The sequence below is a fragment of the Aureibacillus halotolerans genome (genome assembly GCF_004363045.1).
In the GTDB taxonomy this organism is placed as follows: Bacteria; Bacillota; Bacilli; order Bacillales; family DSM-28697; genus Aureibacillus; species Aureibacillus halotolerans.
In genome coordinates this window covers 1-57671 of sequence record NZ_SNYJ01000020.1, presented here as the reverse complement: position 1 = coordinate 57671, position 57671 = coordinate 1, and the positions used below count along the sequence as shown (strand labels likewise).

Genomic DNA, 57671 nt, shown 5'->3' with positions numbered 1-57671 from the left:
TTTGGCAGGAAGTGAGCAGAAGGCACGCAATACATAGAAGACCATACAAACGTTTCATAGCTGGCCCCTCATTTTTCTTCCAGTATACCAAACACAATGATTCGCTGAACTAGAAATCTAAATTATTTTTCCAATTGCGCCATCTCTACAGCGATTTCAAAACGCTTTTGGAAGAGCTGATCTCCATGATCGAGCCATTGCGCCGCTTGATTCGCCTGAACGAGCACCGTCCCCACCTCTAGTTTCACCGTTTCCTGATGGGACACGACCGCCATAGCCTCGGTCGCATAACTAAAAAAACGCATCGCCTCAGCACCTGTGCTTACCTCAGAACCAAGAAAAGCCAAGTCTTGTAACGCCTCACGCGAGTCTTCCTCCGTAGGCGTAGCCTGCCTGAGCCAAGCATCGACCGTTTCATACGATCCCTCCGTCGCCAAAGGAGCGGTCGCCTGGGGCGGATTTGTGAACGCTTGCGCCTGTGCAATTCCGACCAACAAACACACACCGCACACCGTAAGAAGAAGACCCTTCAATGACAAAACCTCATTTCGTCCATTTTCCTCAAGTGTACACAGACTCCTTAAAGACCACGTAAAGAATTTGTAAAAGTTTTGTTTTGATGATTCAATGGCATTTCCTTAAAGTCTACTTTGATACAATTTCAGAAATTGATTTGTTTTGTTTTTTGTCGTATACTTAATGTAACAATAGCGGATTTTTTTACGGAGGAGCCTGTCACCAAGGGACTCGTATGTCTACATACATACGACCCCTTGGTGGCAGTTTTTTTTTGTGGAAAATCGCTTATTAAAGGAAGGTTGGGGTTCAATGCTTTTGTTTGAGATTGCCATTATTCTAATAGCTTCAAAACTCGCAGGGGAGTTAAGTGTTCGTTTAGGACAGCCTTCCGTCCTCGGAAAGCTCTTGGTCGGCATCGTCCTTGGTCCCTCGTTGCTCGGCATCGTTTCAAATTCTGATATACTCCAAGAATTTAGTCAAATCGGTGTTGTGCTCTTAATGTTTATTGCAGGGCTAGAGACAGACACAGATGAGTTTAAGCGAACATGGAAAGCATCGACTTACGTTGGTATTGCCGGAATTATTGCGCCATTCTCTCTCGGTTATCTGGCAGGAATCGTAATTCAACTTCCCATCCTTGAAGCAGTGTTCTTAGGGTTGTTATTATCTGCAACAAGTGTCAGCATTTCCGTGCAAGCATTAAAGGAGCTTGGAAAGCTGAAATCCAAGGAAGGAACGACCATCTTAGGAGCCGCCGTGATCGATGACATCCTCGTTATCCTCGCTTTAGCATTTGTGATGAGTTTCGCAGGGGGAGATGTGAACCTTGGTACCGTGGTGCTCAAAAAGTTTCTCTTTTTCGTGATTGTTGGTTTCCTTGCATGGAAAGTGGTTCCTTGGCTGTTGAAAAAATCAGCTCACCTTCGTGTCACCGAGCCAATTGTGACAGCTGCTATCATTATTTGTTTTATTTTCGCCTATCTAGCGGATTATACTGGCGTTGCAGCCATTATTGGTGCGTACATTGCAGGGCTGGCGATTAATGCGACAGAATTTAAAGCGACCATCTTTGAAAAGGTTGAAACGATCAGCTATTCCTTTTTTGTGCCAATCTTTTTTACATCCATCGGTCTTTCGGCCGAATTCGGAGGGGTTATCGACAACCTAGGTCTCATTTTAAGTTTGTCGATCTTGGCCATCTTAACGAAGCTGATAGGGGCAGGTGTGGGAGCAAAAATAGCTGGATTTCCTTGGAGGAGCTCGTTAGGCATCGGTTCTGCGATGGTCTCGCGAGGGGAGGTCGCCCTCATCATTGCGGCCATTGGTTTAGAATCAAACTTGCTCACACAGGATTTATTCGCGATCCTTATTATCGTCGTGTTGGTTACAACAATTGTCACTCCTCCAATGATGAAGCTCTTTTTTAAGGACGATGTCAACATCGAGGAAACAAGAGGAAGAAGTATTTAATAAGAGGGAATTCCGAAGATAAACTTTCTGTTAAAAGGGATGAAAAAGAACGTGCTCAACTCGTGGCACGTTCTTTCAGTTGCATCCAATCAATGTTCTACGTGCTTGTCTAACACGTGAGATGTGACCGATATTCGTACTTGAGTGCCCGAAAAATTGACTTTAATGCCCGATCATCAGCATAAAGTGTCCGTTTTTCGGCTGCTCGTGACCGAAACCACGAGAAGTGACCGACATTCGTCCCTTAGTGACCGAAATATTGGCCTAAGTGCCCGATCATCAGCATAAAGTGTCCGTTTTCCGGCTGCTCGTGACCGAAACCACGAGAAGTGACCGATATTCGTCCCTTAGTGACCGAAATATTGGCCTAAGTGACCGATCATCAGCATAAAGTGTCCGTTTTTCGACTGCTTGTGGTCATGTGGGCTTTTTAGAGGATTGACCTGAATAAAGTTCAGCTGTTACATGCCCAAGCTCCCAGTCGGAAAGCCCATCCACTATAATGCCTGCTGAATGTTTGTCTTGTCTCACAAGTCTTGTAATCCTCAATGCTTGCTTTCGTCCTCTAAAAGGCGTCCATCATCATGCCATTGCCCATACAATGCATTGCTAAGGGTGTTGTCTAGGAATTTCGCCAATCGTTTTTGATACAAGGCATGATCCTTTTGACCGACTGGATATTGTCAATTTTAATCCTCACATACAAGTCAGGTAAACTTTGAAAATGCTGATAAAGGACCTCGTCCTGCTCAAGTTCCGCGATGATTTCCTCGTCGATCGTGAACGATTCAGATGTCATTTCAGGCAGCACTTTTTTTCCTTCTTCTGTCATTAACCCTAGCTTATCAAGTCGTCGAACACGCTCTTTATTAAGCTCCGTCCAGTGACTGTTTCTTTTCCTTGGTGAGAATCGCTGCCCCACATCGGTCTCATTCACTCTTTTTTTGGTGCTATCAATCCAGCCGAAACAGAGTGCTTCTTCCACAGCATCTAAATAGGTAAGCGAATGGTTTTTAGAGAGAGTTACCCAGCAATAGGCTTCACTGCGATGATTGTCACTTAACCATTTTCGCCATTCTTGACGAGTGCGTGCTGTCACAAGGCAATCCATCTCCATTTTTTCGCCATCCTTTCCGTATTACCGCAAATAAAACGCTGGTGGTTCAATGCCCAACATCCGCAAATAGATAAATCCTTGCCCGCGATGATGATTTTCATTTTCTAAAGCGTAAAGGAATCGGTCAATATGACGTTGTTCTCCTGAACCAAAAAACGGATCATCTTTCACTGTAGAAAAATGTTCTGGAGAAATCGAAGGCCATAATGTTCTCGTTTCTTCACGTACCTCTTCACATGCCTTTAGCAATTCCTCTTTTGTGTTTATGTTCTCATATGGGTTTGTAAATTCCCAATGATCCAACGCAATGCCTTGCATATAGGCTTTTTCAATGATTAAGATTTCAATCATCATGGCTGAAAAAGGTCGCAGTCCTTCTGTTGGCGTATAGTTGAACAATGGCTCCTCTGCAAACGCCTCAACCGTTCTAATTGTCAGCCTCCGATTGCCTTCCCATCTTTCCATGAATTCCTCTTTGGTCATCGCCATTTTTATTCTCTCCTTTTTTATGGATCAATGAATCTATTTAGATCATAGCGTTATCCCCCTGACAACCGCTGTCAGTGGAGTTCATTTTCCATAAAACTCCGCTGAAAAAGTGCGTTTAGGAGAGTTCATTTGTCTTATAATAGTTTTCAAGTTTTTGAGCGACTTCTGCCATGGCCTCTCGTAATTGGCTTGGCTGCATGACGTGTACACGGGTTCCAAAGGAAACAAGGAATCCCGGCAGGATACCATTTACCTGTTCAACGTTAATGTTGAAGTGGGCCTCGTTGTCTTTACGTTCTTGCAAGGCTTGGGAAAAGTAGCGACAGAGGTAATCAATGATTTCTGGTTTTCCTTTAATATGTACATTCATCGTTGGCTCCTGCGTCCATTGCCGATCAATATAATCGCGTAATGAGAAGCTTTTTGGACGTTCGAAGGCCAAGCTGGTTAGGTGCAGACGACGAATTCGATCCACACGAAATGTGCGTAAGCCCTCTCTAAGGTGGCAATAGGCGATGATATACCAATAATTCCCTTGATAATAAAGACCGTACGGGTCAATTCTTCGCTCGTCGGAAGTTTCACCCTGCCTTTTGTCGTAAAGAATGTCAACGCTTTGGCTTTCTGCCACGGCTTGTTCCAGCTGTTGAAGCGACGAAGCAATAGAATCTGTTTGTTGCATGAAAAGAACATCAAATCCACTTGTATGACGTTCTAAAAAATGTTGTTGTTCATCATTTAATTGATGACGTATTTTTTCAAGTGCTTTCGTTAACTCCTCTTCAAACGGGTACCCTGCCCCCTTTGCAAAGGATGCGGCATGAAACAAGCTCAATAATTCATTGGGCTCAAAAAACAAGGGCGTCTCCTTAAATGTTTGCGGCAATCGGTAGCCGCCGTCATGACCTGCCTCTGCAATAATTGGAACGCCGCTTGCGCATAAAGCGTCGATATACCGATACACCGTACGAACATTGATTTCCAATCGTTCAGAGAGCTGCTGGGCGGTCATGCTTTTTTTGGAGCTTAACAACCATACGATGGCCAACATATTGTCCCACTTTGCCAAGAGTCTTCACTGCTCTCTATCGTTTTTCACATAATACCTGTTGCTGGTCTGCGTTGGTGCACGCGCTTGACCAAAAAAGAACGTGCACAACTCGTGGCACGTTCCAACATAATTCTTAAGTGCTTATCTAACACGAGCAACAGCGACACCATCACCAACGGGGAAAAGGAAGCTGTCTAGGCCAGAATGGGTGGCTACTTTCTGATTAAACGCTCGCATGTTGAGGTTTTGTTGGGACGTATCCTCGCTGTTCAGCACCTTATTTCTACGTAGCACGTTGTCGGCAAAAATAAGTGCTCCAGGTTCGGCAATACGAACCGCGGCATCAAGGTATTGTTCATATTGCTGCTTATCTGCATCAATAAAAATCAAATCAAACGTCTCTTGTGATGAGGCAAGCGTAGCCATCGTATCCAAGGCAGGCCCGACGTAATATTGAACCTGATCTCTGTACCCTTCAACTTCAAGCGTTTCTTTCGCTACATCTGCATATTCTTGCTTTAACTCGAGGCTAGATAGGCGGCCGTCAGGACCCATGGAGCGGCAGATTAATGATCCACTATAACCGCCAAGGGCACCGATTTCCAAGGCGCGCTTTGGCTGTTGCATGCGAATAAACCATTCCAGCATTTCGCCAGCAGCAAGATCAATTGATATTTGAGGCATTTGATTGTTTTCTAGTCGTTTGATGACACGCTCTAACAATGACGTATCGTTGACAAACAGCTCTTCTAGGTACTGATTGATTTCCATTGTTTCACAGCCCTTCTGTTAGAATGATAAAGCAACAGGCATGTTTGTTTCAAGGGAAGTTCGGCAAGCCTCAAGCGCCATCGCCTGATTCACGAGGTCCACCCGTTTCATGCTTGCGTCTTCTCTTGTTTCAATTGTCCTTGCAAAAGCCTCAATTTGCAAGCCATATTGATCACCGAAAATCGTTTCTTCCGTCCGGTTTCCATCTTTGTCATGGAGAGCAATTAACGCCTGACCACCTTGAATATCCGCTCGAAACACATTGTTGCTGATGATAGAACCTTTTGTGCCAATTACCATGCAGTGGTTGCTCAGCGGATGATTAAAGCTGGAAAACACACCAGCCTGCATGCCACCTTCTAATGTAAGAATGCCCGTCGTTTGAATATCCACGCCATCCTCAAAAACACCGGCCATGTAGACCTCTTTCGGCTCATGTCCTGTCAGCTCACGGACAATATGAAGGCTATAGCAGCCGAGATCATACAGCGTGCCACCAGCGAGTTTCTGTTGCAGGCGAATGTTTTCCGTGTCACGCTGGAGATCGACTGAAAACGAACTGCGAATATGCGTGACGTCGCCAATATCTCCTGAGGTGATGAGTTGCTTCATTCGAGCCATTTGCGGATGCCACCTATACATAAAGGCTTCCTGCACAACGACGTTCGACGCCTCACAAGCAGCAGCAATGTCGCGTGCCTGAGAAGCAGATAGGGCTGCTGGCTTTTCAACCAGCACATGCTTCGACGCTTTCGCCGCCTTGATCGCCCACTCGGCATGCAGCACATTGGGCAACGGAATATAGACGGCGTCGATGTCAGGATCCTCAAGCAATGCCTCATAACGATCGTAGGCGACAGGGATCTCAAACTGATGTGCCACCTCTTCAGCCTTTCCACTTTCAGATGCAATCGCCCGCACTTCAGCGATATCCGTTCGCTGAATCGCTGGCACGACACTGTCCAGTGCCACCGCCGCCGTTGACATAATGCCAAATCGAAGCATATTCACCTACCCCTTTCAACTCTTTCTACACCTAGTGTACAACGGATGGCAACGATGTTACGAATTTGAATGCAAGGGAAGCGAGACACATTGATCCAGAAGCGATGGATGTTATTCATTTGCTTCTTCCAGATTTACTTTGCATACGCACCCTGATTCGCCTCATTCTCCTCACCTATAGAAGGATGGACCTACTAGAAAAAGCATTTTCCAGATTTGAAATCATCGTGAATCGCTCGATGATTTAGTTGATTGTCTAAAGGGACAAGGTCAAACAGGCATAACCGACAGCTCGCCTATTGGCTCGCCATGCAACCGGACATCTAGCAGTCCATCGTTTACCATTTCCGCTTGAACCGGTTCGCCGTTCCAGGTTGCCCGATACGTCCTGCCTGCCTTCAGGCAAACGAGCACATTATGCGGACGGCCCACTGTGCCGAAATACGACATCTTGGCACGCATGGATGTTAACGCTTCGCTAAATTCGGTCCGCTCCACCCAGACGTCATAACCGCAGGTGAATGTGCCAGGCCGATGGTACGCCGCGAACCAGGCCAGCACGGGCGCCGACAATCCCCCAAAATGATGCCACCCTGCTCCTCTTCCGGACTGCACGATAAAATGCTCGTAGCAATTATACGTGTTGCCCGTCTCCTTGCTCCACAGCTCCAGCGCCGTCTCCGCAATGCGATGAGCCAGCTCGCTCTGACCGAGGCCGAGTAGAGTCTTCCAGTAAAACCATTGATGGGGCAGCCAGACGGCCCCGTTCCAATAGCCTTCCTTCTTATAATAAGGAGCCTTTCGATCTACCGTCGTCAATCCGATTGGCGTCCACAGCCGTTGCTCGTCACCAAGATAGGACGTCAGCCGCCGCTCTTGCTCCGGGGTGCAGATTCCTGCTACGAGGGGATACAATCCGTCTAGCCCCATGTTGTAGTTCTGCCCGCTTTCCTCATGACGAAGCAGTCCCTTCGGTCGGCCGGCTTCGTCATGAAGCACATAGCCGAAGTAGCCGCTTTCTTCATCCCACGCGTTCCCTAGCACGGCATTGCTCATGACCTTTATGTCGGCCTCGTACGCCGCGATATCCTCCTCCAGCCCTCCGATAGAGGTTGCCGCCATTTTCAGAATTTTGGCGATGCGAATGGCATGACAGGTTACCGATACCGGCGCCGCCTCTGCCGTCCGTCCGCTGCGGTGCACTTCAACCTGAGGAGGGTAATCGTCCCAGCCGCCGGAATTGTAGAAGTAGTCCCATGTATTCAGCAACCCGGAAGGCAGAAGCGCTGTCGTGGAGCCGCCCGTTTTGCCAGCGAAGAACTGATAGTACTGTTTTAATCTGGGGTAGAAATAGGTCAGCAGCTCCCTGGATTGTGTTTTGCCCCACAGCTCATGGAACAGGTAATGCTGTACCGGAACCATACTGCCATGATGGATAAACGCCGCATGAGGATCGCCCGGCTCCGTCACATAAGCGTTCAGACATTCCACCGCTCTCTGAGGATCAAGCTGAGCCAAACCGATCCCGATAAAACCCGAGTCCCAAGTATATAGGCTGTCCCACCAGCGCCCCGGCGTATAATGGCGAATATACGAGCGCTTCGTGTACACGGGATAGACAACGTTCATCGCAAGAACAGCCTGCATCAGCTGCTGACCGAACAAGTGCACCTCGCCAGAAGGGTTAGGGTCGGCGGCTTGAACCAGCGACTTTGCACCGGCGAAAGCTGCCTCGCACGCCTCCGGGGATGCATCGAAGTCCCGCAGCAGACTCCAAACCTCCTCCTCGCTTCCGCAGCAGACCATCCCGTTGATGATCGTGCTGGAGTGCGGCTCCAGTGGAATTGGTCTCATAAAGACGTTGGTGAAATGACCGTCTCCATCGTTCTTGAGCACTGTGCTTACATGCTGATGCACGGTATGGCGCATGAAACGGTCAAGCTCGTCGCAATGAAACTCTCTTACCTCGTAATCATCAAACGCCCAAAGCAAGCCGTAATAGTGCTCGGAATCCTCGTATTTCAGCAGCATCGTGTTTGGAAGCGGTCCGGGAAGCCTTTGCGGATGGGCGTTGAGGCTCAGTGCCGAGAATTGCACCTGCTCCTGAATTCGCCGATCGACCAGGACGAATCCATCCAGCTCGGCTAGTTCCTCCAGACCTACGGATTCGCTTTGAAGCATGAGCTCATGTCGACCAGCCGACAGCTTGCCCAAGGATATCGTTGCCATGATTATATCTCCGGTGCCTTCGAGCTGAAGCCGCTCATTTGTTGGCCCGGAAAGGTCCAGTTCCAATCGATGCCCTTGCTTTAGTCGATATCGAATCATCAATGATGCCTGCGGTAGCTCCTCCTCTAGCTCCAAGACGTATTTGACCCGATCTCCATGGTCTCTACCGAACAGAAGGGCAGAACCGCCGACCAGCCCCTGACCCCTTTGTTCTCCTCGATAAAAGCCGTCATATGTCAGTTGATCCGCCGCTCGCGGATTCGCGAAGAATAACGACTCATAGTCCAGCGCGTCCATCCATACAGCCCCCTGCGGCAGCTCGGGTCGCACCTCCAACAGCGGCTCCCCATGACCCTGAACTTGAGGAAAATGAAGAGAGGCCATTGCGTGGAGCACGACGTTCTGATGGTCGTCCGTCCGGTTCTCGAACTTACAGCGAAAGCTCCGGACATCCCGCGCCTCTGTCGATACGGCATAGGAAATATCGGCGAATACCCGATCCTTCCATTCCAGCTCGTGACGATGCGTATACCAGCTCAGATCAGGCGCAGCTTCCCAAGGATGGTACCCTGACTCCCACATCACGTTGGGAACGTCGACCTTCCTGCGATAGAAACCGGGGAATAGGCTCAGATCAAACCTCATGCCCCTCTCTGCGTTAGCAATATGTGATATACCGATGTATTTTTTGGTATACGGTCCCCAGGCGGGCAGTCCCTTCTGATCATGCGTACCTGCCAGATGCTTCATCCCTTCTGTCTCCCTTCGCAGCAACGGATCACTGCTGCATGCAATGACCCGTCGACTGTACAATTTTTTCGTTAATCCTTATGCGTGCTATTATACCATTCTGTCGCTTCCGTGATTAGTTTATCTCCGCCGCAGTTCTTCCAGTCCTTAACGGAGTTGTCGAACGTATCAATCTCGGTTTTGCTTCTTTTACGGGTCCAATTACAGGTCGAACAAATTTCTCGTTCCTGCTTCGTGCGCTATTTCTTTTTCGAGCACAACCCTTCGATTTTCGCGCACTCACCTGGGCTTTTCGCGCACTACCCTCGTTTTTTCGCGCGCCAAGTGCATAGTTTCGCGCACAAATTCATTTTCGAGCACAAACCTTCGATTTTCGCGCGCTCACCTGGGATTTTCGCGCACTACCCTCGTTTTTTCGCGCGCCAAGTGCATAGTTTCGCGCACAAATTCATTTTCGAGCACAAACCTTTGATTTTCGCGCGCTCACCTGGGCTTTTCGCGCACTACCCTCGTTTTTTCGCGCACCAAGTGCATAGTTTCGCGCACAAATTCCTTTTCGAGCACAAACCTTCGATTTTCGCGCACTCACCTGGAGTTTTCGCGCACTTCCTTCGTTTTTTCGCGCGCAAACTGCTGCTTTTCGCGCACAAATCCTTTTTCGAGCACACATGTAAAAAAAGACTGCCCACCCATCACTTTCATGACGGCTAGACAGTCCCCATTCGTTATATCCTATACTTAGAATCCCCCTGCGCCAGCAGATGGGAAGTAGCCTTCTTTGAATAACCTCAGCTCTACGACGAGTAACATGTATTCGTTTTGCGTCGAAAGCAGTTGCATCTCGACTTGGGCGATGTTTAAGCGTGCGGCTTCCACGTCGGAAGGCTTAATCAAACCTTGCTCGAGCGATTCTACCGATACTTCATACAGTCTATTCGCTTTTTCCACGTTGGACTCTTGAGCTTCAATTTTCTTCGTCAATGCGATAAATCGACTTTCATACGTATAGCTTTGCAATTCTAAGGCTTGCAGCTGTTGTTTCAACCTAACCTCGCTGTCCTCTTTTTGTGCAGTATACAGATCCTCGAGTTCTTCCTCTGCCTCATCACGGGCATCGCGAGCATCGTCAAGGTCATCCTCTAATTGGTTCACCTGATCCTCCAGCTGCTCACGTTGTTTGTCAAGCTGCTCCTGACTTGGTCCTGTCGGAATATCAGGTGCTCCATCGGCAGGTGGATCCCCAGGAGCTAGTGCGGCTAGTGCCCCAGGGACTGCCACGCCAATCTGCGCAGGAGTAAAGCTTAGCGTGGAGGCAGTGCCACTACCGGTAGCCGGGTCTGGATTTGTGTTTCCTCCAGAATTGTCTCCTTCAGTACCGTCTCCTCCAGAGTTGCCTCCTTCAGTACCGTCTCCTCCAGAGTTGCCTCCTTCAGATCCGTCTCCTCCAGAGTTGCCTCCTTCAGATCCGTTTCCTCCAGAGTTGCCTCCTTCAGATCCGTTTCCTCCAGAGTTGCCTCCTTCAGATCCGTCTCCTCCAGAGTTGCCTCCTTCAGATCCGTCTCCTCCAGAGTTGCCTCCTTCAGATCCGTCTCCTCCAGAGTTGCCTCCTTCAGATCCGTTTCCTGGTGGCTCCACTGGTGTTTCCCCACCTTCTCCAGGAGGTGGTGTCGGCGTCTCTCCTTCAGGCACCTCAGGTCCACCGCTCCCTGGCGGTGGGACTTGGTCTAGCTGGTCAAGCTGCTCTTCGATGGCGTCAATTTGATCTTCATACTGGGAGGCGCCGAGCACTTTTAAGGATTTGGCATCCTCGGCCATGTCGTCATACGTCTCGATGGCCACTTCAATGGGATCGAGTGACGCGTGATCGTCCTTGACACTATCGTAAAGGGATTCGGCTTGGTACATGCCTGCTGAAATCTGTCTAAACGTCGGCACGTCGATGTGCAAGTTTTGACGCAATTCGTTGTTGCCTAGGTCTTGGTTCAGCTGAAACTTTAGGCTATTGGCTTGCTGAATGCTATCCTCCAAACCTGCTTTGGAGGTGTTCACTGATATTTCGGCTTCAATCATCTCTGAACGTGAGCTAATGCCTTCTTTATAACGCAATGTAATGATGCGTAGCTCTTCTTCGGCTTGAGCCAGTGAACGCTTTTGAATGTCTTCGCTTTGCTTGGCGAGCCAATAATTGTGTAGCAATTGATTGGCGACAAGCTCTCTTCCTAGGTCAGCGGATTTGTTCTGATAATCGGTTTGACTGTCTTGAATGTCCTCCAGATCTTCGGAGAACTCCCCCTGATACGCCTGGGTGTCGTCTGACAGGCTTGGCAGCTTGTCGTGGATGTCATTTTCTAAGTCTTCGTCTTGGATTTGTTCAACGGCTTGATCGACGGTCCAGTTGCTCGCTTTGTTTGCTTCTATAGCAACGATTGGGCCAACCGCCAGCACAGCGGCTGCGGTCAGCGGTATCCATGTTTTTTTCTTCAAGGCCCTCTCCCTTTCTGGTCCTAATGAGTACAGATTATGCGTTCACGCCTGGGTCCTCACCTGTTTTCTTTTTTCTACGACGGAATGGATTCCGCGGACGCCATTGTCCTTTGAAGAATTTTCTTAGGAATCCGGCGAAATCATCCAGGTATGTGTACATGACCGGTACGAGCAACAGCGTAAAGAACGTCGAGAACGTCAAACCGAAAATGATGACGATCGCTAACGGTGCTTGTGCTTCGCTTCCTTCCCCGATACCAAGGGCCATTGGGATCATCCCTAAGATTGTCGCAATGGTGGTCATCAGAATCGGTCTCAGTCGTGTTTTCCCTGATTGTATTAACGCATCATACCGCTCGTATTCTCGCGAACGGAGAATGTTCACGTAATCAACGAGAATAATGGCGTTACTCACGACAATCCCTGCGAGCATAATAAAGCCGATAAAGGCTGTTACGCTTAAAGATGTGTTTGTCACAAACAAACCTACGAGCACTCCAATAATCGATGTAGGCATTGAAAACATGATGATGAACGGATGCAAGAACGACTCAAATTGAATGGCCATGACCGCATACACGAGGAAGATGGAAAAGACGAGCGCAAAGGCAAGACTAGTAAATGATTCTGCCATATCCGTCGACTGCCCACCCATTTGATAGCTGTATCCATCTGGGAAGCTCATTTGCTCAAGAGCCATCGTAATTTGCTGTGTTGCGCCAGAAAGGTCGTTTCCTTCAATTGCTGCGCTCACATTGATCTGACGTTCTTGATCCTGGCGTGTAATTGAGATTGGTCCTTGCACCTGTTCTAATTCAGCAACGGCTGAGAGTGGAATAACACTGCCACTCTGCGTCTGGATCGTTGTGTTCTGCAAATCTTCAATGCTTGTGCGATCTTGTTCAGGAAGAATGACTTTAACGTCAATTTCGTCCCCTGCTTCACGATAAAACGTTGCCGTCTGCCCATTAAACGCGAGCTGAACTTGGCTTGAGATGTCCTGGTAGGTGAGTCCATAGGTGGCTGCCACTTTTCGGTCAACGTTAATTTGCATTTCAGGGCGAGAGGCACTTGCAGAGCTCTCAATACTGTGAAGCCCCTCAATGTCTTCAAGCACCCATGTGACTTGCTCAGATAAGTCTTTGAGCGTATCATACTCCTCACCTTTCACCTGAATCTGGATAGGCGCACCGGTTCCAAGCCCTGCACTAACAGCTGACACATCAATCTCTGCCCCGATGATATCTGCCGTTTTCTCCTGTAAAACGGCCATCAGCTGATCTGTCGTCATCTCGCGCTCAGCAGCAGGGATGAGCTGTATCGTATAACTGGCAGTGTTTGCAGAGGAAGATCCTACACCAAACATCCCCGACCCACCAATGGCAAGGTAATTGGACGCAACAATGTCCTTGTACGGCAGAATCGCTTCATTTATTTGATTCGTCACAGCCTCAGTTTCTTCAAGCAGTGATCCATCCGGTGTCGTTACAGAAATGCTTAGCTGTCCTTGGTCGGAAGACGGGATGAATTCACCACCGATAAAGGGAATGAGCGCAAAGCTACCGATGAACATCAGGAATACAACGAGCAATGTCGTTTTTCGGAATTTCAGCGAGCGTTTTAACATCCGCTCGTAGCGAGCAATCATCCAATTCATAATGCGATCAAACCAGAAGACTTTTTTCGGTTTCGCTTCTCCTGCTGGCGTGATGTCTTGCTCTTCTTCTACCGTTGGCTCTGATGTCGCAGAACGTTTTTTAAACCAACGACGCTTTTTCTTCTTCGTCTCGTTTGAAATCAGTTTCGCAGCTAACATCGGCACAAGTGTCAGAGCGACTATCGCAGCTGCAAAGTTTGAAAATGATACCGTCAAGGCTAGCGGCGCAAACAAATCGGCTGCAATCCCTGTTACAAAAATAATTGGAAGAAACACGACAAGCGAGGTCGTCGTCGTTGCGACAACGGCAGAACCAAGTTCACCACCGCCTTCTATGGCGGATTTTTCAATCGAATTCCCACGCTGCTTATAGGAAAATATGTTCTCAAGGACAACAATCGAGCTGTCGACCATCATCCCAATTCCTAAAGCCAGACCGCCAAGCGTAAGAATATTTAATGTTGCACCCGTAAAATACATGAGGGCAAACGTCGAGACAATGGCGATTGGAATCGACAAGCCGATAACGAGTGTTGCACGAACACTTTTCAAAAACAAAAGCAGAACGCCCATCGCCAGCAAGCCACCAATGATAATATTATTGATTACAGAGTCGATAGCATCGCGAATGAAGGTCGAGGAATCAACCACCATATTCAGCGTGACCCCTTCTGGCAACTCTGCCTGCAAGTCTTCAATTGTCTCGTACATCGCATCAGCGACATCGACCGTGTTGGCGTCCGATTGTTTTAAAATCGACAAGACAAGTGCAGGCTCTCCATTTACCTTTGTAATCGCCGATGAGTCTTGATATGTATCAACAAGCGTCGCAATTTGCTCTATTGTGACATTGCCTCCTTCAGGCAGAGGCACAAGTGTGTTGGAGATATCATCCAGGGATTCAAATTCCCCTTCAATTCGGATCTGCAGCTCTTTTCCTCCACGTTCTAGAACACCACCAGAGGCCGAGGCGTTTTCGCTGCCAAGCACTTGCACAACCATAGATGGCGTTAACCCATAGCGATTGAGCTGCGCTTTATTCAATTCAAGATGAATTTCGCGTATGATCCCACCGTCAATACTGGCAGAGCCAACGCCTTTTGTCCGTTCAAATGCAGGCTGAACGACATCCTCCGCGACAAGCTGCATGCTTTCCAGATCACCACCCAACACGCCGATGTTCATAATAGGAATTTGCTGAGGGTCAAAGCGTAATACAGAAGGCTCTTGTGCCCCATCGGGAAGACTTCCTTTTATCGTATCAACGCTTTCACGGACACTGATCAACGCATTATCCAAGTTCGTTCCCGATTGGAAGTTCAAGATAATGAGTGAAGACGATGACTGTGACGTTGATTGCACCGAATCAATGCCTTCAATCGTACTCAGCTGCCCTTCCAATGGGGAGGAAACTAAGTTTTCAACCTCCTGCGGTGCGGCTCCAGGATAGCTCGTCGCCACAACAGCAATCGGCAATTCAATATCTGGGTACAGGTTTACAGGAAGACTTCGTAAAGAGATGATCCCTAAGGCGATAATGCCCATGACAATCATGATGACACCAACAGGTCGTTTTACGGATTGTGCGACAAGATTTTTCAAGCTATTCGCCCTCCTCCATAATGCGAATCAGCGATCCATCCGTCAGCGTATTTTGACCTTGAATAATAACGGTGGCTCCTCCTACTACGTCTCCTTTGATCGCCGACTGATCACTCTGGACTTCAAGCAGCTCAACTTCTTTCTGTACCGCCTTGTCGTCTTCAACAACAAAGATATACGCAGCGTCGCCCTCTTCAACCACCGCTTCAGTAGGCACTAAAATGGCATCATCAATGACATTCGAAGTCAAGACAATCTCACCGACCATCCCAGGTTTGATCGTTTGTTGGTCGTTTGGTACCGTTGCTTCGACTGTAAACAAGCCATTTTCAGCTGCTGTTGCTGCGATATAGGAAACCGTTCCCGTAAAGCTTTGGTCCAATGCCCTTATCGTCACTTCAACATCTTGATTCTTTTCAAACAATGAAAGCTGTGCACCAGTAACAGAAGATCTAGCGGTGACTGACGTCAAGTTAACTATTGTAACAAACGGATTTGATGCAGACACCATCTCTCCGGCCTTGCCATTAACTGCCGCCACTTCACCGGTGATTGGCGCATAAATCACGGGATCTTCAAGCATGCTTTTTGATTGCTTTAACTGTGTTTGTGCTTGTTGCACGCCAATTCGTGCCTGTTCCGCAGCATTGGCCGCATTTTTCACATCTTCTTTTGCATTAGCAATACCAATTTGCGCCGCATTCTTTTGCGCTTCAAGCAAATCTACATTTTCTGTATTCTCAGCACCTTCTGCTGCAATTTGTGCTTGGTCAAGGGCAATTTTAGCTTGCTTTTCGGCATCAATGACTTGCTGGTATTCCTGATAAGAAACGGCCCCTTCACGATACAGGTTGGCGTACGTTTCGATATCCTCTTGAGCAGATTTCCACTGCGTACGGGCTTGATCGACACTCAGGTCGTTGTTGCTCATGCTATCAAGACGCGTATTCTTCCCTTGTTGAATGCTTATCTCAGCTTGCACGAGTTGATTTTTTGCTGCATCGATACCATTTTGAGAGGCTTGTGCTGCGAGTTGTGCCGCATCATATTGAGTTTGTGCCTGTTGCAGAGCAATCTGGTTAAGCTCTACCTGCTGCTGCAAGCTCTTGTCGTCCACTTTTCCTAAGACGGCCCCTTTTTGAACAACATCCCCTTTTTGCACATTGACGGAGACGAGCTGTCCCTGTACTTTAGGCATCACGTTCACTTCGGTGTTTGGAAACATATTAGCAACAATTTCTTTCGTTGTCGCCATATTCCCTTGTTCGATTGTCGCGACTTTGACAGGTGTTCTTTTTTCTTCTTGCACACCCGTCGCCCCCTCTGTGGATGTACAGCCGGTAATAAACAGGAGCGTTGCAGCCAAAACAAGCAATAGGCGATTATGAATCGTTCGTTTCATTATGTCTTCCTCTCTTTCGATTGTTGTGTCAATTCATCAAAGGCGTGTAAGATTTTTTCTTTATAAGGAAATAGCTGTTCAATATCATTCAAGATGGACAACATGCCTTGAAGAACGACACGCTGAGGAACTGTCTTTTGCAATTCATGTTGAATCACATTAATGGCGACCTTCACATCCTGACATTGATCCTCTGTTAACGTACACTCCCCTAATTCCTCTTCTAATTCACGGAGCGCGTTAATGGCAGGACTACGTTTCTGCTTTTGAAATAAATCATGATGGAACAAAACGTTCTCATTTTGTTGAATAAGTCCCTTCACGATGTCCTCGATTCGCCGAAGTAAATATTGCGCTAAAGTCAACGAATCGATGTTCACACTTTCAAGCAGGTAATCTTTCATGTACGATAGAATAAGCCCCTCCAGCATCATTCCTAAATCATAGGCGTATGGATGAGCGTCTTCAGGAAACAATGCTTTAATAGATGCGACCTGTGATTCCATGAGATCTATCCTTGTTTCTTCCAATAATTGAAAGAGCCCAGGTTGGACATCGTGTAACCGCACACAATCACTGGCATGAAAGAAGATGAATTGGTTGTTTTCTCTGACTTTATCGAAAATGACCGCCAATTGCGCTTCAAATTGTTCTCGCTCCGAAAGCCCAGTGTCCTGTACAATTTCTGCTAGCGATTGCTTCACCGCATCTATGTAATCGTTGAACAAGGCGAGATTCAAAGCTTTTTTGGAGGAAAAGTGTAAATAGAGACCACCTTTAGAAACACCGCTTTTCATGGCAATGTCCTGCATCGACGTGGCATGGTAGCCTTTTTGACCAAAAAGCTCAATGGCTGCATCAATAATTTGTCTTTTTTTATCGTTCAAGTTATCCCTCCCTCTATGTAAATGAACGGTCAGTCAGTTCCTTATTTGGTTAAAAATCCTTACTTTTTAAATCAATTCCTATTATCCCACTGACCACCTGGTCATTTCAATGGTTTTTTACAATTTTTTTTTGCGTAACTATGTCAAAATTGTGTCGGAGGACGACAATGATCTATAACGAAGTGCCTAAAACACATATTCAGCATGCCGTATCTACGTGGTTGGCATCCACTCATGTCTCCATTGAACGTGACGCTAAGCAGGTCAAAAAAGGCTTGACGCTTTTCAGGCAAGGCAGTGTTTACAATGCGCGCTTTGAAAATGGCGTTTTGTTCGGTGCCGTTCAAGATGTACGTAAGTTAGAGACCCGTATCGACCTTGATCATCCGGAGCATCATGAATGCACCTGTGGATTGCCATATTGTGGACACGTGTTGGCACTCATGCTCTACGTGTTGTCCCATTTCGAAAGCCCTGGAGAGCGACTGGCACGATGGGAGAAAGAGGATCGTTCTTTAAGCCCTGAGGTAAAGCGGAAGGGCCCTACCGTCACCATGGATGACATTGACAGCATACAGTTTGATGAATGGAAGCAACAGTTATCACATCTCGCCCTGCCTTCAGACCATTCTCTTCTAAGAGCGTACACCCTTTTGCTCGAATCATATGATGGGCCTTGGGCACTGCGCCGATTGTTTGCCTTGGCTGCAGGTCTCGAAGTCATTTCAGAAGGGGAACAGACAGAGAGAACGCAGGAAACAGGACAGCTTATGGCAGAGTTAAAGGAACTTTCCTCCGCCTGTCTCGATCTTCAGATACCGCCATCTGGACGTGAGCCATTTGCGAAGCTTGTGTATGCTTTGTTTTCTCCATATCAATGGCTGACAAAAGTATCGCCTGAATTATTTTCAGTGTTTGTCTCCTTGGATCAATGGCTTTATAAATTTGCACAACAAACGGCGTATTCATTGCTTGAGGTAAAAGCAACAGACCGGCTTTCTGATCATTTTATTACCACAGATGCCCGAATTGAGGGCATGCTCGTGAATATGACAATGCTCCGAAAGACCGAGCGCTGGGACGAGGCTTATGAATGGCAAAAAGCAACGAATGCTATGATTACGGAGCAATGGGATAGCTGGGAAGATGGAAAGCTTCGTGGGGTTCGCCTGCGAGCATTGTTTCAAGAACAAAAACACTATGCGGTCCATACAAAAACGATGCCCGCCTTTGAAAGCGAGCTCGTCCAATGGCTGCCCCATAGTTTGCGTATGTTGTCATCCCTGTTGATTGAACGAGAACATGACCAGCGAGTCATAGAGCTTTGGGCATTTTACGAAACGGATGTCATGCAGCTTCCCGAGGAGCTTCGTCACACTCTCCAAAAACGCTCACCAGCGTTGCTCGTGCCGTTGTATCATCAGCAGGTGGCTCGTCTTGTTGCCAAAAAAAATAAAGCAGCCTATAAAAAAACGGCAACCGTGTTAACACAATTAAAGGAGCTTTATGAGACGACAGGCGATGAAGAGACCTGGGTCCATTATTTTAAGGGGTTCCAGGATCGAAATGAACGACTAAGAGCGCTGCTTCGCGAGATAGAACATTTAAAGGCATAGTGTATTCGTGGATTCATTCAGTTGAGACATTAAATGTGCACTCGATTGTCCATGAATGTTTCCATAACACAAAAAACACGACTTTCACCCCCCAAAGTGTAAGTCGTGTTTTTCACTTATAATGTAAACGCTTTCTTTATTATTTAGTGTTGATGTTCATATAGCTCTTCATGACTTTCGCGACGGACGAGTTCTATCGTCAGATCATTAATCGCAAGAAACACTTCACGTTTGTCTTCTTCTGCATGCTCATCCTGAAAGATTTGTATTAAATGACGAATTTCTGCTATAAGCTGGTGTGTGTCTAAGTCATACCGTTCCATTTGCACAAGCATCATCCCTTTTTTTGTATGATTTTCAACTGTGCTTTTATCTGATAATTTCATCATACATGAAACAATATGACTTGACACCGTAAACATGATTGCGGTTTTCCGCAAACTTATGAAAGTGTTCGTAAAAGTCCTAGCTCTTTTGCTTTCAACATGGCCTCAGTTCGTGAGCGGACGGAAAGCTTTTGAAATGCTTTTGTTAAATGATGCTCCACGGTTCGCTGGCTCATATGTAATTCCAAAGCGATTTCACGATTTGTAAACCCCCTGTGCACTTGTTCCAAAATGGATTGTTCCTTCTCGTTGATATGCAAGTCCTCCACTTCGGCGTCTTGCGCATTGAGTTGCCCGAGGTTCACTTTACGTAATTGACGAAATAAGCTTAATGGAATGACGGTTTCTTCATCCAGCGCACAATAAATCGCCCGCAACAGCTGTGACTTGGATGCTGTCTTGCTTAAAAAGCCTGATGCTCCAGCCTCAACGACCATATTAAAATGATCACTAATGTCAAACCCCGTATAAATTAATATAACGGCGTCAGGCAACACTCGACGGATTTGTTTTGTTAATTCGAGACCGTTCATATCAGGCATGTAGAGATCGAAAAGAAATAGATCGTAGGATTCCTGCTTTGTTTGAATGGCTTCAATTACTTTTCGTCCGTCCACCATGACGTCGACATCAAACTCTTCTTCCTGCTGCAACATGGCCTTTGTTCCCTCACCTACAGCTGGATGATCATCTACAATTAATATTCGCATCAGTTCGTATTCCTTTCTCCTTTAAAATGATTTGAGTGAGAATGCACTCATTCATGTCGTGTCGTGTGACCTCTAACAACAATTTTTATGAAAATTTAATTGGGATGAGTTCTTGTTAAATTGGCGAATAGAGGCTTGAACCGTGTAATTGCCGCTTTTCGCGCAGTCTGACCCCGTTTCCGCGCGGGTCGGGACGTTTTTCGCGCACTTTTGACCTTTTTCCGCGCAGGGCAAGGCTGGATTCGCGCACTTACCGCTTTTTCGCGCAGTCTGACCCCGTTTCCGCGCGGGTCGGGACGTTTTTCGCGCACTTTTGACCTTTTTCCGCGCAGGGCAAGGCTGGATTCGCGCACTTACCGCTTTTCCGCGCCGTATTCACCTCGCAACCTCATTCACTTATATATCAACAACGTCTTGTTCATGCCGAATGCGATGTGATAAATATGGGAGCACAATTTCAACCTGAAGTCCTTCCCCCGGCGTCGATGTAAAGGTCGTTTCTCCCCCTAAAGAATGCACACGCTCTTGAATACTGTAAATCCCCATATGCTTGTAGTAATTTTTCATTGAATTAACCTCCATGCCGATCCCGTCGTCATTGTACCGAATCAGAATGGTTTGTGATGGGGAAATATCAACATCCAATTGAACGACGGTCGCATTGGAATGCTTCATTGCATTGTTTAGGAGCTCTTGGATCATGCGGAAAATTGTGATTGCCGCTTCATCATCCAAATCTGTTGGTCGGTCATCCAAATGATATTCAATACGGAAGTTCGCTGAGAGCTGCACGCGTTGGATTAAATGCTCAAGGGCCTGTCCGATTCCGATTTCCGCTAAAAATGGAGGCCGCAGCTCATTGCAGGTCTCACGAATAAGATGAACCGAATCTAGCACATGCTCCTTGAGTGTGTTCATTTCCTTTTTTATGACGCTATCATCCAACTGACTTTTTGATTCTTTATAAAGCTCGTTTCGAAGCGTATCAAGTTTACGGTATAAAAAGAGCTGTTCCTGCAGAATCGTGTCATGCAGGTCCTTCGCAAGCCGACTCCGCTCTCGTTCAGAAATCGTAAACAACATTTTGGACAACCAAGACGGATGAATGCGATCCGTATCAATCATTTGATCCAGCTGCCCAATTAGATTTTCTATTAAATAGAGGTTTTCAAGTAAAATGCTCGTGTAATAACATAAAGTACGCATCCAATCCTTTTCATCCGGTGTAAAGCCTGTTCGATCCGTTTTCGGACTGATCCACAATAATGTATACATATTTTTCTTCATGCCAATCACAAGCGCATACCCATCTACACACGGCAGTACATCACCTGGTGAGTGAGCCACATTCTTCCAAAGTTTCCCGGATGCCGCAAGCATGGGCTTCAAATGAGGCTTTTCCTCACATGAAATAAAACTCTCTCGATCCATCACAAACACAGCGGTTTCCCGAACATGTAGGACATCTTCAAATTCATATTGAAGCAGTAAAGTGAGATCCTTCACCTTCTTAACCTGCTTTACCTTTTGCGAGAAACGATACAAACTGCTTTGATAGTTGTATTTCTCAGAAAACGATTTCAATTGCAGGCGATAGTCCAGAAAATCTTTTAAAAAGAGGAACAGTGTAATCGTTCCGTAAAAAATAACAAACAGTAGGGATTTCGAGCGAAGATCTAGGTCGCTTTCAAAAAAGAGAAAGATAGAGTTCCCTAGGACTGCTGGTAGAATGGCAATCAAGCTATAGTATTTTAATCGATGAAACACATAGTCAACATCGATTAACCGTTCTGACACCATCAAATAGAAAAAAGAGGCCGGCAGAAACAACAGAAAAGCGACTGTTAATTCAGCTGGGACGATCGGTTCACCTAGCAAAAGCAAGGGCACTAAAAAAAGCAGCAGGAAAGGCGCAAACCCGAGACAATATCCCATTAACAACGTTTTTAAGATCGTATGAAAGGCCGTGTGTTTCATTTGCAAATAGTTTTTCAGAAGGAAAATACCTATAAGAACGGTAAAAATCAAAAAGATTGCAAGCTGTATTCGTGCCGTATATTCGCTTAAGAAGGTATAATAATAGCTTGCAATTTCCATGCCTGTTGCGGCGATAATGGCACCATAGAGCATAGACAACATGCCAGAGCTCAGCCATTTCATTGGAAAGGAACGAAAATACACCCGACAAAACTGCAAATAAAGCAACGGCGTCATCATCAATGCTGTTCCGTTAACAATCCGGCTTAAAAAATCTCCCCGTGAGGAGGCAGGTGCCGCTTGGTAAGCAATGGCCATCACAAGCAAGAACAGGACGAGTATTTCTGTTGCACGCAAATGGTGCTTTCTCCGGTACATATATAAGCTCAACCCGAAACAGCAAAGAAAAAAGCTTAATGGCAAAAGAATATGATAGATGATTTGATAGGTGACCTGAGCTCTGTACGGCGTATAAAAATGAGACTCGCCATCTGGAGTAAGCAGAGTCATTTGTGAGACCTTCTCAATCTTACTTAGCTTCGTGAGGGGCAAATGTTCGTCAGCTGGCCGTCCATTGATCCTCAAAATCTCAGAGCCTACTTCAACATTATGCATATCTCCCCAATGCCCTTCATTCACTTCAGCAACGAAAAAACGGTTGTCCTCTGTTTGGACTGCATTCATCCCGATCATAGGATATTGTAAGGTGATTGATAAAAAATAAACCTCAATGATAGCTGCTCCAATGAAAAGCAACCAATAGAACGAATTGCGCTGCATTCCTCTATCCATGACATTGCTCCGTTTCTTTTGCCAGACATCTAGCTCATTTAGAAAAGCCATTGCATGACATGAATGAATCCCCCTGTCGTAAAGCTCGAATCCAACAAAAGTTCATTCGTTCAATTCCCTGTTATTCTTCTTAGGCATGATCTGCCCAAGTATCTATTTAGGGGTCAATGCCACAATGAGATCTTGACCAAATCTCAGTCTTGACTCTTTTTTAGAGCCAATCTGTTTGTGGCTAAAATCAATCACTTAATGTGTTTCACTGAGGTTGATCTAAGGAAATATAATTATCTTAAAACATTGAATTGCTTATATTATACTAACACCTACTAAAATGCGAAAGACAAAAGGCAACCACTTACAAGCGGCTGCCTTCGTTTTGTTTATTTCCAAAAATCAGCCTTCCGAACTCCTTCTTCTGTGAAGGCTTGGATCACTGCTGCTTTTTCCTCTTCAGTAATCCCTATTAAACTCACTGTGCCTCTTTTCACTTGTTCCAACACCTCAGGTTTTTCCATTAAATAATGAACCATTGTTTGCATATTGCTTCCTCCTTAGAATATGAATTTTTAGGATGCTCCACGATAATAGACATACTTGCTCAAGCTCTCCATCGCTTCTTCAGATAAATGCAACGGTCGATACACTTCAATAGCACGGCTCTGTTCTAAGTGAAGGACTGCCTTGGCATACGTTAATGCACCCGATGACTTCATTGCTTCAACAAAAGAGTCCATGTCCATGTCCATGTCTATGTCTTCTTCATAAAATTGTCGTAAGACGTCTGGAACAAATGGGCTTCCTTGCTGAATGTAGAAAAACGGTAGCGTTCGTTTTCTTAAGGCTGCATCATTTTTATTTTTCCAATTTAAGAGGTCATTCATATCGTTTGTCATTTGGGCTGCAACACCAAGGTGGGTGCCAAATTGCTTTGCACGCTCATGGTGCTCCTCCGTGGCAAGCGCAGTACCTACAACACAAGCCAATGCTGCAAGCGATCCAGATTTTTGACGAACCATCTCCACATAGGCTGATTCATCCTCAGCATTGTTGAGTAAATCCGCATGCTGACCATTCACTGCTTCAAGCACTAGCTTTTGGAAGAACGAGCGTGCACGTGCTTTTCGTTCCTCCGGGAAATCACATTCTTCTAGAAGCTGCACACTACAGACGAGAAACCCCGTCGCTAGGTTCATAGCCAAGCTTTCTTCGATATTGCACCAAGGAGGTTCATCATTATCCATGTCCTCAAGGTCATCAAAGATATCCAAGGCGAGAATCATGAACTCGACAGCAACGGCCGCTCGACAAATCTCATCGGATTGCCCACCAAACATTTGATAATGCAACGTGGTCAATCGTCCAAACGGCGACTCCTCCTGAAGCTTATAGAGGATCGCATCATTTGCCGCCTGTCTCAATGAAAACTGAGAAAAAAAGCGATTGACGGCTTCTCGCATGAGCTTTTCTGACATTCATTCACCTCCTTTTGAGCCATTTTGAGCGAAACCGCTTCTATACGTGAGATTTCGTCAGCAAAGACGAAAATCCTTCTTACTAATCTGAATTTTCTTTCGACTAAAATCATCATACTAATTTCTTTTTTTGTCATATGTTGTCGTTTTTCTAGATCTTTTATCGCAATACAAAAGACCTCGTCAAAACAGGCTGTCAAATGAGAGGGAGATGTGACGGGAATTACTGTTAGGAATTCGTCGATTTTACAGTTTCGTGAGAGGTGAAAAGAGTATAGGAGAGTGGGTAATGAGGTCTGATGAACATATAAATTAGCCTAAAAAAAACGAACCCGCTAAGGTTCGTTTTGCTATCTGCCTTATTTTGCTTCATAGTCTCGAATGACGTCACGTAAATAAGACGAGAGTTCGTCATTCATGTCCTCTCGATTCATTGCCCAATGAATCGTTGCTTTGACAAATCCGAGTTTATCCCCGACGTCGAACCGAAGTCCATCAAATTCATAGGCATAAATGCGTGAATGATTGTTCAAGGTTTGCAGCGCGTCTGTCAGTTGGATTTCTCCTGCACGCCCAGGAGGTTGCTTGGCAAGAACATCAAAAATGCTTGGCTCCAATAGATAACGACCCATGATGGCATAGTTAGAAGGCGCATGCTCAAACGCAGGCTTTTCAATCATACCTTTCACTTCATGGAGGCCAGGGGCAAGGGTTTCTCCTGGATCAATAATGCCATATTTATTGACCGCTTCGCTTGGAACCTGCTGAATCCCAACCACATTACCTCCATAGGTATTGTGAACCTCCATCAGTTGCTTCAAACAAGGAACTTCGTGTTGAACGATGTCGTCCCCTAGAAGCACGGCGAACGGTTCGTCACCAATAAAGGAGCGCGCGCAATAAATGGCATGCCCTAAGCCTTGAGGCTCTTTTTGCCGTATGTAATGAATATTGGCCATTTGCGAAATGGTGCGTATTTCCTCAAGTCGCTTCCATTCCCCTCGTTTTTCCAGCGTTTCCTCAAGCTCATAGGATTTATCAAAATGATCCTCAATCGCTCGTTTCCCTCGTCCGGTGACAATCATGATGTCTTCAATCCCTGCAGCTACTGCCTCTTCAACAATAAATTGAATCGTTGGCTTGTCCACAATTGGAAGCATCTCTTTAGGTTGTGCTTTCGTTGCCGGAAGAAAGCGAGTACCTAAACCAGCCGCTGGAATTATGGCTTTTTTTATATTCATTGAATCATTCCTTCCATCTATTTCAACCCACAGTATACCATATCCTTGCAAAAGATTTTGTGTACATCAAAAACTCAGAGCAACGGGAGGAGCCGTGCTCTGAGTGCTGTTTTGAGGCTTCTGTTTGAGGCTTTTGTGCTTAGAGGTTTAATTTAAATAGTAGGTTTCATGTGCTCAGTGTTTTTAGCAACTTGCTCCATAAGGCCCTGAATTTTCTTCGATGAGATGGCCAACTGTTTTGTTTGGTGAATGGAGACTTTCAAAAGCTCCAATTCCTTTTCAATTTGAGACAAACGGACATCAGACATCCTCATTTTTTCCCTCCTTTCATTGAATGTCTATACTATACCGTGACTAAAGTCCTTTGGAAAATTATAAAAAATGACTTTTCTTCACAATTCTTTTAAGGAATTTCTTGCAAATGGCGATGCAGTATAGTCGCTGCTGTTTCATTACGGCGAAAAAATCAAAATTGATTGGATTTAAATTATGAAAAGCTCCGCTTTAACCCGAATCGATGTTGCATTTGTTGCAAACACGACCGCTTCGTCAAAATACTTCGCTTTCCACGGGGCATGGCTATGGCAGCTTGTATAAAATCAATTCAACCCTAAATTTTTACCCAGTTATGTCTAAGTGTGTCTGCCAAATTGCAAGGTGTGAAAGTTGAGCTAAAAAGTACCAAAAAACAGCCCTTTGCACTTAGCGCAAAAGGCGTGGAGACGTTTCCCTCGTATAGTCATACAGTCTGTCTTAGATGTGAGAGACAATACATTCTGCCATACCGTTTATCTTATATTCTTTAATGCCTGTTGGAAGGACGAAATGATCGGCTTTGTTAAAGGACCATGTGCCTTCGTTTGTAGTGATACTTCCCTTTCCTTCAAGCACACTGACGAGAAGAAATGGCGCTTCCATGGCAAAGGTTGTCTCCGATGTGACTTCCCAGCGATAGACTGTAAAGAATTGTGGGTCCTTCACGAGAGTTGTCACTTTTGTTCCTTGATGCTCACTCGTTGTTGGTGTCGTTTCTGCATCTTGATGCGGCACTGTTGTTACTTCAACAGCTTGGCGCAAATGCAGCTCTCTCGCATGGCCTTGATCATCCTTGCGATCATAATCATATACTCTATAAGTAGTATCTGAGCTTTGTTGCGTCTCGAGTACAAGTGTTCCTTCACAGAGCGCATGAATCGTCCCACTTGGCACGTAGAAAAAATCGCCTTTTTGAACTGGCACTCGACGTAAAAGGTCGTCCCAGCGGCCATCTTTAATCATGTCCTTTAACTCTTCTTCTGAAGAAGCGTGGTGTCCGTAGATCATCTCAGCGCCTTCTTTTGCATCGATGATGTACCAACATTCTGTTTTTCCTAACTCACCCTCGTGCTCTAAAGCGTATGTATCATCAGGATGGACCTGAACAGACAAATCAGTGTTGGCATCGAGAATTTTCGTTAATAATGGAAAATGAGGAATGTCCAAGCCGCCAAATACATCACGCTGCTCATTCCACAGCTCTCGAAGCGTTTTTCCTTGATATGGTCCATTCACAACTTCACTTTCACCGTTTGGATGTGCTGAAATTGCCCAGCATTCCCCAGTCTTATCCGATGGGATATCATAGCCAAATTCGTCACGCAGCTGTGTGCCTCCCCAAATACGGTCTTGAAAAACCGGTTTCAAAAATAAAGGTGTCATTGTCATTTGTTCCAGCTCCTATGTATGTTCTCCATGTAGTATAGCATATTGATTTATGATGGTTTTCAAAGAAAAATGCGATTCATCTCTGCATTTTTGTGTTTACGTATCGCTTAATTCAAATTCAATCTTTACCGCGGTGCAAAGGACGCCTAGCGGACATACTTCAATTTATGAACGACCTTGTTCACTCACAAACGATGATTGCGAAAACATGACAATTATGACGCGTTCGAAAGAGGGTTTTCTGGATTGATTCATAGAAACCACTTATACAGGTTCACTTGAGTTTCCTGAACGACTTTCTCATCCGACAGATCGTAAATTTTTGCAAATACAGCAGAGAAAATAGCAGTTCCGGTTCGTAGACAGGCCTGCCTTAATACGTGCAAAATATGTTTTTTCTAAATCACAAACAGTTCTGAAATCCACCACTGCATCAATCCTGTGAAGCAGATGATCTTCAGGAACCAGATGATATAGCTCTGCATGGAATGAGGCTCTTATTTTCCTTGTTTGCTTAGATAAGGCTCAACTTATTTTTACCATTATACGAGACCGCGAAAACAATTCACGCGAAAACAAAACAGTAGCGTAGTCAAAATACGTAGACTCCAGCGGCAAAGAAAACACGACGAAGTATTATTGAGTCGATGTTGCACTTGTACCCTTTAGGGTGGAACAGCGCGAGCTGAAGATCCCGGAGGAAAGCAAGACTCCGAGGAAGCTGAAGCCGTGCCCGTGGAAAGCGAAGTGTTTTGACGAAGCGCGGTCAATGCCAAACTAGCAAAAGCAAAACACCGAACAGATTCAATTGAATTGTTCGGAGTTTTGTAAGGATAAATTAGTTGCAGTACTCTCTTACAAGGAGCGACGATTTCAAATACTTATGCCCACCAAGCTTCGGCTGGCTTTTCGGTAAATAAAAGTGGCTTCAGAAAATTGACAGCGCTTTGCAAGCCCTCGTCGGTGGAGGCCATCATGTCTTCATGTTCAATGGACATAACGTAATCGTAATTCACCATTTGCAAAGCAGAAATCATGTCGCGCCAAAGCTTCTCATTCTGGCCATATCCGCATGTACGGAACGTCCATGAACGGTCAAGTACTTTTCCATAATGCTTCGTATCAAGTACGCCATTGATGCTTTTGTTCGCTTCATCCACGTACACATCTTTCGCATGGAAATGGAAGATCGCATTCTCTTTCCCGAGTGCCTTGATCGCTTCTACTGGATCTATACCTTGCCAGACTAAATGGCTTGGGTCAAAGTTTGCGCCAATGATATCCCCAACAGCGGCACGTAGACGAAGAAGTGTTTCAGGGTTGTACACGACAAAGCCTGGGTGCATTTCAAAAGCAATCTTTGTGACGCCGTGAGCATTTGCAAACGCCGCTTCTTCCTTCCAATAAGGAATGACTTTCTCATTCCATTGCCATTCAAGCACGTCAGCATATTCTGGCGGCCATGAGCACGTGACCCAATTTGGATTTTGCGAAGTGTCCGAATCTCCTGGACACCCTGAAAAGCCATTGACAACATCGAGACCGAGCTTCTCAGCGAGAAGAACAGTTTGTCTCCAGCTATCATGTGAAGCTTTGGCAAATTCGGCGTTCGGATGTAGTGGGTTGCCGTGGAAGCTTAATCCACTTAACAAGAGCCCCCGAGATGAGATGGCATCCTTAAAAGCTGCAAGCTTCGCCTCGTCCTCTAACAACGCTTCCAATGGCGCATGGGCTTGACCAGGGTAAGCGCCTGTCCCAATTTCAACAGCCTCAATGCCCATCCCTTTCACTTTGTCCAGCATGTCCTCAAAAGCCAAATCCTGATACAGTACAGTAAATACACCTAGTTTCATATGTGACAGCTCCTATAGAATGGATTTCAAATGACGAATGCTTTGTGCGACAGAGTCGATGGCAGGTCCTTTACACACATCCTGCTCGACGATCCACCATTCAACATTGCTATTCTTTTCTTCAGCAAGGACCTCTTGAAGGTTTGTATCTCCAGCGCCTAGCTCTGCAAATGAACCGTCTTCAGCCATATCCTTCAAATGCACAAGCGGTGTACGACCTGCATACTTTTGTAGCCATTCTGCAGGGGATTTCCCTGCTTTTCGCAGCCAATAAATATCAAACTCAGCAAACATTTCATCCGCAGATAGCTCTTGAAGCATATACGTCATGCCATCACTGTCTTTGTATGGTTCAAGCTCAAAGGCATGATGATGATACCCAAACTGGAGGCCTTCCTTCTTGCATTCTTCTGCTACTTTTTTAAACAAAGGAATGAGTGCTTCATAATTGTCGCGTTCATCTTCTTGTAAGAAAGGACACACAATATATTTGGCGCCAATGGCTTTCTGGAATGCAATGGCATCCTCCAAGTTATCACGTAGCTGATCTATAGGAACATGGGCTGAAATCGCTGTCAAATTCAAGCGTTCAAGTTCATGGTTAAGTGCTGCCGCTGTCATGCCATAATAGCCAGCAAACTCTACCCCTTGAAACCCTAGTTCTGCCACCTTTTCAAGTGTGCCTACGAAGTCTTTTGCACTTTCTTCTCTGAGTGTAAACATCTGTACACCGATTTTTGCCACGTTGCTTCCTCCTCTAAATGTAATCCATTACATTTCAATGGCTACTTGTATCATAACAAAAGCAAGCGTTACTGAAAAGACGAATTTTTCAGTGCTGCTTGCTTTTAGAAAGTGATCTTGCAACAAACTAAACTACCTCAAATGACGTTCAATCCATTCTATAGATGGAGGGACATTGTGAGACCATTAACAGTCTGCCTCACAGAGTCCCTCCATTAAACATACGCTTGACGAAACTTATTCTTTTTTCTGCGTATCTTCTGCTTCCTCGTCTTGCTCTTCATCTTCAACAGACACCGCAGCTTCTGAACGGCTTATCGTTTCATCATCCTCCGCGTGTTCTTCCGTCTTTCCTTGTAAATCTATGTCATCATGAGTTTCCGTCTCGTCTTCATCTTTAACAACGAAATCAGTTGCTTCAATAATAAACGAGGAAATTTGGTTTTGTAGTTCAATGATTTGTTTATCCATCCCGCCAATTTGCATAGTCAGGTCACTGACAGAAGCCATCTGCTCTTCTGCTGAGGCGGATACTTCTTCACAAGTCGCCGCTGTTTCCTCAGACACATTAGCATTTAATTCCATCACTTCAACAATTTGTTCGCGTTGCGCAAGCATTTCACCAGCACCGTTGTCCAGCTGTTCAAGTTCCGTTTTTATGCGTGCTACACCACTTAAAATATTCGTGAACGCATCTGCATTTGATTCGATTAATTCCCCTTGCGACTCAAAGAGTTCACGGACACCGTGCATTTGTCCGGCAACATGGTTCATATCATTGCGTGTCAAGTGAATCATATCTGCGATCTCCTTTGACGCACTTTGAACTTGTTCAGCAAGCATGCGGATTTCGGATGCGACCACAGCAAAGCCTCGTCCTGCTTCTCCAACGCGTGCAGCTTCAATGGACGCATTGAGAGCAAGAAGGTTTGTCCGATTCGCAATATCCGTAATCGTTTCAACAATCGTATTGATCTGTTGCGATTCACTCTCAAGCTTTTCGATTTCGGCCGCCATTTCTTGAAGTCTGCCCATACTTTCAGTAGACGTCTCAGTTAAATAAGTAACCTTTTGTTGTCCTTCATTCCCCATTTTTTCCGTTTCATTTGTAGCCATGCGGACCGTGTAAATTGATTTGACGACATCCTTGATTTTTTCAGATAAGGTATCTGTAATCTCCGCCCCAGCATTAATTGATTCAGACTGATTGCTCGCTCCAACAGCAATTTGTTCGACCGCTTGAGAGATCTCGTTCGAAGCTTGATTGACCGACGCAGAGTTTGCTGTTAAATAGTCACCAGACTCTTTCAAACTTCCGGTGGCCACTTTAACGCTTGTTACGATTGTAGAAAGCTGGGACACCATGTTATTAAAGCTATCAGAGAGTACTTTCACTTCGCCTTTTGCTTTAACATCGGATCGTACAGTGAGGTCCCCACCTTCTACTTTTTTCATTGCTTCCGCTAATTTATTCAGTGGTCGTGTAATTCGAATTGCCATGATACCAGAAACGATTAAAGCGATGACAACTAATACAACACCAATGATGATCATGAAGGTTTGTACTTGTGACAATCCACTAAGTAATTGCGATTTTTCAACTGCGCTGATTATCGTTAGGCCAGTATCCCCTATTTTGTCTGCGACAACTAAATAATCATTTCCACTAACATTGATTGTCGTGGATGTTGTACCAGTTTCACTTCCAATGTTCTGGAAGGTGCTCTTTAATTCTTCAGCCACTGGGGCACTTGGATTGAGAAAATTCGCCTGATTGCTGTCCAAAACAAGGAAGACTGTGCCTGTGCTTTCATTTACAACACCATGAGATTTTTCTTCTTCTTTCCCCACATCCGTTGCTTCTTCCTCGCCATCTTCACCGCTTGTAGCAGCAGTTGACGCTTCGTCGCTTCCAGCCGTTGCGTTCCAGCTGTTAATGGCAGCAGCTACACTTTCGGCATCTTGACCGATGGCAGTCAAAAATGCTTCACGATCAACCGAAATGCGAATAACGCCGAGAGGGTCGCCGCCGCTCATGCTATTCAAAAGCCGAACATAGCTGATACGATTCCCTTCTTCAATAATATCAGGAGCTGCCCCTACCCATGAGCCTATGCCAGCAAGTTCCTCTGCTTTTTGATACCATGGCTTCGTTGAAATTGTTTCTAATTCTTCAGCGCTTAGCAAAGAGCTTTGACCACCGCTTGAGATTAACGTCCCATTTGGCTTTATAATGGCGATATTTGAAATAAGATCGTTGCTGTGTGTTAAAGAAAATAAAAACTCTTCCGTATCCTGTCTGAACTGTAAGGTTTCGTAGGATACATCACTCATATCAAAACCACTTAAGCCATCCTGCATCTCACTATTCAACAAAATTTGTGTAGAGATCTCTGACATTCGCGAATCAACGGTCTCTGTATTGTTTCCCTTCAATTCCATTTCATTTTCCAAAAATACTTGCGTATTGTCTGTCACTAAACTGGACGTTTGCGTCATTGTAACAACGCCTAAAATTGCCAATGGCACTGTAATAATAATAACCATTAATGTTAGAAGTTTTCCTCTAATCCCCATTTTCTTGCCCCTCTCTATTTATATCTGTCGTGAACACTATCGCTAAACTATTCATCGACAGAATGAATCAACTTCTTAATAGGGAAGGGCAGAAAATTTAACAAAGGGGTCGTTTAGCTCACTACTTTTTTGACTTCTTCATTTTTTTTACGGTAATTCTTCGGCTCAAGAAATTGCACACTGTTTGCGATAATCTCAAGCTGAAACACCTTTTTCCCCTCCTCATTTTCATAGCTATCGTTTTGCAGGCGTCCAGTGACAGCAACAAGGGAGCCTTTCGTGCAAAATTCTGCCGTTGTTTCTGCGAGCGTTCTCCAGGCAGTACACGACATGAAATCGGCATCATACTCTCCCTTGTTGTTTTTGAATGGTCGATTGACTGCGAGTGTAAAGTTTGCAACGGCGACGCCATCTGAAGAGGTGTAACGTAGTTCGGGAGATCGTGTCATGCGACCAATGAGGAGAATTTGATTCATCGTACATCAATCCTTTCGAGGAAATATAGTGAGGCTTAACTACCATACCAAAACGTCAAGACATAACTCCACATGCAGAAAGACCAATTTCCCACATTTAAAATCATTTTGTTTCAAAACGAAGAGCCATTTAGCAAGCTTTACATGTAGCTCCCCTTCAAATAATCCGAAATTTAAATAAATAATAGACCTATGAAGTTCAGTGGCTAAAACCAGATCCTAAAGGTGCATTATGAAATCGTCTCACTTGATGCGGTTTTTTTCTCGAAAATTAAAAAAACTATTCTCTAGTAAAACGAGAATAGTTTGCCTGTAGGACGATCCGCGAACCGTACCGACCTAAGAGAGAACAGTGTTGCCGCACTGCCTCTCATATATCTTTATATGATCATGGCGTATATTGATATTCTACCACATATTTAGAAATTGAGGCAAAAACTTTTATAGTCAATGTGCGATTTTTATTGTTTAATTTGATTCGTTTTCTTTAAAACGGGGAACTTTCATTGAAGATAGTGAGGTGAATCAAATTGATCGAGTTTATCATTGACATCGTACGAGGTTTCGGAGTCTGGGGTCTTTATGTTGGCTTGTTTCTGGAAGCTTCATCACTGCCCTTCCCTGGGGCGATAACTGCGTTGATTTACGGGTATTTTTTGAAGCCAGATCCTTTACGCTTGTTTTATTATGCACTCATCGCAAGTTTATTGTATACAGTCGCAAGTTTTATTCCTTATACCATTGGATACAAAATGGAGAATTTTGTGGAACGAAAAATTGGTGCGCGAAAAATTAAAAAAGCAACATCCTTTTTTCAGAGGTGCGGTGTTTGGTCCATTGCCTTTTCTCGTCCATTAGGCATCGGCAATTATATATCCTATATTTCAGGCATGAGCCATATTCGCCCCATTTATTTTGCGTGCTTAACGTTTATCGGCATCTTTCCTTGGCTTGCGTTTACTTTATTTCTCGGCACGTTAGGAAATTTGTCCTTTATGACGTTTTTGTTTGGCGAAATTCAGAAATACATTATTTTGTTGGTGGTCATAGCCATCATCAGCTTTGCCGGCTTCAAGTATGTTCAGAAGCGCAGGACTTGGACGGACTGCTCTTAGCACTATGCACGTTCCATCACATCATTGCTTATAATGCATCAGAAGGAGGAATCCTATTGACAACTTCAGAAAAACTTTCTATTGAGCTCGAACGATTTATCCAATCTGCCCAATCCGGCAAGCAGGATGCCACGCTTGCTGATTATATTGAAGAATTGAAGCATTTACTACAAAACGTCCAAAAAACATCGTAACTCAACGTTCACACTTTACATTTGATAGACACGCTTAGACATAACTGGGTAGACCAGAGTTCATTGTTGGGTTTCTTTTTATACAAGCTGCCATACGCTCGCTTTCACACTAAAGTGTAAAAGTGCATCATCGATTCCGAAACACCTCATCATGTTTTCTTTGCCACTGGAGTCTCACAGTGGCTGCTTTTGATTTGTTAAAGCACTTTACATACTCATGCAAGGCTCACCAAAAGTTTGTTATGAAAAACCAATAAAAAATAAAACCAATCTACGCAGAAACAAACATCAGCGTAGTCAAAATACGTAGACTCCTGCGGGAACAGCGCGAGCTGAAGATCCCGCAGGAAAGCTTTGCTTTCCGAGGAAGCTGAAGCCGTGCCCGCGGAAAGCGAAGTATTTTGACGAAGCGGCCGTATTTTCTTTACACCATGAAGGGTATAAGTGCAACATCGAATCAGGCAACTGCCAGCAGTGAAGGTGATTTTCGCACTGAGAAAGTTGTCATCGTGAGAGCAAAACTTCCTGGCAAATAAGACTTGTTTAGGTAAAAAATGAAACTATTGACGAAATATCATCGTATAGATAATACATCACATAAAACGTCAATAGGAGAATGGACATTATAAAAAATAAATAAAAACTAAAAAAGTCCCACATTTTTTCCTTAATTTGCTTTATAATAGTCTGAAAGAACGATAATATGATTTTGTCAGGAAAGGAATGACGATGATGGTACCTTCAAATTTGCAGCGATTGCGACTCGCACATAATGTTACTCGATTAAGCATGGCCAAGAGTTTAGGCATTACCCCTCAGGCATACGGAAACTATGAGAATGGTAGAAGGCAACCGAACCTAACAGTTCTTTGCAAACTTGCGGATCAATTTAATGTCACGTTGGATGAATTAGTGGGCAGAACGCTTCAAACGAGAACGTCCCCTTCCAAAGGACATTTCCTGCATACCGGTCAATTAAATGAAAACGATGTCAGTAAAGTGTCAGATTTTATTGATACTTTGCACCGTCAGTCACATTATGTTGATCAAAATGCTGTGAGCTCTTAGGACGCGGACGTAATCAGAAGCCTACACTTCGATGAAGAACGCACTTACGTACATACATACGTTTTTTTCTAAAATTGATTGGACAACTATTTATTTCAGTAAGAAAACGTTTGAATGTGCTTCTCACGTACCTTGTGATGTAACTGAAAATATCTATCATGAGAAAAGTCACGCTATGCACAAAAGAAAACCACAGGGTTCATGCGACCACTGTGGTTTTTCTTCTGTTAATTTTTAATATATTTCTCAAATACGCCTCCAAAATCCTTCACATGATATTGTTCTCTCGTCTGCTTCAGCCATTCAAATGAAAACTCAGTGATTTTTTTATATTCATCTGACACACTAACTTCATCAAGCCTACTGTTGCCTAGTGTCGTTGATGCGTTCCCAAGACTTTGCTCTGCGTACGTCTTTCTCGCTTTATTTTCTTCATTGATTTCTGCGATTCGAAGTAAACTCTTATATATATCCTTCACAGCCTCAATTTCATTCTTATTAATCCCAATATCAAAATACACATCACCTAAATTAAATTTGAGCTCTACATCGAGGTCGATGGTCCCTGCCGTTTCTAATAACACATTGCTGAACTGATGGGTGTAATAGGAGTATCTTCTCAACGTACGTTTTTTGCTTGCTGCGCTAGTGCCATCTACGTGGATCAACGCGAAATTTGTAAAGCAATACTCGTCAGCTTTTGATTTAATCAAGAAAAATATTTTCTCATCGTCTTCATGCATAACATAGTCATCTGCATCTACCTTATCATAGTCCGCTGGGCGAATGACTCTTCCAATATCACTTAAACCTAACGCATCTGTTGCCATCTTCTTAAACATTGAATCACACCTTTCACTAGAATTGCCATAAGTATACCTGATTCTGTCATTTATTCCTTTTCTAAATGTGCTAAAAACCCGTTGCCTTCACGGCAACGGGCTCATCATTTATTCTAGTGTATAATCTAAGCTGATTTCTTCAGCATTCTTTGCTGCTTCAGGCAGCACGATGGTTTCTGTAGAATTGTAATTTTGAATAGCCATGTCCATCCAAATATTAATCGCTTCAATTCCAAGGGATTGATCATCAAATGTCACTGTAGCATCGGCTAGCTGACGGCTTACATGCTTAGAGTTTTCATCTACCCAAATGGTCCCTGAAATTCCAACAGACGCATCAAATGAGCCAAGATCTTCAAAAACGACATCCATTTGTTCATCCATCGCTGCGTTGGACTGGAGCAACGACAAAAGCTCATTGATTGAAGGAACCAAGCCGCGGAAAGCAATCTCACGTGTGTCGTTCACGCTTCCAAGGTCTTCATAGAAAAACAATTCGCCATTAAGCTGTTTGTAAAGCTCAATACTTCCTGATTGCGTTTTCAACATTTCTTCATATGCAATCGGATAAGCGTCGTCCGCAGGGATTTTCACCCACTCATCTTCCCCAGTTTCGAGATTTGGCATGTTCATGTAAATGCCGTCTTTAACGACGTATTGTTCGATAGAAATGGTTTCAGGGAGGGATGGATCCATTTCTGGCACGTCGAATGTAATGACCTGATGGATGCCTGATTCCTCATCGTATGCCATAGCTAAGCTCGCATCAATAGAAAGCATTGATGCAAATTCCTCTCCAAGCTCAGCCAACATCTCATCGCTTAATTCAACACTAAACGTCATATTCGCATCGGCTTCAAATGAAGTCACCTCTGCTGCTGCATCCGTTGACGCATTTATCCACTCAAGACCACTTTCGTCCGTTACGAGCGCATTTTCAAAGATTTCAGTTGCTTCATTTTCAGTGACAAATGTGCCGTCTTCCATTGAAAGATTATACAATTGATCAAGATCTACAATTGCAGTGTCTTTATCTACGTGGAGTAATCGTGAAAGAATTTCAGCTGCTTCAATATCAAACAGTGGTCGCTCAGGTTGGATTTTATCTCCTGGGTACCCTTTCAAAGCGCCTCGCTGAATCAATGTCTTGATCGCGTCCGCATAGCGGGAATCTTCATTGACATCGACTGGCCAATCAAAATCGCCATCTAATGGTTCAAGCTCCAGACGATCGACAAGCTTTTCAAAAAATTCACCGCGCCCAATCACTTCTGGCGTTTGGTAGACACTTGCATTTGCAGACACAAATGGTGCTAGTAAAAGCACAAGTGCAAGAAAAATAGATAATACTCTTTTCATAACTTTTTCCCCTTTCTATTAATAGGCATCAAAACCTATTTTTACTATACTAGTTTAAAGCAATTTAGCAAGTATTAGCAACTAATCGATACTTTCGGATTAGTTTATTGACCATATGATATATTTTCGAAAGTTCCGACAAAATCCTACATTTATCCCCTATATGTCCTATATACACGTTCCCCTTTACCTTTTATAATTAACGTATCCTATTAGAAGGAGGGTCTAGCGGTGATGACCAATGATGTGCACGGGAAACGAGCTATGCAACAATGCAATCGGCATTTGGACATGCTTGGCGTTGACAATAAGGTTAAACAACTTGTCTATATGTACATGGAAACAATTTATCGAGATGCCTATGCCAAAGGTCAAGCAGATGCAAAAACCGCAATGATAAGTCCCCCTCTCAACCAATCTCATTAACCCAATTAGAAGATCATATTTCAATGAATGACTGTCCCGACCGTGTAATGACGGTTCTGGACAGTTTTGTTTTTTCGGATATGAAATGATGACTAATGAGTAATTATTTGCAGTTCGATTCCAGTTCCACACGGTTTATGACTGAAACCGAGCACCTGGCGCTGTTTCTGAAATTCACAAAAAAAGAGCGCCGAATGGCACGCTCTTTTGTTCTTCTTTATTTTGAATGCTCTGTCTGCACACTTGATACACTCTGCTCATCAGAGGAACTAGGATTGTACAGTTTCTTAAGCAATAGCGTTTGTGCAATCATGAACAGTCCGCCGACGCACCAGTATAGCGGCAGTGCTGCTGGCGCTGCAAAGGAAACAAAGCCAATCATAATGGGAGAGATGTATGCAAACATCGCCATCTGCTTCCGTTGTACCTCGTCCATTCCGCTCATTGAAACTCGAGCTTGTATAAAGTAGACGGCCATCGCTAGAAGTGTCATGACAAGGTCGGGATGCCCTAGACTAAACCAGCCGAACGTATGCGTCCCAATTTCACCTGTACGACGAATCGCATAATAAAAGCCAATGAGTATCGGCATTTGGAGAAGCATCGGCAAGCATCCACCGAGCGCCGCCATCGGATTGACATCATGTGTCTGATACAACTGCATGAGTTCTTTTTGGGCGGTTGCTTTCTCTTCCGTTGTTTTAGCTTTTTTCATTTTCTCCTGAACAGGCTCCATCTCTGGCTTTAGCTTGTTCATTTTTTCTTTCATTACGGCTTGGCGCTTGTATTGGTTTTTCATCAATGGAAAAAGCGCAAGGCGAATGAGCAAGGTAATGATAATTATAGAAACACCATAGCTATCGTTAAACCAGCTTGCGACTGTTTTAATGACAGTGGAAAATGGATAGACAAGATAATGATTAAAAAATCCACTCGTGTCTGCTGAAATTGGGTCCATGCCATTTTGCGTTCCGCACCCTGCTAAAAGAACGAGCAAAGTGACCATTACTATCATCCATAAGGGTCGAATGTGTACAAAGCGATGTTTCATGTTGATCCTCCTTCGTATTGTAAATCTTTGTTTCGAAGGAGGATTGATGCGCGTCGTCGTCATCTTCGCCTCTACGTTGAAGCAGTAAGATAATCCATCTCAGCTGCTCATGCAAAGGACTGTCTGTCATAGCATCACGTAATTTGAGCACGTTGTCATGTGTTCGAAAAGCGCCTATTTCATGCTGTTTTTGCAAAAATGCTTGCTGCTTAAACGATGTCAACATAGACGCTGACGTAACGCCAAGCATCATGGTGACAAGCATAAAATATGCTGACATTTGCGTGGCATCAAGTAAAAATTCAATCCACATCGCTGTACACACCCCCTCTCTATTGATCTCTTTCTATTGTAGCACATGTTCACTTTTTTCCCTACTGAACGATTCCTTTACTAATGATGGCGACGTTGACATCAACCTCAATCGTTAGCTCTGGATACAACTTTTTCCATTCATCCCAACTGAGCCCTCGAATCTTATGCTTAATGTCATCGCCAAGACCAAGAGGATCAACCTCCATCTCTTGAAACATTTTGGCAAGTCGCTCAGATTCTTCTTTAATTTGCTTGGTCAAATTTTGTTCTACCTCTTTACGATTGCCATCATCAAATCGATCACCCGTGTATTCGAGCACCTCGCCTTTCATATCAACATGAATCACTATTTTTTTTTCCTTTGGCTTATAATCCAAATTCCGAACAGAGCTAATACGTTGAATATAGGCGTCATTCCCCTTGGCATCCACTGTTCGTTTCGTCCCTTTTGCCATGTCTCCATAGATCGCATTGAAATAAAACAGCTTGTTCAAAGGCAAAATATCAATAAGCTGGTCCTTGTTCATGATGGCAATGCCATTAATGGTGACGATATTCTCCTTCACCTTTTTCATCACTGGAAGAATCGGATCGGTTCCTTCTGAAAACTGGGCATAATTGTACAAGTGAAAATTGGTTTCTGGTATCACACGTTGCTGAATATTTTGCTGAAGCATGCTTTCTAAATACACGCCTAAATCGGTATCTTCGTACTTCCCTTCAAGGACGTCTTTCGCTGAACCATCAGCGACGACAATAAATAAGCGTGCCCCTGTACTTGCCCCTCGTTTTAGAAAATCAAGATACTCCGTCATGCCTTTTTCTGCGAGCTTTCTATTGATGATAATCACATCTAGCTTGCCTGTCTCAATGGACTTTGAAGAGCGTGCGTTAGCTTTGTCCAAATTCCCATTAAACGTATAGCCCGTTGTCGTAAAGGTTTCGTTCGTCGTTGAATCATCTGGCTTAAACACCGGAAACGAGATGGTCATTGACAATTTGTCGTCTTCTTCTGGATCTAACCCAATGACTGTCGCTAGTTGGATATCATCCAATATTTTTGGTGTCGCTCCACATCCTGTAAGCACAAAAATGATCAGCATGATGGTCCATTTAGCTTTCATCGCTAGGTCTCCTCCTTAATCGAATAGCCGTAAGCAGTGTAAGGAAAGGCAGATACCCTACCGCAATACAGCTTCCAACCTGTGAATACACTTGTCGAATGCTCTCAAGGGTTTCCTGCTTTTGCACCCATAGCAAGGCAGCATAGACACATGCCAATGACAGAATCACGAACGTTTTTTGCCGAAACGGGGTAAGCCGTTTAAGCATTAGTGAACCGCTCCAGCAAGCCAAACACACATAAGGAAGCAGGGCAATGAGCCAAACGGAAAGCGAGATAAACTCAAAACGCTCTACAAATGGCATTGCCACGACCTGAAGCATGGAAATGGACGGCCAGAGATGGTCCAATATCTGCTTTGGACTAAAGAATAAAAAAGACACCAACGCTGTAAAAGCATACAAGAGTGTGCTGACAACATTTCCTATGTGAGCCCATTTTTGTGATTTTTCTGCTTGATCAATAAACGGATAATAAAACATGATAAAAAAATAGCCGAAAAACGCCGGCATCAATTCCCATACCGCTTGAAACACGTTGCTTGCTGAATGATTGAATATTGGCGTAAGGTTTTGAACTTGGGCATACTGGAGAGGAAAAAGCAGAATAAGCAAAAAGAATGAAGGAATAACGACACTAAAAACGGTGATTCCCGTGACGACACGAAATCCCCCGGAAACGATGTACCATACAAGCACAATAAGAGCGATGGCAAATGCCCATATACGGAGGTCTGGGAATATCCACGTTTGAATAATTTGGATATACACACGAAGCGATAGAAACACGCCAACAAAAAAATAAATGCTTATACAAAAGAGTAGGAATCGCCCGAACCATTTGCCAAACACGCGATCATGTAGGTTGACGATGTCGCCATTCGAACGTTTCATCATAAAGTAGATCATGGCAATGATGATATGCACAAGCAGTCCGGAAATCGCGATCGTCAGCCAGGCATCGTATTGCACATGCTTAACTAAGGAATGCTGAAAATTGAGGATCGAGATTCCAATTTGCACACCATGTAATAAAAAGAAGACAAAGAAAGCAGAAACTTGATGTTGTTTTTTCACTTGATAAGCCAACGCTTCCACTTCCTTTAATCAGTCTCATCAATATCAGGCGACTTTTTTTTCTTTTTAGGTGTAAAGCGTACCGTTTCACTCGTTTGCATCTGAACCGGTCGCTTCGTTTGCTTTGTGAAGGGCAATCGAATAAAGGAATCTTTAAAGTCAACGAGTCTTAAGGGAAAAACGGGCTCAAGATAAGGTCTTCCTAAAGATTTCAAACGCAATAAATGCGCAAGAATAAAGATAATGGATGCCGCTATGCCTACGAGGCCCCAGATTTGCGCAGTCAGTAGAAGCGGAAAGCGAATCAGACGAATGGTATTGCTCATTTTATACACTGGCGTTGTGAAGGAAGATAATGCAGCTAATGCGACAATAATTAACAGCACATTGCTCGTCAATCCAGCATCTACAGACGCTGTTCCGATAACGATACCACCAACGATACCGATCGTCTGACCAACTTTTGTAGGCAAACGGGCCCCAGCCTCTCGTAGCAGTTCAATGGTCAATTCAAGAAACAGCGCTTCAATGATTGGTGGAAAAGGCACCTCGCGACGGGTTGTAATCAATGCTGGCATTAAGTCCCTTGGGATCATCTCATAATGATAGGTGAGCACGGCCACATACAGGGGCGTTGCTAAAATTGAAAATGAGACGGAAAATAAGCGAATGATTCGAAAGGCTGAGGCAACAATCCAGTTTAAAAAATAGTCCTCAAATGCCGAAAAATACTCAAGCAACGTTGTGGGTGCGAGTAAGGCTGTCGGCGAGCCATCTAGCAAAATGACAACCTTTCCTTCTGCCAAAACGGATGACACTCGGTCAGGGCGTTCCGTATCAATAAATTGCGGAAAGATTGAATTCTGATTATCAGACAGCATTTGTGCAAGATAAGAGCTATCGTTGATCTGGTCAAAATCAATATTTTTTAAACGTTCCTTTGCCATGCTCACATTTTCCTCATTTGTAATACCATCCATAGAGAGCACTGCAACCCTTGATTTAGACAACCGTCCGATGGTGAGCTCGTCAACTCGCAATTGTTTTATTGGCAAACGCTTGCGGACTAAGTTTAAATTCGTATCCAACGATTCTACGAAGGCTTCCTTTGGACCTAAAACTGAAAACTCCACTTCAGCTGTCGCGACCTGGCGAGCACGAGCAGAGCCTGCTGGAACAAGCAAACATTGCTTATCTTTCTTTGACATCTGAATCGCCACAAAGCCGTTCATCAATTTCTTTTCAGCTTGGTCAGGATCACTTGTGACTTCCATTTCCTCTAAAGGCAATAGCTTATGAAGCTCCTCGATGGAGGAAAAATCGCACGAGATGATCTGTGGAAATAATGTTTTATGGAGCACTTTTGCATCAACAAGGGGTTTGCTGTAGCTTAAAAGCACGCTGTTCTTTTTTGTAGGCATCACATAATGCTTAAAATCATGAGATTGATTTAGGTCTGCTATCAAATCAGGAATGGTTTCAATTGGATCTTCTTTCTTACGCTTCAGCCAGTTCCAGCCCATTGGTCACCCTCCCACAATCCCATTAAATTTCAGGTTGTCCTGCCTGGAAGCGGATTATTCTTCAGCCGCAGAGTTGCGTTTTTTCTGCTCAATCGCTTGATCTATCGTGCCTTCCTTAGAAAGATCTGAAATTTGTTCCTTGGTTATCTTTTGATCTGCCTTATTGGATTGCTCATCTTTTCGTGAATTCATGAGTACGCCTCCTATATTCTCTACATACGAGTAGCGTTTTCCAAAACGGCAAACACTATGCAGAATTCATTACCAAGTGAGGTGCGGGTCTTGTCGAATGTTGTTATAATGGGGAATGACCTTAATAGAGGCGACTGTATAGAAAGGGGTTCGTAACATGACGATTAAAAAAGCGATCACCATCGCTGGATCAGATACAAGTGGGGGCGCTGGCATACAAGCGGATTTAAAAACCTTCCAAGAGCTTGGCGTATATGGCATGACTGCTCTCACGACCATTGTGACAATGGACCCAGAAGACGACTGGAATCACCTCGTCTTTCCACAAGCATTGGACACTGTAAAGGCACAGCTAAAAACGTTATTGAGCGTAGAAATCAATGCACTAAAGACAGGGATGCTCGGGTCTGTTGAAATCATTGAACACGTGGCAGATGTCATACGGACCAACAAGCTGACCAACGTCGTTGTCGACCCAGTGATGGTATGCAAAGGGAATGACGAAGTTCTACATCCGGAAACAGCCGTTGCCTTGCGCGACGTCCTGACACCGGTTGCGACCATCGCAACACCAAACTTGTTTGAGGCAAGCCAGCTTGCAGGCACTGGCCCACTAACAACGGTGGACGAAATGAAAGAAGCCGCTAAAAAAATTCATGCCCTTGGACCAGCCTATGTGTTAATTAAAGGTGGCCAAAACAAAGAAGATCAGCAAGCGACAGACGTCTTGTTTGACGGCAGCTCCTTTGAGATTTTCCAAGCAGATCGTATTGATACAACCTATACCCACGGCGCCGGCTGCTCGTATTCTGCAGCCATTGCCGCTGAACTTGCAAAAGGCGCAAGTGTAAAAGACGCCATCAGCACCGCAAAGGCGTTTATCTCAGCAGCCATTCGCGAAGGTTTCAAGCTGAACGAACACGTCGGCCCAACGATGCACAGTGCGTATCGCTCATCAGTGAAAAAATAAGACTAGAAGGAGCACCTCCCGCGATTGCGAGAGGTGCTCCTGTTTTTTTTTGCTAGATATATTCGCGGTTGAGTTTACGTTTGGGCTCACTTCCTCCGTTCAGGCTCGCTTCCCCTCGATTTGGGCTCGCTTTCCTCCGTTATCGGCTCGCTTCATGACTTTTCCGGCTCGCTTTGATCGCATTTCGGCTCGCTTTCTCCATTTGGGCTCGCTTCCCCTCGATTTGGGCTCGCTTTCCACCGTTATCGGCTCGCTTCATGACTTTTTCGGCTCGCTTTGACCGCATTTCGGCTCGCTTTCTCCGTTCAGGCTCACTTCCCCTCGATTTGGGCTCGCTTTCCACCGTTATCGGCTCGCTTCCTAACTTTTTCGGCTCGCTTTCTCCATTTGGGCTCGCTTCCCCTCGATTTGGGCTCGCTTTCCACCGTTATCGGCTCGCTTCTTCCCTTTTCCGACTCGCTTTTCCCCGATTTTGGCTCGCTTCCTGTCTTTTTAGGCGCGCTTTCCCTACTTCGGCTCACTTCTCATCGTTTCCGGCTCGCCCATCAAAAAAGCGCGTACCTGATCACTATCGATCGGGCACGCGCTTTTCTTTTTATGAAGCTCGTTTTAGATACAAATTAGACAAGCCATCCACTCATCCCGCTAAAAGCAGCAATACGCTTTACATACTTGGCTCGCATTGGCACGACAATTGAGGTCGTCCCGATTTCTGCTTTTCCACTCCGACGATGCACCAATGCACGTTTGATATGGAATTGGTAGTGATCACCGTTCTTTGCCATCGTTGCCACTTCTCTTGCCTCAGTCGTCCCAGTTCGCACAGACACACGATTAAATTTTGGCGCTTCGAACGGGCGAATGCTGACGATGTCTTCAAGCTTTATATGATAATTTAAGTGTGGTTTCTGCACAACAAGTTCCTCTGTCGACAAAGTGATGCCTAATTCTCTCTGCTTGTGGGAAAGCTTTAACTCTCCCTGCAACTCTTTAATGGTCATAAAGTCATTAAACATCTTGTCACCCCTAGTTTCATTGTCATAGGTTCAAAGGTTTGGCTATTGTACCATGTTCCTCTATGAAACGAAAGTACTTAGACGCACAAAAACTGGGACCCCTTAATAGGATCCCAGTCATTTAACGTTTATTCTCCGTTATACCTTGCATACGCATCTGCATAAATTTCGACGAGGCGGGCAGCATTCATGTCTTCAATGGTGGCGACATAATCATCCCATTCAGACAATGGGCGTTGTCCAGTAATGAATTTCGCTTCCATTTGCTCGACAAAGGCATCAAGGTCTGCCCGGATACGGCTCACTTCACCTTGCTCTTCTTTCGTCAGGAAAAGCTCTGGAATTGGAACTTGCGCGTAAGGCGTGAACTTCTCTTCCGTTTCATTGAAGATAAATTTTGTGAACGTGTTGTCTTTCCAGCTAAGATCAAGGTCTGGGAAGGCACGCTTCGGCGTTGGTACACCGTAATCTGGTGTCAACGTCGATCTCCATTCTTCAGCGTTCGTATACTGATCTGGCGTTTCTTTATGGACTCGAACGGTTTCGCTGTCATCTGCCCATTCCCAGAACAGCCCTTCTTCACCGATATTTAACAGCGTGGCCCCTTCTTCGGAATAAAGGTAGTCTATCCAACGAATCGATGCTTCAGGAGATGGATTTGCATTCGTAATGGCGAATTGTCCAACACTCACACCGTCACTTTTTGGTAAGACTGGCTCATCGACCATGTCGCTCTTAATGGCACGCATCATCGGATTATCCGTGCTATCATCTGGTCCACCAAGTGTAAAGTGCGGGAACCAGTTGGCAAAAAGACCTAGGCGATTGGCCTTTCCTTTTCCCGTCTTCTGCTCAGCCGTTTGAGAGAAGCTTTCTGGGTCTAACAAACCGTCCGTGTACAATTTATGCATGTACTCTAAATAGCCTTTGTAGCCTGGTTGGATTGCCCCAAGCATGACCTCTCCATCAATGACTTCAACACTCGGATCAAGATGACCAAAGGCACCAAGAAACCACTGGCGAATGTCTTCAATGCCATAGGCCGTTAACGGAATTTCATCCGCTTCACCGTTCCCATTTGGATCCTCTGTTTTAAAGCGCATTAACAGGTCATACATTTCGTCTGTTGTCGACGGTAATTCCTCAACATCTAAAGCCTCAAGCCATGCGTTGTTGTACCAAAGTGGCCCCCGTGCCCAGACGATCCCCTGGTTCACGTTAGGAAGCGCATAAATATTGCCGTCTGTGGCTGTAACGGTCTTCTCAATCTCTGGAAACTCCTCAAACATCTTTTGAATGTTCGGTGCATGCTCTTCAATAAGGTCATTCAACGGAAGCAAAATGCCCTGACTGCCGTAGTCTACTTGTTCTTCGGTTGTGAGGCTCCCACCAAAAATGATCCCTGGGTAGTCTCCACTTGCAAACATTAGATTTTTTTGGGTTTCAATGCTTTCAAGAGCTGGTGTTGTAAAATCGAATTGAATGTTTGTGCGCTCTGCCATTTCCTGAAAGAAATGCATGTCTTCCCATTCTGCAGCTCCAGCAGACGGACCGAACATGGATAAAGTCAATTGCTCATCAACAATCGGAAAACCCTCTGGATTCACTGTGACATCAACTGTGTTTTCTTCTGCTGCTTGCTGGCCTGAACAAGCGCTCAGCAACAACGCAGCCCCAACGAGCGACGATACCACTTTTCTTTTCATTTGTTTTCCCCCTCAAAAAGTGTAGTTTATCCTTTTATAGAACCAATCATGACGCCTTTCACAAAGAAACGCTGCATGAATGGGTAGATCACAATGATAGGTAACGTGGCAATAATAATGACGGCATATTTGATAATCGCTGCAATTTGTTCTTTATTTGCGGCCGCTTCACCATTTACAGCGCCTGACAGCTCAGACCCAATCTCTTGCAGAACGAGAATCTGTCGTAAAACGAGCTGTAGTGGAAACCACTCACGATCAGTCAGATAGATTAATGCATTAAAATAGCTGTTCCAATGGCCAACACCATAAAACAATGCCATAACAGCAATGATTGGTGCAGATAACGGCAATACGATTTTGAAAAACATTTTTGTGACTGAACAGCCGTCCATTTTTGCGGCCTCTTCTAGCTCTTGAGGGATCGTGACCTGGAAGAACGTCCGGCAAATGATGATGTTCCAAACCGCGGCTGCATTAGGCAACAAAAGCGCCCATGGAGAATTGACCAAGCCAAGGCTTTTGACGAGTAAGTACGTCGGAATCAATCCACCGCTAAAAAACATTGTAATGACGAACATCGCCATAAAAAAGTTGCGTCCAACAAAATCCTTACGAGCCATCGCATAGGCTGCCGGCAAAGTGACGGCTAGGTTAATTAATGTGCCTACTACAGTATAAAACAAAGTGTTTCGATACCCACGCCATATACGAGAATCTCCGAATACTCGCTCATAGCCTTCAAGCGTGAAATCGACAGGTAAGAGCCACATTGCCCCTGAATTCACTGCCGCTGGATTGCTTACCGAAGCGCTTACAATATACATCAGGGGATAGGCCACAATAAGTAAGACAAAGCATAAAACAATACGATTAAAGGTCAAGAATATTTGGTCCTGAAAATTTTCTTTGATCTTCGTGCCAGTCACATGTATTCCTCCCTTCTCTACCAGAGACTGGTTTCACTTACTTTTTTCGAGATTTGATTTACAGCGATGAGTAACGCGGCGTTAATTAGCGCATTAAACAATCCTACCGCCGCAGAAAAGCTGTATTGCGCATCAAGCAAGCCGACCCTATAGACGAACGTCGCGATGACATCCGACGACTCCATATTCAGTGAGTTTTGCAGAAGAAGAATTTTCTCAAAACCAACCGCAAGAAGATTTCCTGTATTTAAGATCAGCAAAATAATCATCGTTGGGATCAATGCAGGGATATTAATATACCAAATCCGCTGTAAACGTGTAGCTCCATCGACGATCGCAGCTTCATGTCGCTGAGGGTCAACACCTGCAAGGGCAGCGAGGTAGATGATGGTGCCCCAACCCGTGTTTTGCCAAACGTCTGACATCACAAAAACCGTTTTAAACCATCCAGGTTCCGTCATAAAGGAGATCGGGCCAATCCCAAAGAGACCTAAAAAATGATTGACCATCCCTGTAGATGGAGATAAAAAGGCAATGATCATACCGGACATAACGACAACGGAAATGAAGTGAGGCGCATAAGTAACCGTTTGCACAGTTCTTTTGAAAATACTATCCTTCACCTCATTCAATGAAAGCGCTAATAAAATTGGAAGTGGGAAACCTAGCGCAAGCGAATACAAGCTAATGCCTAGCGTGTTTCGAATCAAGTCCCAAAAATAATAGGAGTCAAAGAAATCGGTAAAATGCTGAAAGCCTACCCATTCGCTCCCCCATACGCCCATTGTCGGGACATAGTTTTTAAAAGCGATCAGGACTCCATACATTGGAAAGTAATGAAAGATAAGAAAGTACAAGAAGGCCGGCAAGATAAAGATGTAAAGCTGCCATGTTTGCAGTGCCTTTTTCCATTGACTTTGACGATTCTGCTTCATGTGTTTTATAGAGAGCCCTTCAGGTGTAGAAGCCCCTGCCTTGTTTGTTCCAGCAGGATCAGATGACATGCCATCTCCCCCTTTTTCAGTTTTTTCTTCTTAGCCAGTTGTGCAGAGAAGAGATTAGATTCATCTTACAAATTCATAGAAAATTCGTAAATATGTATGTTATTCCCGAGATAGAATCGACAAGGATGGCTTATTCGGAAGCGTCATTGTCACAATTATCACATGTACAAATGGACAAATGATAAGAAAAACGTCGTAGCACCAACGTTCTTAAAGAGCGGTAATGAACTTTATCCTCCCATCCTTCGTTCTACGATTTAACCGTGCAGTACACATGTGACCGAGCACTTTGACGCTGTAATCGCGCAGTCTATCTCCATTTCCGAGCACTTTTGCCGATTATCCGCGCACCACGGCCGGTTTACCGCGCACTTCATACTTAGCACCTTGTACTCACCCTCACCTCACCAACCTTGCACAACGACAAATCAAAAACGCCTTTCCCCTTCAATTACAAAGGGATTAGGCGTTTAGTGTGAGGCATACGACTTATGGATTCGTGCGTTTTGCCGGTATTCACCTGGTGTCATGCCAGTCGTCTTTTTAAATTTTCTCGTAAAGTTGGCGACATCTACATAGCCGATGTCTTTGACAATTTTCTTCACTGATTCATCACTCGTTTGCAAGCGTTCTTTTGCTTTCTTCAATCGCAGCTCCCAAATGTATGCGGTAAAAGTCGTCCCCGTCCATTCCTTGATGAGTCGGCTGCTATTGGTTTCCGTTAGTTGGAAGGATTCGCTAATGACGTTTAAGCTCATCCTATGCTGGCAGTAATTCGCTTCGATAAAATCGACCACTTGCTTCTGAATTTCTTCTTCACTTTTACGCTGGTGCTCTTGAACGGTAGTGCATAGCTTCCTTGTAAAATCGATTAATGAACGTTCTAATTCCGATATACTTGAAAACGAGGTCAATGCATAGGCAGATGTCGTTAATGCGATGCCCTTTTCATGCGAGGTCCGTAAAACCAAATTGATCATGTCGAAACAAACACATTTTACGAAAGATGGGTCCCAGTTTGTCGTCCGTAGCTGTGTGAACATTTCCTGCAACGTGTTCACCGCAATCTCTGGAGCACCTGTTTTAACACTTTGAACAAGGCGAACCTGTTGTTCTTTCGAATACCAAAGGTCAGGTTTTGCATCACGATCAATATCTGCAAAAAAGATGTTATCCTTGCCAAGTATTTTCGTATACTCCAACGCGCCCATCGCTTCGACAAAAGATGGATGAAAACCCTCTGACGCTTTATAAAGACGACCAACACCCAGTGCAGGCATCGTTTCCCAATACGGCGCAAGCTTTGCTTTTATTGCTGCAACATGCTCTTTCGTTCCACCTTGCTGCACATCCACGACGTAGGCAACACATTCGTCATGCACGAGCTCAACAGCGAACGCTTCTGCACCCTTCATATCGATGTGCTGCAACGGCCCACTGATCATCCCTTCAATTTGCTGTACGTTTTCGGTACGAATAAGCAAGACAAAGCCTGCTTTTCCTTTAAAACGGACTCCGTGCTGTTTCAACAGAGTCTCAGCCTGCTGTTTGCTCGCATGATCTCCCTTTAAAAGTTGTAAAAGGCATTGCTGCAGGACAAAAGGCTCTTGTTCCCCATACTTTTTAGCCATTTGATCTTTCTCGGCAAAGAGGCTTTCTAGTGCTTCCTGCAATCCCGTCAATTCATTTTTCGGTCGTTCGTTCCCTCGCAATGGTCTGGTCGATTTCTTTTGCACAAGGTGAAGCAAATGATCGACGGGCCGATAATTTCTTAGGGAAAGCATGTAGGATGCGACAATACCGAACATCACGAGTAAGGCGGCTAAGAAGAACAACGCCGTTTTCATTGATGAAAGTTTGCTAAACATAACGTTTTGAGGGATCACCGTAACATACGACCAACCCGTGTCTTCGGTGTTTACTTTCATAATAGAAAAAGCGTTCTTGTTTATGATGGTGGAGGAAATCCCCTGCTCAGCGGACTGAATCGCCTCAAGTCCGTTCGCGCCGTCAAATTCATTCTTAAAATCAACAATCACCTCCTGATTGTTGTTCATGACAAAAACGCCGCCTTCTGTATCCCCCAACACATCTCGCATACTGCTAAGCAGCTTTGCCTCTTTAATGAAATACATAACAACCCCGTGATGAGATGGTGTATTTGGCGGGATCGGATAGATCAAAGTAAGCATGCGCTCATTTCTCTCATTCCTTGCCTGAACTTGTTGAGAAACAAACAACGGTTCTTGAAGCGCTTTCATTTGTTTTTGAAAATCAGACCTTTCCCAATCTGAGAATGAAAATACCCGTGAGAAAAAGACATCTAACGAGGCCATCCCCTTTGATGAATAGATATAAGGACTGTTCGGATAATAGAGATATAAATCATGAATGATGGCATTGTTCACTTGATATTTACTCAATTCTCTAATCGCCTCTTGGCCGAAATACGAATGCTGAACCATGTATGGTGTTAGTCGGTGGTCATAAGAAATTTGGGAAGCCATTTTAGACAGCTCTTCTACACGCCCATCAAAGAACGTTTGCAGCTGCTTCAGCTTACTCATATTGGATTCTTCTATCGTTGACCGCAATTGGACAACGGATTGCTGATATAAAATGACACCCATGACGAGAAAAGGCACAAGGAAAATCACAAAATACGATACTAAGTACCTGAGAAACAATTTTGAGCGCCAAACCTTTTTCATATAACCCCTCCTCCTCGTCAAATTGTCCAAAACATATACCGACCTTTAAAGTAGTCTTATAATAACATACCAAGTATCATTTCCATCAATGGTTTTTTAAACTTTTCGAACAAACTGTCAAACAAACTGACACCTATTAATGAAGTGGGAAAGTATGGTTTGTAGATCCCTTCATCTTCAGGTACACTAAAGACTAAGACCACCGAAAGAAAAAAAGGGGGGCTGTATTGTGTCTCATCGATTCGTAAAAACAGAACGCCAATCATCAGAGGGTGTCGTGGGGCAATTAATGACCAGAATCCAAACTGAGCGAGGCATTAGCACACAAACGGCCAGTGTTCTTGACACAAAGGATGCTTACGTCATTGAAATTGCGGTTGATCATGATACACACGCCATTACGGTTAGTCATAATGCACACACCATCAGTCTAAATGCAGCCTCTTTGAAGGAAGAGAATCAAACGGAACACTGGGAAAAGCATTTTTACTTTGACGATGTGGTTCCTGCTTTGATGGAGGCTGTGTATGATCGAAAAGGTCTTATGCTTATTCTTCCGAAGAGGTATCCTGGTAAGAAGGATATATTGCACTAAGGCAGATGAGAAACGCTCGCTTTCTTCGTTGCTTTGCCTTGTCCGGTGCTCATTGCCCTGATGGCAACTCCGCGCCTCCCAAGTCTTTGCGCCTCGAAAGACAAACGTTTTCATTCTACCTTAGGTTAAATAGGTGGAGAAACGCTCGCTTTCTTCGTTGCTTTGCCTTATCCGGTGCTCATTGCCCTGATGGCACCAAGCTGTACGTTTCGGAAAAAAGATCGTTTTCTCTACTTTTTATAAAACTCTATCTATCATTTAGCATTATTTTTACTCTGAGAGCGCCTTAGCTGCGCTCTTCTTTGTTTATAATACGATATTTATGAAAAGGATACCCTCCAATGACTACCTTTTTCAGGTCTCTCTACCGTAAATTAAAAGACCATCCATTGCCGGTTGGGACAATAATTAATGAGGCTTACCGCATTACTGGTCACCTTGGTGCTGGTAGCTTTGGCCTTGCCTACATTGCCGTTCAATCGGAAACCGATTCTCCCTGTGTGTTAAAGCAACTCCGTCCGAGCCGTTCAAAAATGGATGACCAGAAGCAATTTCTCCATGAAGTCGACGTATTAAAGATGATTCATCATCCAGCGGTTCCACGTTACCTCGACCACTTTACGAACGCAGGGCGCACATTTATTGCGATGACGTATGTCGAGGGAGAAAACCTTGAAGATGTGTTGTTTGATCAAAAGCGTGCGTTTTCTGAGAAAGAGTCCTTAAAGTTGATTACAGATGTTGTTGGGGTGGTCGCTGACCTGCATTTGCATGAGGTGTTTCATGGGGATCTCAGAACACCAAATATGATATTACGACATGGCGCTTTATCTATCATCGATTTTGGTTTAGCGAGGACCGGGAGTCAAGGGTTGTCCGAAGAGCAAAAAACGCGGCATGCTTTAGAGGATTTGTATGATGCCGGCGATTTGTTGTTGTTTTTGTTGTACTCTACCTTTCAGACAAAAAGGAAAAAAGCTCTCCCTTGGACAGAAGAGCTTACGTTGCATCCAGCAACTACTACTCTGCTAAAGCGGCTTCTCGGAATTGATCAGCCTTTTCATAACGCAATAGAAGCGGAGGAGGCTCTTAAATCGACACTGACAATGGTACGTGCTTAGCTGCTACTACGCCCACGTCGCTTGTAGCGGCCACTCCCACTATACGGATTGTGTCTACGTCGATCACTCGAGCTCCTGCTATAGCTGTGCGCATATCTTCTTCTGCCGCGATCGCTTGAGCTCCTGCTGTAGCTACGCGAATACCTTCTGCGTTTGCGGTTGCTCGAGCTACCTGAATACTTTTTTATCGTTTTTAATATCTTCTTAAACATCTCATTCACTCCTTCTCTACTTTATTGTACCAATTGCCATACCGTTCGTGCACTTCTGATGCTTTCCGTACATTTCTTCGGCTTACACTGTTAAGGTTTCTGTTTGCTTTACCAACTGTGCAAAGACAGTCTCCTGCAAGTCGTACCCTAAGCCAAAATGACTCGATACTGCCACTAAACCATTATGGACCGTTATTTCCGGGGCAATGATGTCACGTTCCCAATAGTGACTTGACCCCACCAAATCTCCTGGGAGGTCAACACCAGGCAATGTTGCAAAGGCGATGTTGTGCGCCCTGCCAATCCCCGATTCAATCATCCCACCACACCACACACCAATGTTCTTTTCCTGACAAAATGCAACCATTTCTATGGCAGTCTGCAATCCCCCAACTCGCCCGATTTTAATGTTCACAATGCGACAGCTTTGAAGAGCAATAGCTGTCTTCAAGTCATTCATTGAGGCGATGCTTTCATCCAGACAAACAGGCGTCTTCAGCTCTGCCTGCAAAACCGCATGATCCAAAAAGTCGTCATAGGCGAAGGGTTGTTCAATCATTGAAAGATTGAACTCGTCCAATTGCTTTAACTGCTGAAGGTCTTCAAGTGTGTACGCAGAATTAGCGTCTGCCATTAACGGGACAGATGGGAATCGCTCCCTTACTGCTTTAATAAGTTGAAGATCGTTGTCTTTTGATATTTTTAGCTTCACTCGTTTGTAGCCTTGTTCTATCGCCTCTTGAATCGCATGAAATAAGTCTTCCTGTCGTTGTTTCTGTCCAATCGCGATCCCTGCCTGAACGTTTTGCTTTGTTCCTCCAAGCAATTGATACAATGGCTGACCACTTTGCTTAGCGTAAAGATCCCAGAAAGCCGACTCAATTGCGGCAATTGCCATTTTGTTTCGCTTTACGTGGCGAAACACCCGTTGCAGCTCCTTTGGGTGAGAAATGGGAAAGGCCTGATGAAGAAGCGGCCAAAGGACCTCTGCGATCATCGTTTTCGCTGTGAAATAAGTTTCTTCTGTATAAAATGGGTCTGGCAACGCAACCAGCTCCCCGTAACCTGATAGACCATCCCCGTCTGTCAGCTCAAGTATCACGACTGGTTTTTCGTGAATCGTTGTGGAGTGTGTCACAAAAGGTTGCTTTAAGGGAAGCATCAGTGTGTGTATCGTTAACATTTGAACATTCAATTTGAACGCCCCTTCCCACTTATTAAGCCAGCTTTGATCGCTTCTCCAAAGGAAATCCAATCTTGCCTAACAACAGGACGCAAGTTTGGATTATGCAACGTCGCCGCTGGGTGAAACATCGGCCATAGCTCATGCCTCTGCGATGAGAACGTGTACGTTTCATCTTGATACGTTAAGATTGGCTGGACCAAATGCTTCCCATGAACAACAGTAATTTTTGCGCGATCCCCAATGAGTCGTCGTAAACCTACATTGCCAAGAGGCACGAGCAGTTGCGGGCGAACAACGCGTATTTGAGCATCCAAAAAAGGCGCATGCGCTGCAATTTCTTTCTTTGATGGTGCCCGATTCGGCAGTTTGCCGAGTTTGTCCCGTTTTCCATTGACTTGATATGGTCTGCTTCGAACGACACTTGTGATAAACACATCTTTCCTCGTCAATTCCGCAAGAGCTAGATGCTCGTCCAACACCTTGCCAGCACGACCTGTGAAGGGAGCTCCCGTGTCCACCTCGGTTTTCCCTGGGGCTTCTCCGACGAGCATAATGGAAGCATCTTCATCACCAGAACCAACGACGAATCCTTCACAAGGAAAAGGGGCAATGCGTTTTTTAGCTTCTGCGATAAAATGGTGCATCTACACCCACTCCTAGTCATCTATTTTGCCGGTAAGCTTTAGGCAACCACAGCATTTTATGATAAAATAAAACCATCTTACTCTATGGAAAGAAGTGATACAGTGTCTACGGAGGATTGCATATTTTGCAGCATCGCCAAAGGGAGCATCCCATCTGCGAAAGTTTATGAAGATGAGCATGTGTTTGCGTTTCTCGATCTAAGTCAGGTGACGAAGGGGCACACGCTTGTCATTCCAAAGCATCATTATCAGGACATTTACACACTTCCCTCAGAGGAGGCTGCACGACTTTATTCGGCTGTTCCTAAAATCGCAATCGCTATAAAAGAAAGCTTCTCCCCTATTGGGTTAAATGTTCTTAACAACAATGAGGAGCCGGCTGGTCAATCTGTCTTTCATTATCATCTTCATCTCATTCCACGTTACGGAAAAGGCGACGGGTTTGGTGCTGTGTGGAAAACCCATGAGGACGCCTATAGCAAAGACGATTTACACAACATCGCAGCAACAATTTCAGCCCATATTCACTCCTAGGGAAAGGATTGAACCAACGCATGAGCACACCTACTTACAATTTTAACGCAGGACCTGCAGCTTTACCAAAAGAAGTACTCGCCCAAGCACAAGAAGAGCTACTGAACTTTCAAGGCACGGGCATGTCTGTTATGGAATTAAGCCATCGAAGTGCTGCCTATGATCAAGTGCATCAAAAAGCGTCTGCCTTGCTGCGAGAACTAATGGACATCCCAGAAAATTATGACGTGCTTTTCTTGCAAGGTGGAGCAAGTCTTCAATTTTCAATGGTACCTATGAACTTCTTGCCGGCTGGTGGAACGGCAGATTATGTCATCACGGGGGCTTGGGCTCAAAAAGCGCTGAAGGAAGCAAAGCTTTTTGGCAAGCCACATATCGCAGCAACAACCGAAGCGAGCAACTTCGCCCACATCCCTACTGAAGAAGAGCTACAATTGTCGGATGATCCTGCCTATGTCCATGTGACATCAAACAATACAATTTTCGGAACACAATGGACATCGTTTCCTGAGACATTACAAAAAGCGCCACTTGTCTGTGATATGTCCAGCGACATTTTATCACGACCAATTGATGTCAGTTCGTTCTCTTTGATATACGCTGGCGCACAAAAAAACCTAGGTCCTTCAGGAATCACTGTCGTAATAAAAAGAAAAGACTGGAAAGCAGTGAATTCTTCTATTCCTACAATGCTGTCTTACGAAACACATGCCAAAACAGATTCCTTGTACAATACACCACCAACCTTTGCCATTTATATGTTATCGCTTGTCTTGCAACGGGTAAAGGACATAGGAGGAGTGAAAGTCGTAGAAGCGGAGAACAATCGTAAAGCACAGCTTCTCTATCAGACCATTTCTGAAAGCAACGGCTTTTACACACCTCATGCAGCTGCCGGAAGTGAATCCAAAATGAACGTCACTTTCCGATTGCCCGATGAGGATACGACAAAAGTGTTCCTCGCTAAAGCCAAGGACAGTGGTTTTTCGGGTCTGGCGGGACATCGCTCCGTCGGTGGATGCCGTGCCTCTATTTACAACGCTGTGCCTTATGACTCCGTTGAAGCACTTGCTTCGTTCATGAAGGACTTTCGCAAAAATCAAGCATAGAAGGGAGAACCTACTGTGAGCAATCAACCTAAATCATTTTTTATCGGCTTTTTAATAGGCGGTTTGGCGGCAGGTACATACACACTTCTCAACACGCCAAAATCTGGACGTCAGCTTCGCTTAGATGTCAAACGCACTGCAGAAAACTGGAAACAACAGATTGACGACATTAAAATGGAAGCTCGTGAGCTTGCCCAACAGCTTCAGCACACATCGAAGGAAAGCCTCGACACCATTAAAGATGTTGCAGCTGACCTCACCCAATCCATTGAAGAGTGGAAGCAATCGATCGCCCCTCATCAAAAGAAGATTGAAAAAGAGTTAGCAGCAATCGAAAAATCCATCAAAGAGCTTGAGGACATGTCGAAACCTTCTTGATGGTTCTCAGAAAAAAGGTCGCCCAATTGGGCGACCTTTTTTCTGTTCTATTTGAAAGACGGTTTACATGATATCGTTCCTCTGAAAGGTCCAAGACGGATCAGCTCGCTTCGGGAACTTTTGAACTCACTTCTGACGGATCGGCTCGCTTTGAACCGGTTTGGGCTCGCTTTCCTTCTTTTTTGGCTCGCTTAACCTGCTATTGTCCCTATTGAGTAGACAGACTTATGATATGAAGGCTCAAAATTTGGCTATACTTCTCATTATTACCCTTAGAAGGAGCTGAAGTAT

Annotated in this window: 48 protein-coding genes and 2 pseudogenes (1 of these 50 running past the window's edge); 12 read left to right on the top strand and 38 right to left on the bottom strand. The window is 44.7% G+C overall.

The genetic code is table 11. The annotated features are described in order from the left end of the window. Window positions 1-58, bottom strand: partial view of a 7TM-DISM domain-containing protein gene (locus tag EV213_RS17460; RefSeq protein ID WP_133581850.1) — the beginning only. 1703 nt of this gene lie to the left of the window's left edge; only the first 58 of its 1761 coding nucleotides appear in the window; it begins with the start codon at window positions 56-58; its stop codon lies off the left edge, out of view. Window positions 59-122: 64 nt separating this feature from the next. Continuing rightward, window positions 123-533 carry a hypothetical protein gene (locus EV213_RS17455; protein WP_133581849.1) on the bottom strand — a complete coding sequence of 137 codons (411 nt, stop codon included), beginning with the start codon at window positions 531-533 and terminating at the stop codon, window positions 123-125. A gap of 295 nt (window positions 534-828) precedes the next feature. Here EV213_RS17455 and EV213_RS17450 point away from each other — a divergent pair, with 295 nt between their 5' ends. Next, on the top strand, window positions 829-1989 hold the full coding sequence (locus EV213_RS17450) for a cation:proton antiporter (protein ID WP_133581864.1): 1161 nt from the start codon (window positions 829-831) through the stop codon (window positions 1987-1989). A 545-nt stretch (window positions 1990-2534) separates the two neighbouring features. Here EV213_RS17450 and EV213_RS17445 read toward each other — a convergent pair. From EV213_RS17445 to EV213_RS17400, 10 genes and pseudogenes are all read right to left on the bottom strand, one after another. Continuing rightward, window positions 2535-3106, bottom strand: a pseudogene (locus EV213_RS17445) (YdeI/OmpD-associated family protein). 21 nt (window positions 3107-3127) lie between these two features. Beyond that, window positions 3128-3595, bottom strand: coding sequence for a DinB family protein (locus tag EV213_RS17440; protein ID WP_133581848.1), 468 nt, complete (start codon window positions 3593-3595; stop codon window positions 3128-3130). A gap of 115 nt (window positions 3596-3710) precedes the next feature. After that, window positions 3711-4664 (bottom strand): helix-turn-helix transcriptional regulator, encoded by a 954-nt coding sequence (locus EV213_RS17435; protein WP_133581847.1) that lies wholly within the window; start codon window positions 4662-4664, stop codon window positions 3711-3713. A 123-nt stretch (window positions 4665-4787) separates the two neighbouring features. Continuing rightward, the gene (locus EV213_RS17430; RefSeq protein ID WP_133581846.1) at window positions 4788-5417 is read right to left on the bottom strand and encodes an O-methyltransferase; all 630 of its coding nucleotides are present in this window, start codon (window positions 5415-5417) and stop codon (window positions 4788-4790) included. Window positions 5418-5435: 18 nt separating this feature from the next. Beyond that, window positions 5436-6422 carry a Gfo/Idh/MocA family protein gene (locus tag EV213_RS17425; protein WP_133581845.1) on the bottom strand — a complete coding sequence of 329 codons (987 nt, stop codon included), beginning with the start codon at window positions 6420-6422 and terminating at the stop codon, window positions 5436-5438. 270 nt (window positions 6423-6692) lie between these two features. Further along, window positions 6693-9401 (bottom strand): MGH1-like glycoside hydrolase domain-containing protein, encoded by a 2709-nt coding sequence (locus EV213_RS17420; RefSeq protein ID WP_133581844.1) that lies wholly within the window; start codon window positions 9399-9401, stop codon window positions 6693-6695. 738 nt (window positions 9402-10139) lie between these two features. Then, complete coding sequence (locus EV213_RS17415; protein ID WP_133581843.1) at window positions 10140-11885, bottom strand: TolC family protein; 1746 nt, start codon at window positions 11883-11885, stop codon at window positions 10140-10142. 34 nt (window positions 11886-11919) lie between these two features. Continuing rightward, entirely contained in the window at window positions 11920-15144 is a 3225-nt protein-coding gene (locus EV213_RS17410) for an efflux RND transporter permease subunit (protein WP_279512776.1), read from the bottom strand. Window position 15145: 1 nt separating this feature from the next. Next, entirely contained in the window at window positions 15146-16546 is a 1401-nt protein-coding gene (locus tag EV213_RS17405; RefSeq protein ID WP_133581842.1) for an efflux RND transporter periplasmic adaptor subunit, read from the bottom strand. Then, the gene (locus EV213_RS17400; protein ID WP_166639389.1) at window positions 16546-17433 is read right to left on the bottom strand and encodes a TetR/AcrR family transcriptional regulator; all 888 of its coding nucleotides are present in this window, start codon (window positions 17431-17433) and stop codon (window positions 16546-16548) included. The genes EV213_RS17405 and EV213_RS17400 overlap by 1 nt, the downstream gene beginning before the upstream one ends. A gap of 167 nt (window positions 17434-17600) precedes the next feature. Here EV213_RS17400 and EV213_RS17395 point away from each other — a divergent pair, with 167 nt between their 5' ends. Then, window positions 17601-19049 (top strand): hypothetical protein, encoded by a 1449-nt coding sequence (locus EV213_RS17395; RefSeq protein WP_133581840.1) that lies wholly within the window; start codon window positions 17601-17603, stop codon window positions 19047-19049. A 143-nt stretch (window positions 19050-19192) separates the two neighbouring features. On the opposite strand, the gene EV213_RS17390 is transcribed toward EV213_RS17395, so the two are convergent. From EV213_RS17390 to EV213_RS17340, 12 genes and pseudogenes are all read right to left on the bottom strand, one after another. Next, the gene (locus EV213_RS17390; protein ID WP_133581839.1) at window positions 19193-19471 is read right to left on the bottom strand and encodes a hypothetical protein; all 279 of its coding nucleotides are present in this window, start codon (window positions 19469-19471) and stop codon (window positions 19193-19195) included. Between the two features lie 20 nt (window positions 19472-19491). Continuing rightward, window positions 19492-20145 (bottom strand): response regulator transcription factor, encoded by a 654-nt coding sequence (locus EV213_RS17385; RefSeq protein ID WP_341770357.1) that lies wholly within the window; start codon window positions 20143-20145, stop codon window positions 19492-19494. Between the two features lie 396 nt (window positions 20146-20541). Then, window positions 20542-22914 carry a sensor histidine kinase gene (locus EV213_RS17380; RefSeq protein ID WP_166639388.1) on the bottom strand — a complete coding sequence of 791 codons (2373 nt, stop codon included), beginning with the start codon at window positions 22912-22914 and terminating at the stop codon, window positions 20542-20544. A 380-nt stretch (window positions 22915-23294) separates the two neighbouring features. Further along, the gene (comX, locus tag EV213_RS17375) at window positions 23295-23453 is read right to left on the bottom strand and encodes a competence pheromone ComX (RefSeq protein WP_133581836.1); all 159 of its coding nucleotides are present in this window, start codon (window positions 23451-23453) and stop codon (window positions 23295-23297) included. A 27-nt stretch (window positions 23454-23480) separates the two neighbouring features. Next, on the bottom strand, window positions 23481-24386 hold the full coding sequence (locus EV213_RS17370) for a polyprenyl synthetase family protein (RefSeq protein WP_133581835.1): 906 nt from the start codon (window positions 24384-24386) through the stop codon (window positions 23481-23483). A gap of 359 nt (window positions 24387-24745) precedes the next feature. Next, window positions 24746-25627 carry a UTP--glucose-1-phosphate uridylyltransferase GalU gene (galU, locus tag EV213_RS17365; RefSeq protein ID WP_133581834.1) on the bottom strand — a complete coding sequence of 294 codons (882 nt, stop codon included), beginning with the start codon at window positions 25625-25627 and terminating at the stop codon, window positions 24746-24748. 152 nt (window positions 25628-25779) lie between these two features. After that, entirely contained in the window at window positions 25780-25941 is a 162-nt protein-coding gene (locus EV213_RS20855) for a hypothetical protein (RefSeq protein ID WP_166639387.1), read from the bottom strand. A gap of 439 nt (window positions 25942-26380) precedes the next feature. Then, the gene (gene manA / locus EV213_RS17360; protein ID WP_208112780.1) at window positions 26381-27331 is read right to left on the bottom strand and encodes a mannose-6-phosphate isomerase, class I; all 951 of its coding nucleotides are present in this window, start codon (window positions 27329-27331) and stop codon (window positions 26381-26383) included. A gap of 881 nt (window positions 27332-28212) precedes the next feature. Next, window positions 28213-29184, bottom strand: a complete 972-nt coding sequence (locus tag EV213_RS17355) for a sugar phosphate isomerase/epimerase family protein (RefSeq protein ID WP_133581833.1) — start codon at window positions 29182-29184, stop codon at window positions 28213-28215. 12 nt (window positions 29185-29196) lie between these two features. Then, a complete protein-coding gene (locus EV213_RS17350; protein WP_243740246.1) occupies window positions 29197-29928 on the bottom strand; it encodes a sugar phosphate isomerase/epimerase family protein in 732 nt (243 codons plus the stop codon). A gap of 237 nt (window positions 29929-30165) precedes the next feature. Beyond that, on the bottom strand, window positions 30166-32505 hold the full coding sequence (locus EV213_RS17345; RefSeq protein ID WP_133581832.1) for a methyl-accepting chemotaxis protein: 2340 nt from the start codon (window positions 32503-32505) through the stop codon (window positions 30166-30168). 158 nt (window positions 32506-32663) lie between these two features. After that, a pseudogene (locus EV213_RS17340) lies at window positions 32664-32981 on the bottom strand (single-stranded DNA-binding protein); the annotation flags it as partial. Between the two features lie 530 nt (window positions 32982-33511). Here EV213_RS17340 and EV213_RS17335 point away from each other — a divergent pair. The 3 genes from EV213_RS17335 to EV213_RS17330 all read left to right on the top strand — a co-directional run bounded on the left by EV213_RS17335 (window position 33512) and on the right by EV213_RS17330 (window position 35358). After that, window positions 33512-34096, top strand: coding sequence for a DedA family protein (locus tag EV213_RS17335; protein ID WP_166639386.1), 585 nt, complete (start codon window positions 33512-33514; stop codon window positions 34094-34096). Window positions 34097-34152: 56 nt separating this feature from the next. Then, on the top strand, window positions 34153-34290 hold the full coding sequence (locus tag EV213_RS20850; protein ID WP_166639385.1) for a hypothetical protein: 138 nt from the start codon (window positions 34153-34155) through the stop codon (window positions 34288-34290). Between the two features lie 729 nt (window positions 34291-35019). Continuing rightward, window positions 35020-35358 (top strand): helix-turn-helix domain-containing protein, encoded by a 339-nt coding sequence (locus EV213_RS17330; protein ID WP_166639384.1) that lies wholly within the window; start codon window positions 35020-35022, stop codon window positions 35356-35358. A gap of 227 nt (window positions 35359-35585) precedes the next feature. Here the strand turns inward: EV213_RS17330 and EV213_RS17325 are convergent, their stop codons facing one another. Then, window positions 35586-36200 (bottom strand): PH domain-containing protein, encoded by a 615-nt coding sequence (locus EV213_RS17325; RefSeq protein WP_133581828.1) that lies wholly within the window; start codon window positions 36198-36200, stop codon window positions 35586-35588. Between the two features lie 108 nt (window positions 36201-36308). Further along, window positions 36309-37559 carry an S-layer homology domain-containing protein gene (locus EV213_RS17320; RefSeq protein WP_133581827.1) on the bottom strand — a complete coding sequence of 417 codons (1251 nt, stop codon included), beginning with the start codon at window positions 37557-37559 and terminating at the stop codon, window positions 36309-36311. A 231-nt stretch (window positions 37560-37790) separates the two neighbouring features. Between EV213_RS17320 and EV213_RS17315 the strand changes: the two genes are divergently transcribed. After that, window positions 37791-37985, top strand: a complete 195-nt coding sequence (locus EV213_RS17315; protein WP_133581826.1) for a hypothetical protein — start codon at window positions 37791-37793, stop codon at window positions 37983-37985. Window positions 37986-38202: 217 nt separating this feature from the next. On the opposite strand, the gene yidC is transcribed toward EV213_RS17315, so the two are convergent. From yidC to EV213_RS20845, 5 genes are all read right to left on the bottom strand, one after another. Continuing rightward, the gene (yidC, locus tag EV213_RS17310) at window positions 38203-39036 is read right to left on the bottom strand and encodes a membrane protein insertase YidC (RefSeq protein WP_133581825.1); all 834 of its coding nucleotides are present in this window, start codon (window positions 39034-39036) and stop codon (window positions 38203-38205) included. A gap of 374 nt (window positions 39037-39410) precedes the next feature. Continuing rightward, complete coding sequence (locus EV213_RS17305) at window positions 39411-40475, bottom strand: Ger(x)C family spore germination protein (protein ID WP_133581824.1); 1065 nt, start codon at window positions 40473-40475, stop codon at window positions 39411-39413. Then, window positions 40465-41562, bottom strand: coding sequence for a GerAB/ArcD/ProY family transporter (locus EV213_RS17300; RefSeq protein WP_166639383.1), 1098 nt, complete (start codon window positions 41560-41562; stop codon window positions 40465-40467). The genes EV213_RS17305 and EV213_RS17300 overlap by 11 nt, the downstream gene beginning before the upstream one ends. Window positions 41563-41576: 14 nt before the next feature. Then, window positions 41577-43073: a spore germination protein gene (locus tag EV213_RS17295; protein ID WP_133581822.1), complete on the bottom strand. Its 1497-nt coding sequence runs from the start codon at window positions 43071-43073 to the stop codon at window positions 41577-41579. Between the two features lie 54 nt (window positions 43074-43127). Further along, complete coding sequence (locus EV213_RS20845) at window positions 43128-43265, bottom strand: hypothetical protein (RefSeq protein ID WP_166639382.1); 138 nt, start codon at window positions 43263-43265, stop codon at window positions 43128-43130. 157 nt (window positions 43266-43422) lie between these two features. On the opposite strand from EV213_RS20845, the gene pdxK reads away from it, so the two are divergent. Then, window positions 43423-44235 (top strand): pyridoxine/pyridoxal/pyridoxamine kinase, encoded by an 813-nt coding sequence (pdxK, locus tag EV213_RS17290; protein ID WP_133581821.1) that lies wholly within the window; start codon window positions 43423-43425, stop codon window positions 44233-44235. A gap of 620 nt (window positions 44236-44855) precedes the next feature. Here the strand turns inward: pdxK and EV213_RS17285 are convergent. The 5 genes from EV213_RS17285 to EV213_RS17265 form a co-directional block, all read right to left on the bottom strand. Beyond that, window positions 44856-45251, bottom strand: coding sequence for a hypothetical protein (locus tag EV213_RS17285; RefSeq protein WP_133581820.1), 396 nt, complete (start codon window positions 45249-45251; stop codon window positions 44856-44858). A 128-nt stretch (window positions 45252-45379) separates the two neighbouring features. Further along, window positions 45380-46957, bottom strand: coding sequence for an extracellular solute-binding protein (locus EV213_RS17280; RefSeq protein WP_133581819.1), 1578 nt, complete (start codon window positions 46955-46957; stop codon window positions 45380-45382). 26 nt (window positions 46958-46983) lie between these two features. Continuing rightward, on the bottom strand, window positions 46984-47886 hold the full coding sequence (locus EV213_RS17275) for a carbohydrate ABC transporter permease (RefSeq protein WP_133581818.1): 903 nt from the start codon (window positions 47884-47886) through the stop codon (window positions 46984-46986). A 17-nt stretch (window positions 47887-47903) separates the two neighbouring features. Further along, window positions 47904-48821: an ABC transporter permease gene (locus EV213_RS17270; RefSeq protein ID WP_243740249.1), complete on the bottom strand. Its 918-nt coding sequence runs from the start codon at window positions 48819-48821 to the stop codon at window positions 47904-47906. A 539-nt stretch (window positions 48822-49360) separates the two neighbouring features. Beyond that, entirely contained in the window at window positions 49361-51601 is a 2241-nt protein-coding gene (locus EV213_RS17265; RefSeq protein ID WP_133581816.1) for an AraC family transcriptional regulator, read from the bottom strand. A gap of 229 nt (window positions 51602-51830) precedes the next feature. On the opposite strand from EV213_RS17265, the gene EV213_RS17260 reads away from it, so the two are divergent. Then, window positions 51831-52196: a hypothetical protein gene (locus EV213_RS17260; protein WP_133581815.1), complete on the top strand. Its 366-nt coding sequence runs from the start codon at window positions 51831-51833 to the stop codon at window positions 52194-52196. Window positions 52197-52537: 341 nt separating this feature from the next. Further along, window positions 52538-53317 carry a serine/threonine protein kinase gene (locus EV213_RS17255; protein WP_133581814.1) on the top strand — a complete coding sequence of 260 codons (780 nt, stop codon included), beginning with the start codon at window positions 52538-52540 and terminating at the stop codon, window positions 53315-53317. A gap of 294 nt (window positions 53318-53611) precedes the next feature. On the opposite strand, the gene menC is transcribed toward EV213_RS17255, so the two are convergent. Next, complete coding sequence (gene menC, locus EV213_RS17250) at window positions 53612-54724, bottom strand: o-succinylbenzoate synthase (RefSeq protein WP_243740245.1); 1113 nt, start codon at window positions 54722-54724, stop codon at window positions 53612-53614. Further along, window positions 54721-55359 (bottom strand): uracil-DNA glycosylase, encoded by a 639-nt coding sequence (locus tag EV213_RS17245; RefSeq protein WP_133581813.1) that lies wholly within the window; start codon window positions 55357-55359, stop codon window positions 54721-54723. Before EV213_RS17245 ends, menC begins: the two co-directional genes overlap by 4 nt. 102 nt (window positions 55360-55461) lie before the next feature. Here EV213_RS17245 and EV213_RS17240 point away from each other — a divergent pair, with 102 nt between their 5' ends. Genes EV213_RS17240 through EV213_RS17230 form a run of 3 tightly spaced genes read left to right on the top strand, consistent with a single transcriptional unit; the run spans window position 55462 to window position 57380 of the window. Next, window positions 55462-55893, top strand: coding sequence for an HIT family protein (locus EV213_RS17240; protein WP_341770356.1), 432 nt, complete (start codon window positions 55462-55464; stop codon window positions 55891-55893). Window positions 55894-55913: 20 nt separating this feature from the next. After that, on the top strand, window positions 55914-57002 hold the full coding sequence (gene serC / locus EV213_RS17235) for a 3-phosphoserine/phosphohydroxythreonine transaminase (RefSeq protein WP_133581811.1): 1089 nt from the start codon (window positions 55914-55916) through the stop codon (window positions 57000-57002). Between the two features lie 15 nt (window positions 57003-57017). After that, window positions 57018-57380: a YtxH domain-containing protein gene (locus EV213_RS17230; RefSeq protein WP_133581810.1), complete on the top strand. Its 363-nt coding sequence runs from the start codon at window positions 57018-57020 to the stop codon at window positions 57378-57380. Window positions 57381-57671 lie beyond the last annotated feature (291 nt).

Bases quoted from the DNA above. Each gene is read 5' to 3' on its own strand.
- EV213_RS17390 (WP_133581839.1), bottom strand. From the start codon at position 19,471: ATGTTTACGGTGTCAAGTCATATTGTTTCATGTATGATGAAATTATCA.
- yidC (WP_133581825.1), bottom strand. From the start codon at position 39,036: ATGAAACATCGCTTTGTACACATTCGACCCTTATGGATGATAGTAATG.
- EV213_RS20855 (WP_166639387.1), bottom strand. From the start codon at position 25,941: ATGAGGATGTCTGATGTCCGTTTGTCTCAAATTGAAAAGGAATTGGAG.
- serC (WP_133581811.1), top strand. From the start codon at position 55,914: ATGAGCACACCTACTTACAATTTTAACGCAGGACCTGCAGCTTTACCA.
- EV213_RS17425 (WP_133581845.1), bottom strand. From the start codon at position 6,422: ATGCTTCGATTTGGCATTATGTCAACGGCGGCGGTGGCACTGGACAGT.
- EV213_RS17320 (WP_133581827.1), bottom strand. From the start codon at position 37,559: ATGAAAAGAGTATTATCTATTTTTCTTGCACTTGTGCTTTTACTAGCA.
- EV213_RS17395 (WP_133581840.1), top strand. From the start codon at position 17,601: ATGATCTATAACGAAGTGCCTAAAACACATATTCAGCATGCCGTATCT.
- EV213_RS17380 (WP_166639388.1), bottom strand. From the start codon at position 22,914: ATGGATAGAGGAATGCAGCGCAATTCGTTCTATTGGTTGCTTTTCATT.
- comX (WP_133581836.1), bottom strand. From the start codon at position 23,453: ATGCAAACAATGGTTCATTATTTAATGGAAAAACCTGAGGTGTTGGAA.
- EV213_RS17440 (WP_133581848.1), bottom strand. From the start codon at position 3,595: ATGGCGATGACCAAAGAGGAATTCATGGAAAGATGGGAAGGCAATCGG.
- EV213_RS17450 (WP_133581864.1), top strand. From the start codon at position 829: ATGCTTTTGTTTGAGATTGCCATTATTCTAATAGCTTCAAAACTCGCA.
- EV213_RS17330 (WP_166639384.1), top strand. From the start codon at position 35,020: ATGATGGTACCTTCAAATTTGCAGCGATTGCGACTCGCACATAATGTT.
- EV213_RS17325 (WP_133581828.1), bottom strand. From the start codon at position 36,200: ATGTTTAAGAAGATGGCAACAGATGCGTTAGGTTTAAGTGATATTGGA.
- EV213_RS17245 (WP_133581813.1), bottom strand. From the start codon at position 55,359: ATGCACCATTTTATCGCAGAAGCTAAAAAACGCATTGCCCCTTTTCCT.
- EV213_RS17345 (WP_133581832.1), bottom strand. From the start codon at position 32,505: ATGGGGATTAGAGGAAAACTTCTAACATTAATGGTTATTATTATTACA.
- EV213_RS17285 (WP_133581820.1), bottom strand. From the start codon at position 45,251: ATGTTTAATGACTTTATGACCATTAAAGAGTTGCAGGGAGAGTTAAAG.
- EV213_RS17255 (WP_133581814.1), top strand. From the start codon at position 52,538: ATGACTACCTTTTTCAGGTCTCTCTACCGTAAATTAAAAGACCATCCA.
- EV213_RS17295 (WP_133581822.1), bottom strand. From the start codon at position 43,073: ATGGGCTGGAACTGGCTGAAGCGTAAGAAAGAAGATCCAATTGAAACC.
- pdxK (WP_133581821.1), top strand. From the start codon at position 43,423: ATGACGATTAAAAAAGCGATCACCATCGCTGGATCAGATACAAGTGGG.
- EV213_RS17385 (WP_341770357.1), bottom strand. From the start codon at position 20,145: ATGCGAATATTAATTGTAGATGATCATCCAGCTGTAGGTGAGGGAACA.
- EV213_RS17430 (WP_133581846.1), bottom strand. From the start codon at position 5,417: ATGGAAATCAATCAGTACCTAGAAGAGCTGTTTGTCAACGATACGTCA.
- EV213_RS17370 (WP_133581835.1), bottom strand. From the start codon at position 24,386: ATGTCAGAAAAGCTCATGCGAGAAGCCGTCAATCGCTTTTTTTCTCAG.
- EV213_RS17405 (WP_133581842.1), bottom strand. From the start codon at position 16,546: ATGAAACGAACGATTCATAATCGCCTATTGCTTGTTTTGGCTGCAACG.
- EV213_RS17355 (WP_133581833.1), bottom strand. From the start codon at position 29,184: ATGAAACTAGGTGTATTTACTGTACTGTATCAGGATTTGGCTTTTGAG.
- EV213_RS17270 (WP_243740249.1), bottom strand. From the start codon at position 48,821: ATGAAGCAGAATCGTCAAAGTCAATGGAAAAAGGCACTGCAAACATGG.
- EV213_RS17305 (WP_133581824.1), bottom strand. From the start codon at position 40,475: ATGAAAGCTAAATGGACCATCATGCTGATCATTTTTGTGCTTACAGGA.
- EV213_RS20845 (WP_166639382.1), bottom strand. From the start codon at position 43,265: ATGAATTCACGAAAAGATGAGCAATCCAATAAGGCAGATCAAAAGATA.
- EV213_RS17265 (WP_133581816.1), bottom strand. From the start codon at position 51,601: ATGAAAAAGGTTTGGCGCTCAAAATTGTTTCTCAGGTACTTAGTATCG.
- EV213_RS17280 (WP_133581819.1), bottom strand. From the start codon at position 46,957: ATGAAAAGAAAAGTGGTATCGTCGCTCGTTGGGGCTGCGTTGTTGCTG.
- EV213_RS17420 (WP_133581844.1), bottom strand. From the start codon at position 9,401: ATGAAGCATCTGGCAGGTACGCATGATCAGAAGGGACTGCCCGCCTGG.
- manA (WP_208112780.1), bottom strand. From the start codon at position 27,331: ATGACAATGACACCTTTATTTTTGAAACCGGTTTTTCAAGACCGTATT.
- galU (WP_133581834.1), bottom strand. From the start codon at position 25,627: ATGAATATAAAAAAAGCCATAATTCCAGCGGCTGGTTTAGGTACTCGC.